The sequence below is a fragment of the uncultured Chitinibacter sp. genome (assembly GCF_945957625.1).
Lineage (GTDB): Bacteria > Pseudomonadota > Gammaproteobacteria > Burkholderiales > Chitinibacteraceae > Chitinibacter > Chitinibacter tainanensis.
This window is the reverse complement of record NZ_CAMFLP010000004.1, coordinates 112,884-167,277: the sequence shown is the minus strand read 5'-3', so window position 1 is coordinate 167,277 and position 54,394 is coordinate 112,884. Positions and strand designations below refer to the sequence as shown.

General features: G+C 55.6%; 60 protein-coding genes, 1 tRNA gene and 1 pseudogene (2 of these 62 only partly in view). 37 read left to right on the top strand and 25 right to left on the bottom strand.

The genetic code is table 11. From position 1 onward, the window contains the following. Positions 1-297, bottom strand: the start of a protein-coding gene (locus QV747_RS07475; RefSeq protein WP_273430143.1) for a glycosyltransferase family 2 protein. Its footprint begins 471 nt before the window's first position; only the first 297 of its 768 coding nucleotides appear in the window; its start codon is at positions 295-297; the stop codon falls past the left edge of the window. Between the two features lie 75 nt (positions 298-372). Here QV747_RS07475 and QV747_RS07470 point away from each other — a divergent pair, with 75 nt between their 5' ends. The 9 genes from QV747_RS07470 (at position 373) to QV747_RS07430 (ending at position 8,516) form a co-directional block, all read left to right on the top strand. Further along, a complete protein-coding gene (locus QV747_RS07470; protein ID WP_273430142.1) occupies positions 373-1,233 on the top strand; it encodes a glycosyltransferase in 861 nt (286 codons plus the stop codon). Between the two features lie 21 nt (positions 1,234-1,254). Beyond that, entirely contained in the window at positions 1,255-2,493 is a 1,239-nt protein-coding gene (locus QV747_RS07465; protein WP_273430141.1) for an O-antigen ligase, read from the top strand. Further along, the gene (locus tag QV747_RS07460) at positions 2,490-3,440 is read left to right on the top strand and encodes a glycosyltransferase (RefSeq protein WP_273430140.1); all 951 of its coding nucleotides are present in this window, start codon (positions 2,490-2,492) and stop codon (positions 3,438-3,440) included. Before QV747_RS07465 ends, QV747_RS07460 begins: the two co-directional genes overlap by 4 nt. Before the next feature lie 32 nt (positions 3,441-3,472). Next, positions 3,473-4,606, top strand: coding sequence for a homoserine O-acetyltransferase (locus QV747_RS07455; protein ID WP_273430139.1), 1,134 nt, complete (start codon positions 3,473-3,475; stop codon positions 4,604-4,606). After that, complete coding sequence (gene metW, locus QV747_RS07450) at positions 4,606-5,205, top strand: methionine biosynthesis protein MetW (RefSeq protein WP_047394995.1); 600 nt, start codon at positions 4,606-4,608, stop codon at positions 5,203-5,205. Before QV747_RS07455 ends, metW begins: the two co-directional genes overlap by 1 nt. Before the next feature lie 86 nt (positions 5,206-5,291). Beyond that, positions 5,292-6,281: a Gfo/Idh/MocA family protein gene (locus QV747_RS07445; RefSeq protein WP_273430138.1), complete on the top strand. Its 990-nt coding sequence runs from the start codon at positions 5,292-5,294 to the stop codon at positions 6,279-6,281. Between the two features lie 22 nt (positions 6,282-6,303). Continuing rightward, positions 6,304-6,657, top strand: coding sequence for a DUF2185 domain-containing protein (locus QV747_RS07440; RefSeq protein ID WP_273430137.1), 354 nt, complete (start codon positions 6,304-6,306; stop codon positions 6,655-6,657). Positions 6,658-6,701: 44 nt separating this feature from the next. Continuing rightward, positions 6,702-7,844, top strand: a complete 1,143-nt coding sequence (locus QV747_RS07435; RefSeq protein ID WP_047395003.1) for a M14-type cytosolic carboxypeptidase — start codon at positions 6,702-6,704, stop codon at positions 7,842-7,844. 150 nt (positions 7,845-7,994) lie between these two features. Continuing rightward, positions 7,995-8,516: a hemerythrin domain-containing protein gene (locus QV747_RS07430; RefSeq protein ID WP_273430136.1), complete on the top strand. Its 522-nt coding sequence runs from the start codon at positions 7,995-7,997 to the stop codon at positions 8,514-8,516. Here QV747_RS07430 and QV747_RS07425 read toward each other — a convergent pair. The 7 genes from QV747_RS07425 to purE all read right to left on the bottom strand — a co-directional run bounded on the left by QV747_RS07425 (position 8,513) and on the right by purE (position 13,551). Continuing rightward, on the bottom strand, positions 8,513-8,926 hold the full coding sequence (locus tag QV747_RS07425; RefSeq protein WP_052190811.1) for a protease inhibitor I42 family protein: 414 nt from the start codon (positions 8,924-8,926) through the stop codon (positions 8,513-8,515). The two genes, QV747_RS07430 and QV747_RS07425, sit on opposite strands and share 4 nt — an antisense overlap. 214 nt (positions 8,927-9,140) lie before the next feature. After that, positions 9,141-9,878 (bottom strand): dienelactone hydrolase family protein, encoded by a 738-nt coding sequence (locus QV747_RS07420; protein WP_273430135.1) that lies wholly within the window; start codon positions 9,876-9,878, stop codon positions 9,141-9,143. 66 nt (positions 9,879-9,944) lie between these two features. Next, positions 9,945-10,823 (bottom strand): phosphoribosylaminoimidazolesuccinocarboxamide synthase, encoded by an 879-nt coding sequence (locus tag QV747_RS07415; protein ID WP_273430134.1) that lies wholly within the window; start codon positions 10,821-10,823, stop codon positions 9,945-9,947. A gap of 79 nt (positions 10,824-10,902) precedes the next feature. Beyond that, the gene (locus QV747_RS07410) at positions 10,903-11,454 is read right to left on the bottom strand and encodes a GNAT family N-acetyltransferase (RefSeq protein WP_273430133.1); all 552 of its coding nucleotides are present in this window, start codon (positions 11,452-11,454) and stop codon (positions 10,903-10,905) included. 201 nt (positions 11,455-11,655) lie between these two features. Then, positions 11,656-12,804 carry a 5-(carboxyamino)imidazole ribonucleotide synthase gene (locus tag QV747_RS07405; RefSeq protein ID WP_273430132.1) on the bottom strand — a complete coding sequence of 383 codons (1,149 nt, stop codon included), beginning with the start codon at positions 12,802-12,804 and terminating at the stop codon, positions 11,656-11,658. After that, positions 12,794-13,066 (bottom strand): hypothetical protein, encoded by a 273-nt coding sequence (locus QV747_RS07400; protein WP_273430131.1) that lies wholly within the window; start codon positions 13,064-13,066, stop codon positions 12,794-12,796. Before QV747_RS07400 ends, QV747_RS07405 begins: the two co-directional genes overlap by 11 nt. After that, positions 13,063-13,551 (bottom strand): 5-(carboxyamino)imidazole ribonucleotide mutase, encoded by a 489-nt coding sequence (purE, locus tag QV747_RS07395; RefSeq protein WP_273430130.1) that lies wholly within the window; start codon positions 13,549-13,551, stop codon positions 13,063-13,065. The genes QV747_RS07400 and purE overlap by 4 nt, the downstream gene beginning before the upstream one ends. Before the next feature lie 404 nt (positions 13,552-13,955). On the opposite strand from purE, the gene QV747_RS07390 reads away from it, so the two are divergent. Beyond that, a complete protein-coding gene (locus QV747_RS07390) occupies positions 13,956-16,631 on the top strand; it encodes a response regulator (RefSeq protein WP_273430129.1) in 2,676 nt (891 codons plus the stop codon). 7 nt (positions 16,632-16,638) lie between these two features. Here the strand turns inward: QV747_RS07390 and mnmE are convergent, their stop codons facing one another. The 7 genes from mnmE to rpmH all read right to left on the bottom strand — a co-directional run bounded on the left by mnmE (position 16,639) and on the right by rpmH (position 21,577). Then, positions 16,639-17,976, bottom strand: a complete 1,338-nt coding sequence (mnmE, locus tag QV747_RS07385; protein ID WP_273430128.1) for a tRNA uridine-5-carboxymethylaminomethyl(34) synthesis GTPase MnmE — start codon at positions 17,974-17,976, stop codon at positions 16,639-16,641. Between the two features lie 69 nt (positions 17,977-18,045). Continuing rightward, positions 18,046-18,549: a DUF6803 family protein gene (locus tag QV747_RS07380; RefSeq protein WP_273430127.1), complete on the bottom strand. Its 504-nt coding sequence runs from the start codon at positions 18,547-18,549 to the stop codon at positions 18,046-18,048. Positions 18,550-18,634: 85 nt separating this feature from the next. After that, complete coding sequence (locus QV747_RS07375) at positions 18,635-18,973, bottom strand: hypothetical protein (protein ID WP_273430126.1); 339 nt, start codon at positions 18,971-18,973, stop codon at positions 18,635-18,637. Positions 18,974-19,152: 179 nt separating this feature from the next. Next, complete coding sequence (gene yidC / locus QV747_RS07370) at positions 19,153-20,811, bottom strand: membrane protein insertase YidC (protein WP_028450206.1); 1,659 nt, start codon at positions 20,809-20,811, stop codon at positions 19,153-19,155. A gap of 38 nt (positions 20,812-20,849) precedes the next feature. Further along, positions 20,850-21,059, bottom strand: a complete 210-nt coding sequence (yidD, locus tag QV747_RS07365) for a membrane protein insertion efficiency factor YidD (protein ID WP_273430125.1) — start codon at positions 21,057-21,059, stop codon at positions 20,850-20,852. After that, positions 21,032-21,409, bottom strand: a complete 378-nt coding sequence (rnpA, locus tag QV747_RS07360; RefSeq protein ID WP_028450204.1) for a ribonuclease P protein component — start codon at positions 21,407-21,409, stop codon at positions 21,032-21,034. The genes yidD and rnpA overlap by 28 nt, the downstream gene beginning before the upstream one ends. A gap of 33 nt (positions 21,410-21,442) precedes the next feature. Continuing rightward, positions 21,443-21,577, bottom strand: coding sequence for a 50S ribosomal protein L34 (rpmH, locus tag QV747_RS07355; protein ID WP_081986631.1), 135 nt, complete (start codon positions 21,575-21,577; stop codon positions 21,443-21,445). 234 nt (positions 21,578-21,811) lie between these two features. Between rpmH and dnaA the strand changes: the two genes are divergently transcribed. From dnaA to gyrB, 3 genes are all read left to right on the top strand, one after another. After that, positions 21,812-23,233, top strand: a complete 1,422-nt coding sequence (gene dnaA / locus QV747_RS07350) for a chromosomal replication initiator protein DnaA (protein WP_273430124.1) — start codon at positions 21,812-21,814, stop codon at positions 23,231-23,233. A 105-nt stretch (positions 23,234-23,338) separates the two neighbouring features. Continuing rightward, entirely contained in the window at positions 23,339-24,445 is a 1,107-nt protein-coding gene (gene dnaN, locus QV747_RS07345) for a DNA polymerase III subunit beta (protein WP_047395038.1), read from the top strand. An 82-nt stretch (positions 24,446-24,527) separates the two neighbouring features. After that, positions 24,528-26,942 carry a DNA topoisomerase (ATP-hydrolyzing) subunit B gene (gene gyrB / locus QV747_RS07340; protein WP_273430123.1) on the top strand — a complete coding sequence of 805 codons (2,415 nt, stop codon included), beginning with the start codon at positions 24,528-24,530 and terminating at the stop codon, positions 26,940-26,942. Positions 26,943-27,307: 365 nt separating this feature from the next. On the opposite strand, the gene QV747_RS07335 is transcribed toward gyrB, so the two are convergent. Beyond that, on the bottom strand, positions 27,308-27,991 hold the full coding sequence (locus QV747_RS07335) for a helix-turn-helix transcriptional regulator (RefSeq protein ID WP_273430122.1): 684 nt from the start codon (positions 27,989-27,991) through the stop codon (positions 27,308-27,310). Positions 27,992-28,098: 107 nt separating this feature from the next. Between QV747_RS07335 and QV747_RS07330 the strand changes: the two genes are divergently transcribed. The 3 genes from QV747_RS07330 to QV747_RS07320 all read left to right on the top strand — a co-directional run bounded on the left by QV747_RS07330 (position 28,099) and on the right by QV747_RS07320 (position 31,195). Beyond that, on the top strand, positions 28,099-29,172 hold the full coding sequence (locus QV747_RS07330; RefSeq protein ID WP_288791485.1) for a hypothetical protein: 1,074 nt from the start codon (positions 28,099-28,101) through the stop codon (positions 29,170-29,172). After that, positions 29,169-29,513, top strand: a complete 345-nt coding sequence (locus QV747_RS07325) for an antibiotic biosynthesis monooxygenase (RefSeq protein ID WP_273430120.1) — start codon at positions 29,169-29,171, stop codon at positions 29,511-29,513. The genes QV747_RS07330 and QV747_RS07325 overlap by 4 nt, the downstream gene beginning before the upstream one ends. A gap of 422 nt (positions 29,514-29,935) precedes the next feature. Continuing rightward, positions 29,936-31,195 carry a hypothetical protein gene (locus QV747_RS07320; RefSeq protein WP_273430119.1) on the top strand — a complete coding sequence of 420 codons (1,260 nt, stop codon included), beginning with the start codon at positions 29,936-29,938 and terminating at the stop codon, positions 31,193-31,195. Positions 31,196-31,299: 104 nt separating this feature from the next. Here the strand turns inward: QV747_RS07320 and QV747_RS07315 are convergent, their stop codons facing one another. After that, the gene (locus QV747_RS07315) at positions 31,300-32,376 is read right to left on the bottom strand and encodes a S9 family peptidase (protein WP_273430118.1); all 1,077 of its coding nucleotides are present in this window, start codon (positions 32,374-32,376) and stop codon (positions 31,300-31,302) included. Positions 32,377-32,766: 390 nt separating this feature from the next. Between QV747_RS07315 and QV747_RS07310 the strand changes: the two genes are divergently transcribed. From QV747_RS07310 to QV747_RS07300, 3 genes are all read left to right on the top strand, one after another. Then, positions 32,767-33,531, top strand: a complete 765-nt coding sequence (locus QV747_RS07310) for an SDR family oxidoreductase (RefSeq protein WP_273430117.1) — start codon at positions 32,767-32,769, stop codon at positions 33,529-33,531. A 10-nt stretch (positions 33,532-33,541) separates the two neighbouring features. Beyond that, positions 33,542-34,381 carry a bifunctional transcriptional activator/DNA repair enzyme AdaA gene (locus QV747_RS07305; protein ID WP_273430116.1) on the top strand — a complete coding sequence of 280 codons (840 nt, stop codon included), beginning with the start codon at positions 33,542-33,544 and terminating at the stop codon, positions 34,379-34,381. An 89-nt stretch (positions 34,382-34,470) separates the two neighbouring features. Beyond that, positions 34,471-34,956: an SAM-dependent methyltransferase gene (locus tag QV747_RS07300; protein WP_028450197.1), complete on the top strand. Its 486-nt coding sequence runs from the start codon at positions 34,471-34,473 to the stop codon at positions 34,954-34,956. A gap of 64 nt (positions 34,957-35,020) precedes the next feature. Here QV747_RS07300 and QV747_RS07295 read toward each other — a convergent pair whose 3' ends face one another. Then, complete coding sequence (locus QV747_RS07295; RefSeq protein WP_273430115.1) at positions 35,021-35,641, bottom strand: cation transporter; 621 nt, start codon at positions 35,639-35,641, stop codon at positions 35,021-35,023. Between the two features lie 65 nt (positions 35,642-35,706). On the opposite strand from QV747_RS07295, the gene QV747_RS07290 reads away from it, so the two are divergent. The 6 genes and pseudogenes from QV747_RS07290 to QV747_RS07260 all read left to right on the top strand — a co-directional run bounded on the left by QV747_RS07290 (position 35,707) and on the right by QV747_RS07260 (position 39,584). Next, a complete protein-coding gene (locus tag QV747_RS07290) occupies positions 35,707-36,141 on the top strand; it encodes a helix-turn-helix domain-containing protein (RefSeq protein WP_273430114.1) in 435 nt (144 codons plus the stop codon). 24 nt (positions 36,142-36,165) lie between these two features. Continuing rightward, a pseudogene (blaOXA, locus tag QV747_RS16625) lies at positions 36,166-37,053 on the top strand (class D beta-lactamase). 123 nt (positions 37,054-37,176) lie between these two features. Continuing rightward, a tRNA-Pro gene (locus QV747_RS07275) sits at positions 37,177-37,253 on the top strand. Between the two features lie 489 nt (positions 37,254-37,742). Continuing rightward, positions 37,743-37,958, top strand: coding sequence for an AlpA family transcriptional regulator (locus QV747_RS07270; RefSeq protein WP_273430112.1), 216 nt, complete (start codon positions 37,743-37,745; stop codon positions 37,956-37,958). A 161-nt stretch (positions 37,959-38,119) separates the two neighbouring features. After that, on the top strand, positions 38,120-38,521 hold the full coding sequence (locus QV747_RS07265) for a hypothetical protein (protein WP_273430111.1): 402 nt from the start codon (positions 38,120-38,122) through the stop codon (positions 38,519-38,521). A 76-nt stretch (positions 38,522-38,597) separates the two neighbouring features. Then, the gene (locus QV747_RS07260) at positions 38,598-39,584 is read left to right on the top strand and encodes an inovirus-type Gp2 protein (protein ID WP_273430110.1); all 987 of its coding nucleotides are present in this window, start codon (positions 38,598-38,600) and stop codon (positions 39,582-39,584) included. A 655-nt stretch (positions 39,585-40,239) separates the two neighbouring features. Here the strand turns inward: QV747_RS07260 and QV747_RS07255 are convergent. After that, entirely contained in the window at positions 40,240-40,614 is a 375-nt protein-coding gene (locus QV747_RS07255) for a hypothetical protein (RefSeq protein ID WP_273430109.1), read from the bottom strand. Positions 40,615-41,047: 433 nt separating this feature from the next. Between QV747_RS07255 and QV747_RS07250 the strand changes: the two genes are divergently transcribed. After that, positions 41,048-41,341, top strand: coding sequence for a hypothetical protein (locus QV747_RS07250; RefSeq protein WP_273430108.1), 294 nt, complete (start codon positions 41,048-41,050; stop codon positions 41,339-41,341). Between the two features lie 930 nt (positions 41,342-42,271). Then, entirely contained in the window at positions 42,272-43,204 is a 933-nt protein-coding gene (locus QV747_RS07245; RefSeq protein WP_273430107.1) for a hypothetical protein, read from the top strand. Between the two features lie 159 nt (positions 43,205-43,363). Here the strand turns inward: QV747_RS07245 and QV747_RS07240 are convergent, their stop codons facing one another. Continuing rightward, positions 43,364-44,710 (bottom strand): site-specific integrase, encoded by a 1,347-nt coding sequence (locus tag QV747_RS07240; protein WP_273430106.1) that lies wholly within the window; start codon positions 44,708-44,710, stop codon positions 43,364-43,366. 394 nt (positions 44,711-45,104) lie between these two features. Continuing rightward, entirely contained in the window at positions 45,105-46,004 is a 900-nt protein-coding gene (locus QV747_RS07235; RefSeq protein ID WP_273430105.1) for a LysR family transcriptional regulator, read from the bottom strand. A gap of 128 nt (positions 46,005-46,132) precedes the next feature. Here QV747_RS07235 and QV747_RS07230 point away from each other — a divergent pair, with 128 nt between their 5' ends. From QV747_RS07230 to QV747_RS07195, 8 genes are all read left to right on the top strand, one after another. After that, on the top strand, positions 46,133-46,669 hold the full coding sequence (locus QV747_RS07230) for a carboxymuconolactone decarboxylase family protein (protein ID WP_028450193.1): 537 nt from the start codon (positions 46,133-46,135) through the stop codon (positions 46,667-46,669). A gap of 59 nt (positions 46,670-46,728) precedes the next feature. Next, positions 46,729-47,226 carry a YHS domain-containing (seleno)protein gene (locus QV747_RS07225; protein WP_273430104.1) on the top strand — a complete coding sequence of 166 codons (498 nt, stop codon included), beginning with the start codon at positions 46,729-46,731 and terminating at the stop codon, positions 47,224-47,226. A 126-nt stretch (positions 47,227-47,352) separates the two neighbouring features. Then, the gene (gene grxC, locus QV747_RS07220) at positions 47,353-47,625 is read left to right on the top strand and encodes a glutaredoxin 3 (RefSeq protein WP_028450191.1); all 273 of its coding nucleotides are present in this window, start codon (positions 47,353-47,355) and stop codon (positions 47,623-47,625) included. Next, positions 47,618-48,016, top strand: coding sequence for a DUF302 domain-containing protein (locus QV747_RS07215; protein WP_273430103.1), 399 nt, complete (start codon positions 47,618-47,620; stop codon positions 48,014-48,016). Before grxC ends, QV747_RS07215 begins: the two co-directional genes overlap by 8 nt. Positions 48,017-48,027: 11 nt before the next feature. Further along, entirely contained in the window at positions 48,028-48,276 is a 249-nt protein-coding gene (locus QV747_RS07210; RefSeq protein WP_273430102.1) for a DUF2282 domain-containing protein, read from the top strand. Between the two features lie 127 nt (positions 48,277-48,403). Then, the gene (locus QV747_RS07205) at positions 48,404-48,862 is read left to right on the top strand and encodes a DoxX family protein (RefSeq protein WP_273430101.1); all 459 of its coding nucleotides are present in this window, start codon (positions 48,404-48,406) and stop codon (positions 48,860-48,862) included. A 9-nt stretch (positions 48,863-48,871) separates the two neighbouring features. Further along, a complete protein-coding gene (locus tag QV747_RS07200; protein ID WP_273430100.1) occupies positions 48,872-49,363 on the top strand; it encodes a peroxiredoxin in 492 nt (163 codons plus the stop codon). Between the two features lie 543 nt (positions 49,364-49,906). Then, positions 49,907-50,515, top strand: coding sequence for a hypothetical protein (locus QV747_RS07195; protein ID WP_273430099.1), 609 nt, complete (start codon positions 49,907-49,909; stop codon positions 50,513-50,515). A 97-nt stretch (positions 50,516-50,612) separates the two neighbouring features. Here QV747_RS07195 and QV747_RS07190 read toward each other — a convergent pair whose 3' ends face one another. After that, positions 50,613-50,795, bottom strand: coding sequence for a hypothetical protein (locus QV747_RS07190; protein WP_273430098.1), 183 nt, complete (start codon positions 50,793-50,795; stop codon positions 50,613-50,615). 31 nt (positions 50,796-50,826) lie between these two features. Between QV747_RS07190 and QV747_RS07185 the strand changes: the two genes are divergently transcribed. Continuing rightward, on the top strand, positions 50,827-51,870 hold the full coding sequence (locus QV747_RS07185) for a hypothetical protein (protein WP_273430097.1): 1,044 nt from the start codon (positions 50,827-50,829) through the stop codon (positions 51,868-51,870). 147 nt (positions 51,871-52,017) lie between these two features. On the opposite strand, the gene QV747_RS07180 is transcribed toward QV747_RS07185, so the two are convergent. The 3 genes from QV747_RS07180 to QV747_RS07170 all read right to left on the bottom strand — a co-directional run bounded on the left by QV747_RS07180 (position 52,018) and on the right by QV747_RS07170 (position 53,981). Then, on the bottom strand, positions 52,018-52,290 hold the full coding sequence (locus tag QV747_RS07180; protein WP_273430096.1) for a TfoX/Sxy family DNA transformation protein: 273 nt from the start codon (positions 52,288-52,290) through the stop codon (positions 52,018-52,020). Positions 52,291-52,364: 74 nt separating this feature from the next. Beyond that, positions 52,365-52,913 carry a carboxymuconolactone decarboxylase family protein gene (locus tag QV747_RS07175; RefSeq protein WP_273430095.1) on the bottom strand — a complete coding sequence of 183 codons (549 nt, stop codon included), beginning with the start codon at positions 52,911-52,913 and terminating at the stop codon, positions 52,365-52,367. 27 nt (positions 52,914-52,940) lie between these two features. Beyond that, on the bottom strand, positions 52,941-53,981 hold the full coding sequence (locus tag QV747_RS07170; RefSeq protein WP_273430094.1) for an NAD(P)-dependent alcohol dehydrogenase: 1,041 nt from the start codon (positions 53,979-53,981) through the stop codon (positions 52,941-52,943). Between the two features lie 84 nt (positions 53,982-54,065). Here QV747_RS07170 and QV747_RS07165 point away from each other — a divergent pair, with 84 nt between their 5' ends. Then, positions 54,066-54,394 carry the 5' portion of a TetR/AcrR family transcriptional regulator gene (locus tag QV747_RS07165; protein ID WP_273430093.1) on the top strand. The gene runs 274 nt beyond the window's last position, so only the first 329 of its 603 coding nucleotides appear in the window; its start codon is at positions 54,066-54,068; the stop codon falls past the right edge of the window.

The following is a 54,394-nucleotide window of genomic DNA, read 5'->3' as shown; positions in this document are numbered from 1 at the left end:
CTGCATGGCCTGTTGTATCGACTCTGCCAGCTCGGCGCTGACAATTTCATCGGCATCCAGTGCCAAAATCCAGTCGGTTTGCAGAGCCGCCAGCGCGCGGTTTTTCTGCGGGCCAAAGCCGGGCCAATCTGGGGTTTGGATAATGTGCGCGTTAAAGCGTGCCGCTATGGCCAGGGTGTTGTCGCTACTGCCGGAATCGACCACCACAATCTGGTCGGCCCAAGCCACAGCGGCTAAACAATCGGCCAAGTGGGCGGCGGCATTTTTGGTGATCAGGGCAATCCCTAGCGTGGGCATCGAATTCTCTGCGGGGGTAATGAGGCTGTTATAATCAGCGTTTGGGCGTTTTCATGCAAGGGATGCAAAGCTGAAATGAAAGTGAGCGGATTTACCTTTCTGCGTAATGGCTCCATGCTGGGTTATCCCTATGTCGAAAGCCTGCGCAGCCTGCTGTTGGTGTGTGACGAAGTCGTCGTGGCCGTCGGGCAGAGCGAAGATGATACGCTGGAACAAGTGCGCGCCATCAATGATCCTCGCATCCGGATTATCGAGACCGTCTGGAATGAAGGCATGGCCCAGCGGGGCTATGTGTATGCCCAACAGAAAATGATCGCTCAGTTTAACTGCACCGGCGACTGGGCTTTTTATCTCGAAGGCGATGAAGTCATTCATGAAGACGATGCCCCCAAGATACGTGCCGTGCTGGAGCAGCATCTGCACAATCAGCAGGTGGAAGCGATCGCCTTTGATTACCACCATTTTTATGGTTGCCCGGACCTCGTGGCCAAAAGCCCGGCCTGGTACCGCCAAGCCCCACGGATCATTCGCAACACGATTCGTAGCTGGGCACCCGATGGCTTATTCTGGGTGGTAATGGTTAAAAACAAAAAAGGCCGCTATCCACGTGCGGCCTTGGCCGGCTGCCCGATTTACCATTACGGGCATGTGCGCTCCGCTGAGAAAATGCAGGAAAAAAATCGCCAAGTGGCCAAATACTGGAGCCATGCGCCCAAAGCCCATGATTACTCGCAAATTGATGCCAGTATCCTGCAGACCTTTGCCGGCACTCATCCGCAATTAGTGCAGCAATGGCTACGCGAGTACGCCGAGCCTTCCTTCACGCCAGATCCTAGTTATCGCTTATCCAAGCGCGAGCGCCGCCATCACTGGATGATGAGATTGGAAAAGCTGCTAAAAAAAGATCTAACTAAAAAGCATTTTACGCTTGTTTAACTCAGCGGTAGCCATATTGAAATGCCCATAATCTTTTCAAGATTCTTTAATCTGGCAATAGGTGTCGTACTATTTCTTTTTCCGTTACTTATTCTAACGGTTAAAGGATCCTATAATTTTATTGCAACACTTATGCTGCTGCTGGGTTTGGGGTTTTGTGGAGTCAATCGGAAGTCAATTCGATTTGATAGAGAGGATTATATTTTCTTCGGCACCCTGCTGGCTTATCCGATCGTGCTGCTGCTAGCTGTATTGGTGCAAGGCGGGAAGTGGACGGCACTTGATTATCCTTGGCGGGTATTGGCTGTCATACCTATTGCTTTAATGGTTAAGGGGGTATCACGTCCAGCTCAATGTGCAACAAACTGGATATGGGGTTGGCAAGCTGGTGCCATAGTTACCGGTGTGGGGGCGCTTATTTATATGCACTGGTTAGGCTGGTGGAGGGTGGGCTCACATATTACCAATGAAATTCCGTATGGTCAGATAGCCGCAATTCTTGCGCTAGGAGCTTTTTTATTTGCTAGATTTTATCGGACCTACTTGTGGTTATTGCTGTCCTGCCTGGCGGGTCTTGGTGGGATTTATGCTTTAGCTGCGTCAGGTTCTCGAGGCGCATGGTTAGCTTTTATAGCGGCAGTTATTTTTTTTCTTGTACAATTATTAATTGCGAATCGCCGGCATTTAGTTATTGCGTGTGTCCTCACTTTGGCTTGCGGGTATGCTTTAAATTTTTCCACCTTTGTTCAGTCACGACTTGAAGCAATACACGCTGATGTCAATGCGTACAACCATGGCAATGCTGACACCTCAACGGGCGTTCGGCTAGATCTCTGGCGTTTGAGTGCCGAGATAGCTAAAGAGCACCCTCTTTTTGGTGCAGGACCGGGCCATTTCAAAGAGGCGTTAGCCCCCAAACTTGGCGAAAAACCCTTCCTTGCCAATTTTGCCCATGCGCATAGCCAATACTTTGATACCTTGGCCAACGCTGGTTTTATCGGCTTGGCCGGGCTGCTCGTTTCGTTTCTGGCGCCTCTGGTTTTATTCTGGGGTCGGCTGCGCTCTAATCAGCGCTTGGAACGCGTGTTTGCCTTGCAAGGCTGTGGTTTGATTATCGTTTCTATGGTGGCATGCCTCACCCAGCCACTGTATGCACACAACATCAGTGTCATTTTCTATTTCATTTGTTTGAGTGTGTGTTGGGGCTTTTCCTCGGCAAATGCAGTCCCTGCCCATCGATTAGAGGGTGGCATGGAATGAGTCATTTGCGAGTTGCGCTAGTGATCGATCAGCGAGTCCCCGTGCTGAAATATGGCGGTACTGAGCGGATGGTCACCTGGATTGCGCAACAGCTCCTGGTGGCCGGGCATCAACTCATTCTCGTGGCGCCGCAAGGTTCTGCTCTCGCTGGCGCTCTGCATTGGCAGGCGAATACCGAGGCTGAGGCGCGGCAAATCCTGCAAGCGCGACAGTGTGAATTCGATATCGTGCATCTACATGGCTGGCATGCCGCAGGCTTGGGCTTGCCAGCGCTATCCACGCTACATGGTAATCTGCAAGCAGGGGAGGCATTTCCGATCCCCAATTGGGTGTGCATCAGTGCCGATCATGCACAGCGTCATGGCCGTTCCACTTATGTGCATAATGGCCTGCCGATTGATGAGTATCCATTCGCGAGCGCACCTTCTCGCCAGGCTTTGTTCTTTTCCAAGGTCAAGCGCAAAAGCAAAGGTGCCGCCAGAGCCCTAGCATTAGCACGAAAGTACAACTGGCAGCTTGATGTCGCAGGCGGATCTCGCTTTGATCTGATTAAAGCAGGTGGCTTGTTTGATAGCTTTTCCCACCAGATTCACTTTCACGGCGAGGTGGGGGGGCTCCAAAAGCTGGCGCTCTTGCAGCAAGCCCAATTTATGCTGTTTCCGATTGAGTGGGAGGAGCCGTTTGGGTTGGCGGTGGTTGAATCCATGCTGTGCGGTACCCCGGTCCTGGCCACACCACGTGGCTCGATGCCCGAATTGGTACGGCCAAGCGTTACGGGTCAGCTGTGCCAGTCCGATGCGGATTTTGCGCTGGCTGCCGAATCGGTTCAAAATATAGATCGTTTGCAATGCCGCGAATATGCGGCCGAGCATTTCTCAATCGCGCGTTGCGTAGAGCGTTACCTTGCGCTGTATCAGCGTGTGCTGCAAGGTGAAGTACTACCTTAATCCGCTTATCTCCGCTTTGCCAAAGGCCATGTATGTCTACCAATAGTGTCGGGATCGTTACTCCGCACAAGTTTGAATTTACAGACCCCATCACCCTCTCCTCTGGCGCGGTGCTGCCGCGCTACGAGCTAATGGTCGAAACCTATGGCAGCTTGAATGCCGATAAGTCCAACGCCATTCTGATTTGCCATGCGCTGTCTGGTCATCATCATGTGGCGGGTAAGCATGCCGAGACCGATAAGGTGGCGGGCTGGTGGGACAATATGGTGGGGCCGGGCAAGCCGATTGATACCAATCGTTTTTTCGTGATTGGCCTGAATAATCTCGGTGGCTGCCATGGCTCAACCGGGCCATCAAGTATCAACCCCGAAACCGGTCAGCCGTATGGCTCGAGCTTTCCGGTGGTGCTGGTGCGCGATTGGGTTGAAACGCAGGCGCGTCTGGCCGATCGCTTGGGGATTCAGCAGTTTGCGGCTGTCATTGGCGGCAGTTTGGGTGGCATGCAGGCGCTGCGCTGGTCGATTACTTACCCTGAGCGCGTGCGCCATGCCCTGGTGATCGCGTCTGCGCCCAAGCTCACCGCGCAAAATATCGCGTTTAACGATGTGGCCCGCCAGGCGATTATTACCGACCCGGAGTTTCACGGCGGCGATTACTACCAGCATGAAGTGGTGCCGCGGCGTGGCCTGCGCTTGGCGCGGATGCTGGGGCATATCACTTATCTGTCGGATGATGGCATGGGCGAGAAATTTGGCCGCATGCTGCGCAGTGGCGAATACAAGTACGGCTTTGAGGTCGAATTCGAGATCGAATCGTATCTGCGCTATCAGGGGGATAAATTTTCCACCCGCTTTGATGCCAATACCTATTTGCTGATGACCAAGGCGCTGGATTATTTCGACCCAGCGCGCCATTACGGCGGCTCGCTGGCGCAGGCGATGCGGCAGGCGCAAGCCAAGTTTCTGGTGGTTTCCTTTACCTCGGATTGGCGTTTTGCCCCGTCGCGTTCGCGCGAAATTGTGAAAGCCTTGCTTGATGCCGATCGCAGTGTGTCGTATGCCGAAATCGAATCGCAGCACGGGCACGATGCGTTCCTGATGGAAGACGCACCGTATATGGCCGTGATGCGCGCCTATCTGAATAACGTGGCGAAGGAGATCGCATAATGGCTACCGCGTTGACACTGCGCCCCGACTTACAACACATTGCCGCGCAAATCCCCGCTGGCGCGCGGGTACTGGATCTGGGCTGCGCCGAAGGCGATCTGCTGGCTTGGCTGCAAGCGCATAAAAACGTGCGCGGCATTGGCGTGGATGTGGATGTTAATTCCATCGTCGCCTGCGTAGAAAAAGGCCTGAATGTCATTCAGGCCGACCTCGAAACCGGCTTGCAAAGCTTTGAAGATGGCAGCTTTGATTACGTGGTGCTCTCGCTCACGATTCAGGCCATGCACAATATTGAGCTGATCCTGCAAGAAATGCTGCGGGTGGGCAAAGTTGGGCTGGTTACCTTCCCGAACTTCGGTTTCTGGGAAAACCGCTGGCAGATTCTGCTCGGGCGCATGCCGGTATCGGAAACCATTCCCTACGAGTGGTACAACACGCCCAATATCCATTTCTGCACCGTGCACGATTTTGCCCGCCTGCTCGGTAAGCTAGGCATGCAGGTGGAACAGCAAATCGTGCTGCATCAGGGCGAGCGGGTGGAATTCTGGCCGAATCTGCTCGGTAGCTTGGCGCTGGTGCAATTTAGCCCGGCCCAATAGCCTTGCGTTAAGCACAATACCGGATTGGTGTATGGCCCGCAGAGGCATATGCTGCTTGTTTTTCAGTCGTATACCCAGGGGTAAAGATGGAGCAAGTTCGATTCGGCATCATCGGGGCGGGCCAGATCGCCGCCCGCTTTGTCGCAGGGCTGGCCGAAGTGCCGGCCGCCAAAGCGGTGGCCGTGTGCAATCGTAGCCCGGCCAAAGCCCGGCAATTTGCGGCCGTGCACCACATTGCCCAGGTATTTGATACCCCGGAAGAACTACTCGCCAGCGACATCGATGCGGTTTACATCGCTACGCCTCACCCCAGCCACGCGGCACTGAGCATCGCTGCGCTGCGGGCGGGCAAGGCGGTGCTGTGTGAAAAGCCGGCGGCCGTCACGCTGGCGGAGCTTGATGCCGTCTTGGCCGTCGCCCGCGACACGGCTTGCCTGTATATGGAAGCCATGAAGCCGCCGTTTTTCCCGCTTTACCAAACCTTGCGTGAGCGCATTGCTGCCGGCGCAATTGGCGAGCTGCGCTTTGTGCGCGCCGGCTTTGCCAATCTGGTGCCCAATGCCTATGTGCCGGCCAGCCATGCCGTGCTCGACCCGGCCCAGGCCGGTGGTGGCCTGCTGGATATCGGCATTTACAGTGCGTTTTTGGCGGTGAACTGGCTGGGGGAAGCTGCGCAAATTCAGACTTTAGGTCGCGTAGGCAGTACTGGCGTCGATGGCTTTGCCAGCCTGCAAGTACAACACGCACAGGGCATTAGTCAGCTCTACTGCGGGTTAGATTGCGCCGGCAGTGGCGAAGCGCTACTGGGCGGCACGGCGGGGCATATCGTGCTGCACGAGAAATGGTGGAATCCCACCAGCGCTACGCTGGTCAACGCCTTTGGCGAACGAGAAACCCTCACCTTGCCGGTGCAAGGTAGCGGCCTGAATTACGAAACCGCGCATTTTTGCGCCTTGCTGCAAGCCGGCGAGCGCGAAAGCCCGATCTTGCCGCACGCCAAAACCCGCGCCGCACTCGCCATGGTGCTGGCCGCGCGCGAGGCGGTGCTGGGGTATACGCCAGAAAGTCATATTTAATCAGGATTAGCGCAGGATACCCATGAAAGACTATTTGCTTGACGAGCGCATCATCAAAAAAATCGCCACCGGCCACGGCAGCTGCCTGGCCAGCGACGAAATTACCGTTGAGGGCTATCCCGTTGGCCTGATGTACCGCGAAAAACCGACCAAAGACGGCGATAGCGGCTGGCGCTTTTTCTCGGGCACCGAAGATCAGAAATACTTAAACAATCCGAAAAATCACAGCGAATTCGATGTGAATGTCATCGCCAATTACGATGCCAGCATTATCCCGCTGCTTGCCTCGCCGGTCGGTAGTGTGTTCGAGCGCTTTGTAAAAAGCGAAAACGATGATGAATTCAAACCGGTGACGGATTGGTCGCCCTTAGATTAATCTACGGTTAGAACGCTATTTTTCAGTCTTATACAGGAGAGCTTATGCTCCAGATCACCAGCCATTTCGATTCCGGTTCGATTGATGTGATTGATGCCACCGACGCCGCCAATATCCGCCTGAATTTGCGGCCGGATAATGCCGCCGATTTTGCGCAGTGGTTTCACTTTCGCCTCTCCGGCGCGCGCGATGTCGATTGCACCTTAAAGATCGAAAACGCGGGGCAGAGTGCGTATCCGGATGGCTGGGTGGATTATCAGGCGGTGGCCTCGTATGACCGTGAGCACTGGTTTCGCGTCGAGACCGAGTTTGATGGGCAAACCCTGACAATTAAACACACGCCGCACACCGATGTGATGTGGTTTGCCTATTTCGAGCCCTACAGCTGGGAGCGTCATCAAACCTTACTGGGCAATGCCGTGACTGCAGCGCCATGGGTGAAGCTGGAGCAGCTGGGCGTGACGCCGGATGGGCATGATTTTGATTTGCTGCGGGTGGGCATTCAGAAAGGCTATTACGGCATCAATAAGAAAAAAATCTGGGTAACGGCGCGCCAGCATCCGGGCGAGAGCATGGCCGAATGGTTTGTGGAAGGCCTGCTGGAAACGCTGCTTGATCCGCAAAACCCCATCGCGCGGGCCTTGCTGGAAAAGTGCGTGTTTTACGTGGTACCGAATATGAATCCGGATGGTAGTGTGCGCGGCAATTTGCGCACCAATGCGCTGGGCGCCAATCTGAACCGCGAATGGCAAACGCCAACGCTGGAGCGCAGCCCCGAAGTGTATTGGGTGCGCGAGAAAATGCAGCAAGTGGGTGTGGATGCCTTTTTTGATATTCATGGCGACGAGAGTATTCCGCATAATTTTGTGGCGGGCTGTGAAAGCAACCCCTCGTTCTCCTGCCGGCAGCATGATCTGCAAGAAGCGTTCAAACAGGCATGGCTGGCTGCTAGCCCGGATTTTCAGGTGGAACACGGCTACGAAGTCGGCAAATTTGGCCCGGAGACACTGACTTTAGGCACCAACTGGGTCGGGGATCATTTTGATTGCCTTGCCTACACGGTGGAAATGCCCTTTAAAGACACCGCCAATCGGCCGCTGCCCGAGGTGGGCTGGAATGGCGAGCGCTCAACGCAATTGGGCGCCAGTTTACTGGCGGCGCTGTACGCCATCTTGCCGCAGCTCTAAGCGCGGTACTGCCAGAGATACCGGCGCTGCGGCGCCGGTTTTGCATTGATCTGGCACAAGCTTGCGCCAAGCCCGGCGGGGCAAGAATTTGCCTTGGCAAGCGGCGGCTTTGGGCGTAAGTTGAAGTTCTGTTCTTGGCTGGAGTCGGGCATGCTCAATCCGTTTGAAACTGCGAGCGTTACCTTTGCCACCCCGCTGGCGATGCTGGTGGCCTGCCATGATCGGGTGCGCCACTATGCGGCGCTGACCCGTACCCTCGTGACTCATCTGGAGCAACACGGCGCCGATGCGGCCGCGATTGCCGGCGCGCAATCCATACTGCGCTATTTTGATGTGGCCGCGCCGCTGCATCATCAGGATGAAGACGAAGACCTGTTTGCCGCCATGCTGCCGCTGGCTGATCCCACCCTGCGCGCGCACATCGAAGCCATCATGGCCGAGCACGACACGCTGGGGGCCTTGTGGCAAGAAGTGCGACAGGCCTTGTTGGCCGTGGTCGCGGGCGATGATAACCAGCTCACGCATGCGCTGGCCGCCCGCTTTGCCCAGCTGTATCCGGCCCATGCGCTGCGCGAGGAAGAAGACATTTACCCTTACGCCAAAGTGCTGCTGGATGAAGCCACCCTGGCTGAGTTAGGCCGGCGGATGGCGGCACGGCGCGGGCAGCGTTAACTGCCGGCGTTTTTCTCCTGCACCACAATCCGATATTCGCGCACATCCAGCGGCTCGGTCTCGCCGCCTTGCCACGGTTTGCGATACACAAAGCGCAGCGTGGCTTCACCGCTGTCTTTGGCCTGAAAGCGCCAGATGGTATCGCCGATCACCGGCCGCGCCTGTGGATCACGCGGGATAAATTTCCAATCCTGCGTCATGGTCAGCGGCGCCGCGGCGGGCGGCTCGTAAAACCACAGATAGCCAGTGCTGGGGCTAGACGGCAGCTTCACCGTCAGGGTTTCACGCGGCTGTAGTTTGATCTCTTGCTGGTGTTCCAGCTGGGTGACTAGCTGCTCGGCCATGGCCACTGGGCTGGCGCACAGGCCGGCCAGCAGCAGGCCGCCAAGAGGGCGTCGTAAATCCAACATCACCATGCTCCGCTTAAACCGAGGAGCTTTCATGCTACGGGGGCGGCGGGTGAGGGCGCTGTTAATAAATCCCCGCGCAGGGCGTTAAAAATTACACGGCTATGGGTATGCCTTTAAAGTCATTATTCATCATGGCTTTTGTGGCTATACCTTGAGTGAGTATGGGCGAAAAAAGACCGGCGCTCGGCCGGTCTGTCGCGCAGCAGGGCGGAGTTTAGCCCAAACGACGGCGGAATAAATCGAACGCCAGCTGATAGCCCAGCAGCGCCAATTGCGGGTCATAACGATCACCTTCGTCACGCATAAAGGCGTGCGGGCCATTGAATTCATGCCAAGTGAAGGTTTTGTCGGCGGCAACCAAAGCCTGATATACCTGCGCGCGGCCAGCCGCCGGAATATGTGGGTCTTGCTTGCCCCAGATCATCAGCAGCTCGCCGCTGATTTCCGCCAGTCGTTCCATGCTGTGTTGGCCGGGCAGATTGGGGATGACATTGGTGTGCAGGTCGGTGGCGTAGAAACACGCGGTGGCTTTGATTTCCGGCTGCAGTGCAGCGCGGAAAGCCAGATGGCCGCCAATGCAGAAACCCATCGCGCCAAAATCGCCGCTATGCCAAGGCTGCTGTTTCACCCAGGCGATCATCGCCGCATTGTCGGTATCGTAGCCTTCGACCGATTTGGCCATTTTGTCGGCATTGCCTTTATCGCGGCCGGCGTCGTCATACGCCAATACGGTGCCAATGGGGTTCAGCTCATGGAATACTTCCGGCACCAGCACGTTATAGCCGTGGCCGGCGATGATTTTCGCCGCGCGCTCGATCGGGCCGGTTTGCTGGAAAATCTCGGAATAAAACAGAATCGTTGGGTATTGGCCCGCTTCGGCTGGGCGGTGCACATAAGTGCGCATCACGCCGGTCGGGGTGGCCAGATCGGTGATTTCGCTTTTGATCATCATGAGTGCAATTTCCTGCAAAAAAGGGAATAAAAAACGCCCTCGGATCAGAGGGCGTATCGGCATGGATTACTTGGTGAGCTTTTCCAGTGCTTCGCGGTATTTCGCCGCGGTTTTTTCCGCTACTTCGGCGGGCAGGGCCGGGGCTGGCGGGGTTTTATCCCAGCCGGTAGTTTCCAGCCAATCGCGCACGAATTGTTTGTCGTAGCTTGGTGGGTTGGTGCCGGGCTGGTATTGGTCGGCAGGCCAGAAGCGGCTGCTGTCAGGCGTCAGCGCTTCGTCCATCAGGCACAGCACGCCATTTTCATCGAGGCCGAATTCAAATTTGGTGTCGCCGATGATAATGCCGCGGGTGGCGGCGTATTCGCTGGCGGTTTTGTACAAGAGGATCGCGGTATCGCGCACTTTGGCGGCCAATTCGGCGCCCAAGATTTCTTCGCATTGTGCGTAGCTGATGTTCTCGTCGTGATCGCCCACTGCCGCTTTGGTCGATGGCGTGAAGATCGGCTCTGGCAGTTTGTCGGCCTCAACTAGGCCGGCTGGCAACTGGATACCGCACACAGTACCTTGCTGTTTGTATTCTTTCCAGCCGCTGCCAGCGATATACCCCCGTACAATCGCTTCTACCGGCACCGGTTTCAGGCGTTTGCACACCACGGCGCGGCCTTCGACTTGCGGGCGGTCGGCGGCGGAAACCACGTCTTCGGGTTGATCGCCGGTGAAGTGGCTAGGCACCACGTCTTTGAGCAGGTCGAACCAGAAATTGGAGATCGAAGTCAGGATCTTGCCTTTTTCCGGAATCGGCTCGGCCAGAATCACGTCAAACGCCGACAGGCGATCGGTGGCGATCATCAGCATGCGCTGGTCGTCAATTTCGTACAGATCGCGCACTTTGCCCGAGTAGATTTTTTTCAGGCTGGTGAGATTGGTGGAAGTCAGGCCGCTCATCATTGCTCCAGAAGCGTGGTGGATCACCACTAGGACGAATCAAGGCGGTATTTTGCCTGAATCGCCGCGCTTTGCCTATTTACGCGGCGCTTGAGCCGCCCAGCGCAAGGCTATTTTCAGTCGGCTCGGGGCAAGGCTGCGGGCTGCCGGTATGGCGCACCAGCCGATAGACTTTCACCCCTTCATTGCGATGATCGAGCCGGGTTTCCCAGCCTTCGCTGCGAAAGCCTAGCGCGTGGTAAAAATCGTAGGCGCCCTGATTATTGGCAAAGCAGATGGTGGCCATTTCGCTGCAGCGGTGGCGCTCTTGCGCGATGGTGGTGAGCGCGCAGACCAGATAGCGGGCCACACCCATGCGGCGGGCGCGTGGATTAACGATCAGATGGCCAATCCAGGCGCGGCCTTGGTGTTTGGCGTTATACAGGCTGGCATAGCCCAGCACATGCTCGTCATTACAGACCACAAAGCCGTCTTCATGGCCGGCCAAGTGCTGCAAGAGTTTCAGCGGTTCTGCCGGCCATTCGGCGCGGGGAAACAGAAAACGCAATTCGGTCGGCGTTTGCGGCCAGCTCACGATCAGGCTGAGATCATCCAGCGTGGCCCGGCGCAAGCGGTAACGGGGAGCGTTCATAAGCAATGACGATAGTTTGTCAGCAAAACAACCATCTTAGCGGAATGTTGTCAGCAAGGTGAAATTATTTGCCCGCGGCGCTGGCAGTGGCGGCGCGGCGCGAGTGAGGGCGATGATGCAGTCTGGGGTATTGCCCATGCCGTCTTTGCTAGACTGGCTTGGCGAGCAATACCCGTGACAGATGGTGGCCGTGGTGGCCGCTTACAGTGTTTCTTTGATGGCGCGGGCTTGCTCTAGCGCGTCTTCGGCGGTGGCGGCCAAGACATTGTAGTGGCCCATTTTCCGGCCCGGCCGCGCCATCTTTTTGCCATACAGATGCAGCTTGGCATTCGGCGCGGTGAGCAGCACATCCCAACGTGGCTCGGCCCCCTCTTCGCCCCACACATCGCCCAGCAGATTCACCATCACGGTGGGCTGCAGCAGATCGGGTTTGCCCGGGTACAGCCCGCACATGGCGCGCACTTGCTGCTCAAACTGGCTGGTCAGCGTCGCGTCTAGCGTGTAGTGGCCCGAGTTATGCGGGCGTGGCGCCATTTCATTGATCACCAGCGCATCACCTTCCAGCACGAAAAATTCCACCGCCATCACGCCGATGTAGTCGAGTTTTTCGGCCAGCGTCATCGCCATGGCGCGCGCGCGTTCGGCGACTTCGGGCTTCACCCGGGCCGGCACGATCGAGACATCGAGAATGCCATCGACGTGCTCGTTTTCTGCCACTGGAAAGCTCACCACTTCATTGGCGCGAGTGCGGGTCACAATCACCGACACCTCGGCCGCCAAGGGCAGCATTTTTTCCAGCACACAGGGCTGATGCTTCATTTCGGCATGCGCAAAACGTGCCTCTTCCGCGGTTTTCACCCGCACCTGGCCTTTGCCGTCGTAGCCTAAACGCGCGGTTTTCAGGATGCCGGGCAGATAGGGCGCGAGGTCGCCTTCCAGGCTGGCGGCGTTTTTGACTGCCAGAAACGGCGCGGTATCCAGGCCCGCGTCGCGGATAAAGGTTTTCTCGGCGATGCGGTCTTGCGCAATGGCGACGCAATCGCCGGATGGCGAAACCGGCACACCTTGGGCGGCCAGCCAGCGCATCGAGTCGGCATTCACATTTTCAAATTCGGTGGTGATGGCCGCACAATGCTCCGCCATGTACTGCAGCGCTGCTGGATCGGTAAACGATTTGCACAGATGGACATCCGCAAAATCCGCCGCGGGGGCGTGTTGGTCCGGGTCGAGCACGGTCACGCGGTAGCCCATGGTTTTGGCTGCCGTGGCGAACATGCGGCCCAGCTGGCCGCCGCCCAAAATGCCCAGCATCGCCGGGGGCAAAATAGGGGTTGTCGCTTTATTGCTCATCGTTGTCTTCCTTCCATTGCAGTCTTGCTTTAAAAGCCTGGTGGCGGGCAAATCCCCATTGCCCAAAGCCGTATATCCCGCCAGCGATCATCGCCATTGGGTTTGCAGCCCATACCCCCTCAATCCAGTTGGGATAAGTGCCGCTGTAATGCCAAAGTGCCGCCAACAGCAGGGAACAGGTCAGTCCCCAAAATAAACAGCCCTTGACCAGTATGTAATACCAGCAAGGGCGTAGATCGGTAGGCGGTGTGCGATCGATCATTCGACAGCGGGTAATTCCATGGCCAGCACGGTTTGTCTCTGGCTTTCGCGGAAATCATTCAGCTGTTGCGCCAGTGCTGGGTTGCTACCGGCCAGCATCGCCACGGCAAACAGGCCGGCATTGGCAGCGCCCGCTTCACCAATCGCGAAGGTGGCCACCGGAATGCCTTTGGGCATTTGCACGATCGACAACAGCGAATCTTCGCCGCGCAGATATTTGGAGGGCACAGGCACACCCAAGACTGGCACGGTGGTTTTCGCGGCCAACATACCTGGCAAATGGGCTGCACCGCCGGCGCCAGCAATAATGCAGGTCAGGCCGCGGGCTGCCGCTTCTTCGGCATATTGAAACAACAAATCCGGGGTGCGGTGGGCCGATACCACTTTGCATTCAAACTCGACGCCAAAGGCTTTCAGCTGCTTGGCTGCGTGTTGCATCACTTCCCAATCGCTATTGCTACCCATTACTACGCCGACTTGAACCATCGCCGTGAACTCCAAACGCAAAAGCGGTCAATTTTACCGAAAAAACAAGTCGTTCCGATAGGGGTTTGGACAAAAGGTGCTGCCTTGTATCAGGAAAATTACCTACAGTATTAGCGTTGACTAATATTTGCGACTGGGGCAATATCTTGTCATACAGCTAGTCTGCATGTGGCTGTAGTGTTTCATTTCCATCCTATGTCTTACTGAGCGCCATTTCGATTCGTCGAACTGGCGTTTTTTTTGCCCGAAAGTTGCGCGTTGCTTGGTTTTGCCAGCACGATCCTGCTAAATTGAAGCTTCATTGCCAATGAGGTGCGATTTGATGCGGTCTTGCGGCGGCCTTTGCTGGCCTGTGTGGCGCCCAGCCCCTGCGTGCTGGATGCGTCGCCCTGCGGATGTGATCTATGCGTAGCTTCGGCCCGCTCTCGCGCTATCTATTTGGCCGCATCCTGTTTTACAGCCTGTTGCTGTCCTTGCTCACCAGCCTCGTGAACGGCTGGGTGGCGTATCAGGATGGCTTGGCGCGCCAGCGCGCCCAAGTGCAATCGGTGATCACCGCCTACCAAAACAGCCTGACCAAAGCGATTTGGGAAGTCGATTACGAATCCGCCCATATCCAGCTACAGGGCTTATCCCGTTTTCCGGCGATTTTGTCCGCGCGTATTGTCAGTGCCGGCCCCAAGCTCGAATACCGCAAAAAAGACGCCAATCAGCAGCAAATCACCGAGCTCAAGGTGTACTCGCTGCAAATGCCCAAGGCCAATCAATCGCTAGGCACTTGGGAAATCCGCCTGGATCGCGAATTACTGCGGCAGGAAGTCTGGCGCGAAGCGCTGCGCTTTGCCTGGATTGTGAGTATTGAACTCTTTCTGATTGCCTTTCTGATTTTTCTATTATTCCGCCGCAATATTTCACTGCCAATTCAGGCTTTGTCGGAGCACGTGCAGCGGATGGACGAGACCCGGCTGGCGATTTCGGCCCCCTTGCCCGAAGAAAAACATCGGCATGAAATTCACGAGCTAGCGGATGGGGTAACCCGGCTGCAGCATGATTTGCTGGCGCAATTTGCGCTGCGCGATGCCAATGCCCGCGAGCTGGCCGAACACCGCGATCAGCTGAATCAGATTTTGCTGCAGCAAGAACATCAGCTGGATGTGGTGGTGCAGCAGATGGCCGATGGTAGCGCGGTGATTAGCGGGCAGGGGCGAATCTTGTTTGCCAACCCGGCGTGGTCCGCGATGCTCAATTGCGGTTCGCCGCAGGCGGTGGTGGGCTTCTGGCCTTTACAATGGCTACTCAAGCCCGGCTGGAGCAATATTCAGGGGCGCTTGCTGCAAACCGATACCTTGCTGGGTGAATATCTGCTGCTGAATCGTCGTGATGCGCAAAGCTTACCGGTAGAGGCCAGCTTTTCGGTGCTGGAGCGCGATATGGATGGCGTGCCGGTGCGGATTCAGATCATGGTGCGGGATTTGTCGTCCCGGCTGGAAACCGAACGGGTATTGATTGCTGCCAAAGAAGCCGCGCTGATGGCCAGCCAGACCAAATCGGCCTTTTTGGCCAATATGAGCCACGAAATCCGCACGCCTTTGAATGCGGTGCTGGGTTTTTCTAGCCTGTTGGCCGAAACCGATCTTGATGCCGAGCAGCAGCAATATATTCAGAATATCCGTCACTCCGGCACCGCCTTGCTGACCTTGCTGAATGATATTCTGGATTTTTCCAAGATCGAAGCGGGGCAGCTGCAGCTGGAAAATATCGAGTTTGATCTGCGCCGGCTGCTGGAAGACACGCAAGACATCATTGCCGCCCAGGCCCAGCACAAGGGCTTGGAGCTTCTGTGCCTGGTGGATGCGTCTGTACCGCTGCAAGTCAATGGCGACCCTAGCCGCCTGCGGCAGATTTTGCTCAATCTACTCAATAACGCAGTGAAATTCACGCCCAAGGGCGAGATCATTACCCGTGCCCGCTTGGTGCAGCGCCACGGCGAGCAGGCGCGCATTCGCATCGAAGTAGCCGATCAGGGGATCGGCATTGCCCCCGAGGTGCAAAACCAGCTGTTTCAGCCTTTCCATCAGGCGGATGTCTCAACCACCCGCCGCTTTGGCGGTACCGGCCTGGGCTTATCGATTTGCCGGCGGCTGGTGGAGGCCATGCAAGGCGAGATTGGCGTAAGCAGTGAAGTTGGGCAGGGGGCGCAATTCTGGTTTGAAATCGAGCTGGGCTTACCGGCCAAGCGCGCCAGTTCGCCCACTCCTGCCGCGCTACATGGGCGGCAAATCGCGCTGTTGGCTACATCCATCACCGGCCGGCATAAATTACAGGCTGATCTACTGCAAATGGGCTGCGTGGTGCGCAGCTATGCCGACGAAGCCAGTCTGCTGACCGGCATAGCCGCTACGCCGCCGGAGCTGGTGCTGGTGGATCTATTATTGGGCGTGAGTTTGCCGGTGCATTTGCCGGCGCGGATTCACGCCGTGGCCGGCTGTGCGCAGGTGCCGGTGGTGCTCTCGGTTGCCCAAGGGGTGCAAGGGCAGGGCGCACAAGCCGATGAGGCTGGCTTTGCCGCCTATTTAAGCAAACCGATTCATTTTGAAGCCTTGGAGCAATGCCTCGCCCATGCCTTGCAACCCGAGCAGGCCGGCGAACAGGGCGGACTGCTGACCGTGCACAAGGTTGCCGAGCTGGCGGCCAAAGCCCGCCGTCATGTCTTGCTGGTAGAAGACAACCCGATGAATCAGAAAGTCGGCGTGCTGATGCTGGAAAAACTCGGCTGCCGGGTGGATTTAGCCAGCGATGGGGTGCAGGCGGTGCGCGCGGTGCAGCTGCATGACTATGATCTGGTGCTGATGGATTGCCAGATGCCCGAGCTGGATGGTTTTGACGCGACCCGGCAGATCCGCGCGCTCGGCGGCCGCTATCAGCAGCTGCCAATCGTGGCGCTGACTGCAAATGCCTTTGCCGAAGATCGCGAGCAATGCTTTAGCGCCGGCATGAATGACTTTATGACCAAACCGGTGCAGATCGAAGCCTTGCAAACGGTACTAATTCAATGGGTGCGCCCCAAAGTGCAAGTGTAAATCGGCCCTACTTGCCGATACAGAAACGACTAAAAATCACCCCCAGCAGATCGTCGCTGGTGAATTCGCCGGTGATTTCATTCAGGCTGTTTTGCGCTAGGCGCAGCTCCTCGGCCAAAATTTCGATTTGCAAGTAGGCCGCATCGGCGGTGTGCAGGTGCTCGCGCGCGGTGCGGATCGCGGTGAGGTGACGCTCGCGGGCGATAAAGACGTCATCGTTGATACCCTGCCACCCTATCTGCTTCAAGAGCTTGTCTTTTAAGTCGCGCAGCCCAACACCCTGCTTGGCGGAGATGTGGATTTCATCTTCAGCCACCACGCCGGGCACTTCGCCGGTGAGGTCGATTTTATTGAAGACCCGCAGCACCTTCAGCTTGGGGGGCAGCTTGGCCAGAATATGCTGATCGTGGGCGGTGACGCCTTCGCGGCTATCGACTAGCAAGAGCGCTAGATCGGCTTTTTCGACTGCGGCCCAGGTGCGCTCGATGCCGATGCGCTCCACGGTGTCGTCGGTCTCGCGCAGGCCGGCGGTGTCGATCAGGTGCAAGGGCACGCCATCAATCGACAGCAGCTCGCGCACTGTATCGCGGGTGGTGCCGGCGATGTCGGTCACGATGGCGATGTCTTCACCGGCCAGCGCATTCATCAGGCTGGATTTGCCCACATTGGGTTGCCCGATCAACACCACATGCATGCCTTCGCGCAGCAATTTGCCTTGCGTGGCGGTGGCGAGAGTGTGTTCAAGCTGGGCGGTGATGCCGGCCAGTTTGCCGCGCGCATCGGCGGCCTCAAGAAAATCGATGTCTTCTTCGGGGAAATCTAGCGTGGCTTCTACCAGCATGCGCAGGGTAATCAGCTCATCGACTAATTTATGCACTTCACGCGAAAAGGCGCCATCCAGCGATTTAAGCGCTGATTTGGCGGCGGCTTCGGATTGCGCGTCGATGATATCGGCCACGGCCTCGGCTTGGGCCAGATCGAGTTTGCCATTTAAAAAAGCGCGTTTGGTGAATTCGCCCGGCTGTGCGTGGCGCGCGCCCAGCTCGATGCAGCGTTTGAGTAGCATGCTCATTACCACCGGCCCGCCATGACCTTGCAATTCGAGCACGTCTTCGCCGGTAAAGCTGGCGGGGTTAGGGAAGAGCAGTGCCAGCCCTTCATCCAGCACCGCGCCATCGGCGGCTTTGAAACGTGCAAAATGCGCAAAGCGGGGCTTGAGCTCGCGGCCAATCAGTCCGGCGATCAGGGCCGAAAGATTGCGGCCGGAAATGCGGATCACCCCAACCCCGCCACGCCCCGGTGCGGTGGCGATGGCGGCGATGGTGTCTTGGATGTACAAAGTCATGGCGGCAGCCCGATACAGCGGTAAAACCTAATGATAACGCAGACTGCCGCCTGCTCGCTGCGTGGCGGCTTAGTGATGCATACCGCTCATGCCCGCGCTGGCTGCATCACTCATCAATAGCGTTGGGTCAAGCATGCCGAAAATCATGGCGATATGCGCAATCACCAGGAATATTGCGACAAAGATGGCGTGTAATTTCAGTTTGCGCTCTTCATCCCACGCTTTCCCGATTAAGCCCAAATCCAGCAGCGCCATCCCGCCCAGTGGGATTATCCCGGCCAGATAGCAACCCACCGCAATGACATCGGCCGCGCCCAGCCAGCCACCGCTGGCGGTGAGTGGAATCACGGCAGTTTTCGTCAGGTAGATAAATACTCCGGTGAAATAGATACCGCCGGTGATGCTGGCCCAACGGTTAATCCGGCGCAGCCAGCCGCCTTGCGGGCGGCTAAACAGGATAAATAGCTCGGTGATGGCCACGGTTTCGGCCAGGATGACCGGAATGGCCATAAACAGGATCAGATTCCACGGTTGATTGTCGGCCAGTAGGGCCATGTAATGGGTCATATTCATGATGTTCTCCGCGGGCGTGCCGGCACGCCCGGCATAAAAGCAGGTGAACTAGGGCGCAAATTGCGCCATAGCGTGGCAGAGTGAATTACTGCGCGGCGGCTTTTGGTGGCGGAGAGGGCGGGGTGATGTAATGCGAGGCATGCGCATGGCTCAGGGCGAGCGTGCGCGGGGTTTGGATGGGGATTAAGGGCAGTAACACCACCGGGGCGGTGGGCACGGCGCAATGGGCGAGGCAATCGGGCGCGGCTGAGAGCAGGGTTTGGTTGCTGCTGGTGGTGGCCGCGGTGCTGTCGCAGTGGTTGTAGCTAGCCGTTGCTGGGCTCGTCGGTAGCGCCCGCAAGCTGGCAAACAGCGGCCCGCTGCTCAACAGCAGCAAGAGCGCCAGTAAGCTGGCTAAGCAGGAAGTCAGAACGGAGCGCGACATCTAGCAATAGGCTCAGACGATTCGGTTTAGTTCCCAGTCTGCCAAACTTTTTGGCCGGGATTATTGTGTTATCGCAAGCGGGGGGTATGGGGCTGAAGCCCTTGATAGAGATTGTGTAGATGCATATACCCTGGGCAATAAAAAAGCCACCCGCAGGTGGCTTTTTTAGCGTTGGGCGCTTAGCTGTTTTTTGCCAGCTGCGCTTGCTTTTCAACTTGCTTGGTAATCACATACTGCTGTGCGATCGACAGTACGTTATTCACCACCCAGTACAGCACCAAGCCGGCTGGGAAGAAGAAGAAGAACACCGAGAATACGATAGGCATCCACTTCATCATCTTCGCCTGCATTGGATCAGGTGGCGGTGGCGACAATGACGACTGCACATACATCGACACGGCCATGATCAGTGGCAAGATGTAGAACGGATCAGGGATCGACAGATCGTGAATCCAGAATTCCCACGGCGCTTGGCGCAATTCCACCGCGGCCAGCAGCATCCAGTAGAAACCCATAAACACCGGAATCTGTACCAGCATCGGCAAACAACCGCCCAGCGGGTTCACTTTCTCGGTTTTGTACATTTCCATCACGGCCTGCTGGAATTTCATCCGGTCATCGCCGTGGCGCTGTTTCAGGGCTTCCATCCGTGGGGCCAGTTGGCGCATTTTTGCCATCGAGCGATAGCTGGCGCTGGCCAGTGGGAAGAAGGCGGCTTTAATCAGCAGCGTTACCAGAATGATCGACCAACCCCAGTTGCCCACGAAGCTGTGGATAAACTGCAGCACGGCAAACAGTGGCTTCGCGAAGATGGTGAACATGCCATAGTCTTTCACCAGATCAAAGTCTTTGGCAGTGTCTTTCAGGCGCTTGGTTTCTTGCGGGCCCACATACAGTGGTACCGATTTTTCCAGCTTCGCGCCAGCGGCGATGGTCGGCAAGTCGATGGTTGAGCTCACTGCAAACTGGTTGTCTGGCAGCGCTTTCATCTCATAGCGACAAGCATTCGGTGCGCACTGGGCAGCGCCGCCATTGGGCGACATGATCCAGCCCGAAACGAAGTAGTGCTGAATCATCGCAATCCAGCCATCGTTAGCGCTTGGCGTGTATTTGGCTTCGCCTTTGCTGATTTTGGCAAATTCCACTTTCTGGAATTTACCCGCATCGGTGTAGACCGCAGGGCCAGTAAAGGTGTGCGTGCCAAACATGCCTGGGTTTTCTACTTGGCCATCACGGGTCAGGCGGTAGTAGGCGCTGGCATTGATTGGCGCGGCGCTACCATTGGCGATCTCGTACTTCACGTCGATCAGATAGCTGTCACGCTTGAAGGTGTAGATCTTGGCCACTTTAACGCCACTGGCGGTCGTGTGCTCCAGACGCACCGCGACTTCGTTCTGACCATCGGCCAGCTGATAGCTGGTTTGCGCGCTGGTGAACTGATTTTTGTGTGTTGGCAGATCGCCACCCAGCAGGCCGGTTTGCGCCACATAAATGTGCTCGCCTTCGTCTTGCAGCAGGGTGAATGGTTTTTTCGGATCTTTGGTGTCACCGTGTTTCAGCAGTTTCACTTCACGCAGATCGGCACCATTGGTATCGATCACAGCGGTGAGCAAATCGGTGCGAACAGCAATGCGATTGCCTTTGGCCAGGCGGCTATTGTCGGCCGGGGTAGCTGCATTGCTGCCGGTGGCCGTTACGGCGCTGGCGGCAGCCGAAGCTTTGGCAACGCTAGAGGCGTTTTGCTTGAGCTGCGGATATTGCTGCTCCATATAGTGTTGCCAGAAGAACAAGATGCCGAACGACAGGGCAACAAACAGGACGAGTCTCTTGGTATCCATTTGGACGGACGAGCTCCCACTCACTCAGGGGTTATTGATTAGGGTACCGGATCATGCCCGCAGCCACCCCAAGGATGGCAGCGACACAAGCGGCGGACAGTCAGGTAACAGCCCTTGGCGGCACCGTATTTCTGGATGGCTTCAATGCTGTACTGCGAGCAAGTCGGGGTAAACCGGCAGCGCGGGCCCAGCAAGGGGCTGATCATCAGCTGGTAAAGTTTCACGAGTGCGATGATAAGGCGCGACATGTGCGAATCTTCTTGAACAAGCTCAATAAAGCTGCACGTGCGGCGGCGCCTTCCTGACGAGTGAACGCCTTACGCGAACGCACCACGATATCCAGCCCGGCTAACTGAGTGGCATTTAACCGGAAAGTTTCTCGAATGGTGCGTTTGATGTAGTTGCGACCCACGGCCCGTTTGTCGGTTTTTTTGCCGACCACCAGGCCCAGACGGGCTGCCTGACCTGCATTCGGTTTGCCCAGCAGCTGGAAGTAATCATTCCCCACTGAAGCGCGCAAACTAAAAACGGATGAAAAATCATCCGTTTTTAGTAGACGCGCTGAGCGCGTAAAGCGGTAGCGAGGGACGCTACTCATACTGTGGCCTGCGCTGGCAAACTCAAGCAAGGCTTAAGCAGACAGTACTTTGCGGCCTTTAGCGCGGCGTGCGTTCAGGACGCGACGGCCACCTACAGTGCTCATGCGAACGCGAAAGCCGTGAGTACGCTTGCGTTTGATTACAGAAGGTTGGAAAGTACGCTTCATGATGAATCCTAGATAGACAAAGGTGCAGTAAACACGCGATTTAATCAGTGTGCAGTCTGTTTTGTCAAGATAAAATGTTTCGGGGCAAAGGTGTAAAGGCTGTGGATAAGTTTGGGATGAAGCGGTACAATGGGGCGCTTCCCGTTTCAACCCCTGTCACTTTTTCCGCGAGCGCTGGCCCTGTTGGGCTGTGAGTGCGGGTGAGGTGTCGCCACGGCAAACAAAAACATAAGTATGCAAACAGAAGCCCTTTGGTCACATTGCCTGAATGAGTTGCAGCAGAGTCTGGCTGCCAGTCAGTACAATATCTGGATCAAGCCCCTGGCCAATAGTGCGCAGCTGATTGATGGCAGCTTGGTCATTGCCGTTCCCAATCAAATTTTCCTGCAATTTATTCGTGATCGCTATCTGGGCATGATCGAGATGGCCGCGGCGAAAGTGTGCGAAGGCTTGCCGCCGCCGATCGAATTGCGCGTGGGCGCTGCGCCCGCGCCTGCTGTGGCGGCCGTGGCCCCTGCGGCAAAAGTGGCTGATGCCACGCCTGCGGCCGAAGAGGCGCCCGTGGCTGCTGCCGCGGCGCCCGCATTGCAACCCAAGCCCGCCAAGCGCTTTGATGCGGCGGGCTCCAATCATGAATTATCCCGCCTGAACCCGAGCCATACCTTTGATACGCTAGTGACCGGTAAGGCCAATCAGGTGGCGCGTGCTGCCGCCGTGCAGGTGGCGGAAAACCCGGGCGTGAGCTACAACCCGCTGTTTGTGTACGGTGGGGTCGGCCTGGGTAAAACGCACTTGATTCAGGCGATTGGTAATTTTGTACACCAGCACAATCCACAAGCCAAAATCCGCTACATCCATGCGGAAAAATATGTGCAGGATGTGGTGAAAGCCTACCAGCACAAATCATTCGACGAATTTAAAAAGTACTACCACTCGCTCGATGTGCTGCTGGTGGATGATATTCAATTCTTTGTCGGCAAAGACCGCACGCAGGAAGAGTTCTTCTATCTCTTTAATGCGCTGCTGGAAAGCGGCAAGCAGATCATCCTGACCTCGGACAAAATCCCCCGCGAAATCGAAGGCCTGCAAGAGCGGCTGACTAGTCGCTTCTCGTGGGGTCTGATCGTGCCGATCGAGCCGCCAGAAACCGAAATGCGGGTGGCGATTTTGATGAAAAAAGCCGAGGCCGAGCATTTCAAGCTCGATGCAACGGTGGCTTTCTTTATCGCCAAAAACATCCGCTCTAATGTGCGTGAGCTGGAAGGCGCGCTCAAGCGGGTGATGGCCTATGCGCGCTTTACTAATCAGGCGATTACGGTCGATTCAGCCAAAGAAGCGCTGCGCGATATTCTGGCCTCGGGTAGCCGGCAGGTGTCGGTGGAAAATATCCAGAAAACCGTCGCCGATTTTTACAAAATCAAAGTGGCCGACATGCACAGCAAAAAGCGTACGCGCGATATTGCGCGCCCGCGGCAATTGGCCATGGCGCTCACCAAAGAGCTGACGCAGATGAGTTTGCCGGCGATTGGCGACGCTTTTGGCGGCCGTGATCACACCACGGTGCTACATGCCTGCCGAACGATTCAGGATTTCCGCCAAACGGATCAGGAATTGGCGCATCAATACGGCGTATTGCTGCAGATGTTGCGTTCCTGAACGAAAACCCTGCTGCGGGTATTTCGCAATCTGAAAGCCGCCCTGAAATCGGGTAGAATCGAGTGTTAATTTATTCAACCATTTGACTGGATTAGGTGAGGGAAAATGCAACTGCTGCAAGCTGAACGCGATTCGCTCTTGAAACCACTGGCTACCGTGACCGGGATTGTGGAGCGTCGCCATACTTTGCCGATTCTCTCTAATGTGCTGATCAAAAAAGACGGCGACAAACTGGTGTTTACCGGCACTGATCTGGAAATCCAGATCAGCAGCTCGCAAAGCGATGGTTTTTCGGGGGGCGACTTTGCCATTACCGTGGCCGCGAAAAAGCTGTCGGATATTCTGCGCGCTATTCCGGATAAAACCGTGGTGTCGTTTGAAGAGGCCGACGGCCGTCTGACCATCAAAGCCGGCAAGAGCCGCTTTGCCTTGCAAACGCTGCCGGCCAATGATTTCCCGCAGCTGGCGGTGGATAACAATACCCGCGCCACGGTGCGGATGCCGCAAGGCCAGCTCAAAGCGTTGCTAGGCCGGGTGCAATTTGCCATGGCGCATCAGGATATCCGCTACTATCTGAACGGCATGTTTATGGTGACCGAGGGCAATCTGCTCAAATTGGTGGCCACCGATGGCCACCGCCTGGGTTTTGCTTCAACCGAGCTGACCGCTTCGTTTGATAAAAACGAAGTGATTTTGCCGCGTAAAACCATTCTGGAGCTCTACAAACTGCTGGCTGATGTGGATGACGAAGTCGCCATCGACATCGCGGGCAACCAGGTCAAATTTACCTTTGGCAATATCGTGATCCACAGTAAAGTGGTGGATGGCAAATTCCCGGATTACAACCGGGTGATTCCGGTGAACAACCAGCGCCTGTTGTCAGTCGAGCGCACCGCCTTGCTGGCGGCAATGCAGCGCGCGGCCATTCTGTCGAATGAAAAATTCCGCGGCGTACGTCTGGTGCTGACCGAAGGTAGCCTGAAAATCCTGTGCAACAACAATGAACAGGAAGAAGCACAAGAAGAGCTTGAGGTGGTATATGCCCACGAGCCACTGGATGTGGGCTTTAACATCCAATACCTCCTGGATGTATTAACCAATCTTTCGGTGGAAACCCTGCACTGCTACTTCGGGGATGTGAATTCCAGCGTGCTGGTCACTATCCCGGATAACGAGCACTTCAAATACATCGTCATGCCAATGCGCATTTAGTCGTTTGGTGAAGCTACAAAAGGGCGCTTGCGCCCTTTGTATTTTGCCCTTTGGTCTTCACCCCGCATTCTGATTGAGTCTTATGAGCGAACATCAACATCCTGAAGCAAACCCGGCCGAATATGGCGCCGACAGTATCCGCATCCTGAAGGGCCTTGAAGCCGTCCGCAAACGTCCCGGCATGTATATCGGTGACACGGGCGACGGCACAGGTCTGCATCACATGGTGTTCGAGGTGCTGGATAACGCCATCGACGAGGCGCTGGCTGGTCATTGCGACACGATCAAGGTCATTATCCACGCCGATAACTCGATTTCGATCGAAGACAATGGCCGTGGTATCCCTACCGCGATCAAGGAAGACGACGAATTCAAACGCTCGGCGGCTGAAATCGTGATGACCGAGCTGCATGCGGGCGGTAAATTCGACCAGAACAGCTACAAAGTCTCCGGCGGTCTGCATGGCGTGGGGGTGTCGGTGGTGAATGCGCTGTCGGATTGGCTGCGCCTCACCATTCGCCGCGATGGCAAAGTGCACACCATGGAATTCCGCCAAGGTGAAGCCGTGGCGCCCCTGAAAGTCATTGGCGACACCGACAAGCGCGGTACCGAAGTGCATTTCATGGCCAGCGCCGAAACCTTTGGCGTGATCGAATTTCATTTCGAGATTTTGGCCAAACGGATTCGCGAGCTGTCATTCCTGAATAACGGCGTGAATATCCTGCTGATCGATCGTCGCAACGGGAAAGAAGAAAACTTCAACTACACCGGCGGCGTGAAAGGCTTTGTTGAATATGTCAACCGCGCCAAAACCGTGCTGCACCCGCATATTTTTTATGCGCTGGGCGAAAAAGACGGCATGACGGTGGAAGTGGCCATGCAGTGGAACGATTCTTACCAAGAATCGGTGCAATGCTTTACCAATAATATTCCGCAGCGTGATGGCGGCACTCACATGACCGCACTGCGGCAGGTGATGACCCGTACGCTGAATCAATACATCGAAAGCCACGAATTCGCGAAAAAAGCCAAGGTAGAAACCAGCGGCGATGATATGCGGGAAGGCTTGTCGTGTGTCTTGTCGGTGAAGCTGCCAGACCCGAAATTCAGCAGCCAGACCAAAGATAAACTGGTTTCTAGCGAAATCGGCCCGGTGGTGAATGAAGTGGTCGCGCAAGCGCTGGCGGATTTCCTGCTCGAAAACCCGAACGACGCCAAAATTATTTGCAGCAAAATCGTCGACGCCGCGCGTGCCCGCGAAGCCGCCCGCAAAGCGCGCGAGATTACCCGCCGTAAAGGTGTGCTGGATGGCTTGGGCCTGCCCGGCAAACTGGCCGACTGCCAGGAAAAAAATCCGGAATTGTCTGAGCTGTATCTGGTCGAGGGTGATTCCGCCGGCGGCTCAGCCAAGCAAGGCCGTGATCGCAAATTCCAGGCCATTCTGCCGCTGAAAGGTAAGATTCTGAACGTGGAACGCGCGCGTTTTGATCGCATGTTGGCCAGCCAAGAAGTCGGCACGCTGATTACCGCACTGGGCTGCGGCATTGGCAAAGATGATTTCAATATCGAAAAACTGCGCTACCACCGCATCATTATCATGACGGATGCGGACGTGGATGGCTCGCATATCCGTACCCTGCTGCTCACCTTCTTCTATCGCCAGCTGCCTGAGCTGGTAGAGCGCGGCTACATCTATATCGCGCAGCCGCCACTGTTTAAAGTGAAGCAGGGCAAAAAAGAAACTTATCTGAAAGACGAGCAAGAGCTGAAACAGCACTTGTTGCGCGCCGCCATGGATGGCGCCGAGTTGCTGCCGGGCGCGGATAAGCCGGGCATCAGCGGCGAAGCACTCGAAACGCTGGCCAAGCAATACTTCGTGACCGAAGCAGTGATCGAACGCGAAAGCCGCTTTATCGACCCGATGATCCTCAACGCCATGCTCACCATGGCCCCGATCAATCTGGCCGACGAAGCCGCCGCGCAAGATACCGCCGCCCGTCTGACTGCCGCGGTGAATCACCCCGCATTTACCTTCATTGCCGAAAGCGTAGAAGGCGGCTGGCAAGTGCGCATCGAGCGGCATTTGCATGGCGTTCTGACCCAGCAATACATCGACAGCGATTTCATCCTGTCGGGCGACTATGCGCAGATCAAGCGCATGGCCGATATGCTGTTGGGCCTGATCGGCAGCGACGCCAGCGTGCGCCGTGGCGATCATCATCAGCCGGTGAAATCATTTAAAGACGCGCTCGATTGGCTGCTGGCCGAAGTGCGCCGCAATATGACGATTCAGCGCTATAAAGGTCTGGGCGAGATGAACCCCGAGCAGCTGTGGGAAACCACCATGGACGTTACCGTGCGCCGCCTGCTGAAAGTGAACATCGAAGACGCCATTGCCGCTGACGAGATTTTCACCACCCTCATGGGCGATCAAGTCGAACCACGCCGCCATTTCATCGAACAAAATGCGCTGGTGGCGCGGAATCTAGACGTTTAAGGTTGTGTAGGATCCCATTAACTTCTAGATATTTCCCACTTTTCTAGATTTATGGGATCACAGGTTGACGCTAAAAAAGCCCCGAAAGGGGCTTTTTTATTGAGCCTTTGTCCTATTTATACTCGAAAATTGCTGTAGGATTTGCAATAACCTACGTAGGATTTTGTTTGTTATGGGTTACGCCATCGATATTTTAAAGCCCAATCATAAGGGGGCTCAGGCACTGCATACGCTGAGCCAGCGAGAGAGTTAGTAGCCGGTAACAGAAGTTACGCCGCCGCTCAGTGAACATCATTCATCTGCCGCAGTTCGGTCAAAGCAGGCTTTTTCGCGACTGAGCATCGAGTGAAATTTTTACGATAAGTTTATTCGAACGCTAAGCCAAAATGCTTCAAGAGCGCATTCCGTCCGTTGACTGTCAATCGCAATTCACGGCTGGACAGCTGTTTTTCAAACCACCCCAGTTTAATGAAGTACTCGAGCAGCATTTGCCCTAGCTGGCCTCCGAGGTGCATCTGACGCTCGCTCCAATCGAGGCAACCACAGGCAAAAGCTCGTTTGGAAGCCTTCACTTTAAGCTCGACACCGATCTCTTCTAAGGCTTGTCGGCCGCCACTGCTCAAGGTGTAGGAGTCTGCATTCAGGTAGCCCAATTCAATGAACTTGTTATGTAGGCAAACAGCTACTTCGCCGGCTAAATGATCATAACAAGTTCGTGCAAATCGCAAATTAGCCGGTGTATTGCTGCGAATTTTGCTTTGATTTCTTCCTGCCAAACCCATTAATGTTTCTAAGGCTTTCGCAACTTCTGGATTGGCAATTTTAAAGTACCGATATCTACCTTGTTTAACACAAGTAATTAAATGTTGATCAAGCAGGCGCGACAAATGGCTACTGGTTGTCGATGTTGAGACCTCTGCAACCGCGCTGAGTTCGGTCGCGGTGTAAGCTCGGCCATCCATCAAAGCACACAGCATGCGAGAACGTGTTTTGTCTGCCACTGTGGCTGCCAATGAGGCAATTCCATTTTCAAGGTAATGTTCATCCATAGTTCGATGATAAGCGAAGCATCCCTTTAAAAGTAAGCATATTGTGCTGTTTTTCATCCAAATTTTTCAACATGACTCTGGCACTGAATCCTCCAACTGATCCAGTTATGGCAGTTACCCACGCTGACCCAGCGCAATACTATGAGGCGCTCTCATGCACCGGCCTGCATTTCGATTCGACATTAGATTGTTGGGTTGCACCTTCTGCAAAGACTGTTCAGCAAGTACTTTCTGATTCATCTTTACTTGTTCGTCCAGAGAACGAGCCTGTGCCCAAGAAGCTGATTGGCACAAGTGCAGGAGTAATTTTTTCCAAACTACTTCGTATGAATGATGGGGCAATTCATGCTGCACTTAAATCCCGTATTTCCGCGGCCATCCAGCAACTATCGCTGGCAGAAATACAGCAACAAGCAACCCAAATTGCCGCGCAATACTCTTGGTGCGCCCCAATCGATGCCGAAGCAGTCAATGCATTTTGTTATGCAATCCCGACTATGGTAATTGCGAGTTTACTGGGTTTCGAACCAGATGAATGGGCAGAGTTATGTCAGGAAGTGAATGATGTCGTCCGGTGCTTTGCTCCAGGAGGTACGGATGCAGAGCTAGGGCGAGGGATCATAGCCACTAGCCTTCTTGAGCAACGTTTTTATCGACAATTGACTAAGCCCGGACCTTTATTGCTCAGTCTACAGTGCGAAATATTGCAATGTGGCTTTGATGATCCCCCGAGCTGGGTGGTTGCCAATGCGATTGGCCTACTGTTTCAGGCCAACGAGAGCTGCGCGGGACTTATTTCTCAAGCGCTAATCCATACAAATTTGAGCGAAAAGAGAAAAAACGCGCGAGAGCTGATCAAAGAGGTCATGCAAAATAGTCCGCCGATTCAAAATACCCGGCGTTTTGTGGCTAATGACTTGGGCCTTCGTGGTTGTCCAATGCACGCAGGTCAAACCGTGCTTGCTATCTTGCGTACACCTGATGGCATTACCCAAGCAAACAACGCCTTTGGTTATGGTCCTCATCAATGTCCAGGCGAAACTTGGGCATATGCCATTGCTGAAGCTGCTATTGAACAGCTATTACAACTCAAACTGGATCCGACAATGTGGAATTCTCATCGATGGCGACGTTCCCTTAATGCGCGCGTGCCCGAGTTTATAAATAAGGAAGCATTATGATTGCCATTATTTTTGAGGTTGAACTGGCAAATAACGCCCAAGCAGATTACTTGCAATTTGCCGCAGAATTGAGACCATTGCTAGAGCAAATGGATGGCTTTATCTCCATTGAGCGATTCGAAAGCCTCAGTCAACCAGGAAAAATATTATCGTTATCTTTTTGGCGCGACGAGCAAGCTGTCATGAATTGGCGTAATCTTGAGCAGCATCGGCTTGCACAAAAGCAAGGCATTAGCCATATCTTTTCCGATTACAGGCTCAGAGTTGCTTCTGTCATGAGAGACTACGGCTTAAATTCTAGGGGACAAGCACCTGCTGATAGCCAAGCGTACCACCATTAAGCAGGTCTAAGCTTCGAGCCACAAGCCAAAGGTGAAAAAATGTGTGGGATGGGATTATCCACGAGAATGGGACTAACCAACCAGACGATTCCCATTTTCGTCTAGATTCGCCTTGAAAATGTCAGGCCCGATTCCAGACCAAAACAGGATCCTACAGGTGTCGTTGTATGATCCCATTAACTTCTAGATATTTCGCACTGTTCTAGACTTTTCGGATTTAAGTCTGAAGCTAAAAAAGCCCCGGAAGGGGCTTTTTTATTGAACGGCATTTTGCAATTAACTGAGAATCATTAGATATTCTTATCTGGTCTGCGTTTTCTGTTTCATTTGTATCGCTTTTGGCTAGGTTTTGTTTGGTTTTTGTAATTGTAAAGTTGTTTAGTGTAAGATTTTGGGGGTTTTAACTTTAGGCCTCACTACAAATGAAATTGATTCTGCCGGCTATTTTGGCGTTAACACTCACCGCTTGTGGTGGTGGGAGTGATGGCGGCTCCAGCAGTGAAACTGCGGTTGATCTGAGAAAAACGGCCCAAGCCTTTTCCACGAGCGATATCGATGCCATCACTGATGCAGATTTGGCGAGTTTTGGCCGAGCGGTCGGTGATTCAAGCATTGTGGTGCTCACCGAGCCTTCACACGTTGTCGCTCAGGTGATGGATTTAAATGCCCGCCTAATCCGGTATCTGCATGAAAACAAAGGCTTTGATGTTCTGCTAATCGAAAGTGGGATGTTTGATGTTGCCAATATGAATGAACTCAAGCAGAACCGATCGATGGCTTTCTCCGTGTCGGCACCAGGTCGCGCGTTTTATGGGTTTTCGCGAGATGCCCATGGGCAAAAAATGTTTGCCTATGTCGATCAGGCTCAAGCAGGTGCCAAGCCCATGGAGCTGGCCGGGATTGATGTGATGATGGAAGGCGTGGCGTCAACTGGGCTTTTTGTTTCGCGGCTAGAAGCACGGCTGCAGGCTCGCAATGCGGCGGTATTATTGGATCCGCAATGGAGCACCTTCAAAACTATCGCTCAACGCGTAACAACCAACCCTGAATACACCGATGCGCCTGCCGATCTGGCGGTATTTAAGCGGGTTTTGGAGCTGGTGAAAACTGAGTTTTGTACTGCCCCCGCTACAAATCAGTATCGCTTTGACTCGGATGGCTTCTGGTGCCGCGCAGTGAATAGCTTGGGCGGAACAGCGGGTTATGTGTGGAATACGCCAAAAGTACTGGACTACAATGCGCGTGACCATGCTGCGGGAAACAACGCAATTTGGCTGCTGGATGGCCCATTTGCTGGGAAAAAAGCCATTGTACTCACGCATGCCTTGCATGGTTTTGCCGCAGGATCCACCCTGCAGGAAAGTACCGGCAGCGTGCTCGCCAAGCGCTATGGCACGCAAATTCACACTACCAATATCACCGCCAGCAAAGTCAATAGCCCCGATGAAATCGTATTAAGCGGTAGCTTGGAATTTGAATTAGACCAGGTGGGGGCGCTTGTTTATATGCCTTATCCGACGGATGCCGCGGCCAGAGCCGAGTTGGGTAAAAGAAGTATCCGTGAGGTGAACTTTACCGCGCAAACACCGAACCGTTTTGGTCGCGCCTATCAGAGCTTGTTTTATGTGCGGCAGATTAACTTCATTACCCCCAATTGGACAGGCTACCCAGCGGTGTATTGAGTTGCGGGCATTCTGCCTTGATAAGCCGAGCCTGTTAGGCTCGGCTTAATTTTGCTTGGGTTCGGGGCACGCAGAAGGCGGTGTCACTCGAACAGGGCTATCACTTACTGCGAATGCCTTTTAGCCCACTCCACAATCAGCGGCAAAAACGCTGGGGCGAAGGCGTGTTCGGCGGCGATGAAATAGCGTAGCGTCATCCACCATGTCCATTCGCTGGGTAGTTGCATGCTGTAGGTGGCCGAATCGAGCATGGTGTGATCGGCCTGCGGGATGATGGCGACTCGATGCTGCGGGTGGGCTTGGGGTTTCAGGAGGGCAGCAAAGGCCTGCGCGTTCGCGGCGGCATCTACATTCAAATCATCTTGGCCCCAAATCGCCAGTATTGGCGTTGGCAGCTTGCTCAGCTGCGCGCGGCTATTGGCATGATGATTGAGCGCGATGAAATGATAGCGCGCGGCGCTTAGTGGCTCGGTATTGGCCCCAGCGGGGGCGGGGTGTTGGGCGAGGTAAGCCTGATATTGCTGGTGATAGTCGGCAAAGCTGAGCGAGAGCGAAGGCTGCGGCGCGGCGTGTTGCCATTGCAGTGCTTGCGCCATAGCTGGCGCGCTAAGGCCCGCGCGGCGTAGGCGTTGCTGGGTGAAATAAGCCCCCTGCGCCTGCCAGTCGAGCGCCGCGCCAACGGTGATCAGGTAAGCGGGGGCGGGTTGCTGCGTGCCGACGATGGGTAAAACCCAGCCGGCTTGGGAAAACCCCAGCACGCCAATGTGTTGCGGCTGAATGTCTTTGCGCTGGGCCAGCATTTGCATGGCGGCCTGCGTTTCCTGCGCCCGATCGGCCATCGATTGCTGCAGCCAATCGCCAGTGGATTGGCCGGTGCCCGGTTTGTCCCAGCTAAAACACGCGATGCCGACCGCCAAAAACGCATTGATGATCTGCGTGTAGCGATCTAGCCCGCGGGTTTGCGGCCCATCGCCATGCACCAGCAACACCACCGGAAAAGGCCCCTGGCCGGCAGGTAATAATAATGTGCCGGCGAGCTGATTTTGCTGCTGGCGAAAGGTGAGCTCGACTTGCTGCTGGGCGCGGAGCTCATGGCGCTGCGCCAAGAGCAGCGCCGCCAGTAGGAGCAAAACTGCGCAGGCGCAGGCCAGCCATAGCCGACGACGTAATTTGTGGTGCAAACAGATGTACTCCCAGTGGCTAAGGTGAGGCCGTGTGCGCGTGCGGCATTTCGTTGCGGTGTGACTGCGGCCATCCAGCCTAGGCCGGTGGCAAGCCATGCTGATGCGCTTGGCATAAATGCCAATCATACAGATTTAGAAAGATCTGCGTCATTTCAATTCGGTTGCAGCGCCATGCCGCTAAGCCCAATTTGATCTCTTGGGTATAGGCTTGTAGCCATTTTTAAATAATGTGTTGAGCGATATACCCCTAGTGATCATGGCGGGGCATCACGCCGCAACCATCCTGCTTCAATTGCGCAAGATTCGGGTCGGCATGGCGGGGGCGGCGCCGTAGGATGAGGCCAACTTAGGCATGGGCCTAAGTCTCATCTGATAAGGGGAAGCACCATGGGGCGTTTAGCCAATAAAGTAGCGATCATTACCGGGGCAAGCAGCGGCATTGGCCATGCCACGGCAGCGCTGTTTGCCCGCGAAGGGGCGGCGGTGGTAGTGGCGGCGCGGCGAGCGGCGCCTTTGCACGATTTGGTGGCGCAAATTCGGGCGGCCGGTGGACGGGCGAGCGCGCTGGCGGGCGATGTGGGGAATGAAGCGTTTGCACAGGCGCTGGTGGCGCGGGCGGTGGATGAATATGGTGGGCTGGATATTGCTTTTAATAATGCGGGCATTTTGGGTGAAATGGGGCCGGCCACGCAGCTGAGTCTGGCGGATTGGAATCAGGTACTGGCCATTAACCTCACTAGCGCCTTTCTAGCCGCCAAATATCAGCTGCCGGTGATGGCGGCGCGGCAGGGCGGCTCGCTGATTTTTACGTCTACATTTGTCGGCTATACCGCCGGTATGCCGGGCATGGCGGCCTATGCCGCCAGCAAAGCCGGGCTGATTGGCCTGACGCAAGTATTGGCCAGCGAATATGGTGCGCAGCAGATTCGGGTGAATGCACTACTCCCCGGCGGCACCGATACGCCGGCCGGGCGCGAATTTGCCAATACGCCCGAAGCCATCGCGCTGGTGCAGCAGCTGCATGCGCTCAAACGCATGGCTACGCCCGCCGAAATTGCCCGTTCGGCTTTGTATTTGGCCTCGGATGAGGCAAGCTTTACCACCGGCACCGCCATGTTGGTGGATGGTGGGGTGTCGATTCAGCGGGTGTAAGGGGGCGCAGATGTCAGATTTCCAGCGCGTGGCGCAGGCCATGCAGTATTTAGCGGCGCATGCGCACGAGCAGCCTAGCCTTGCCGCCGTGGCCAGCGCGGTGCACCTGAGTCCGTTTCATTTTCAGCGGCTGTTTTGCCGCTGGGCCGGCACCACGCCCAAGCGGTTTTTGCAGGCGCTGACGCTGGAGCGGGGCAAGGCGCTGCTCGATCAATCTGCCTCGGTGCTGGAAACCGCTCATGCGCTGGGGCTGAGTGGTGGCTCGCGCCTGCATGATCATTTTGTGCAGCTGGCCGCGGTCACGCCCGGCGAATACAAAAGCCGTGGCGCGGGGCTGGTGATCGAATATGGCCTACACGCCACGCCGGTGGGGCCGCTGTGGCTAGCACAAACTCCGCGCGGGGTCTGCCGCGCCGAGCTGCTGGATTTTCATTCCCCCGCCACGTTGCTGGCCGAGCTGCAGCAAGCTTGGCCGCTGAGTACCATCCGCGAAAACCCAGCCGCCACCGCGCCAGTGGTGGCCGCGATGTTTGGTGCGGCAGATGCCGCCGCGGCAGGGCCGGTGTCGCTGCATGTGGCCGGCACCAATTTTCAGCTGGCGGTGTGGCGCGCTTTATTGAATATCCCGCCCGCGGCGCTCACGAGCTACGGGCAGATCGCGGCGGCCGTGGGGCGGCCGACGGCGGCACGGGCCGTGGGCAATGCCATCGGCGCCAATCCCGTGGCCTTGCTCATTCCCTGCCATCGGGTGATTCAGCAAAGTGGGGCGCTGGGCGGCTATCGCTGGGGCTTGGGCAAAAAGTTGATGATCCAAACCTGGGAGCAGCTGCAGGCCGCGCCTGTGATCTAGCCCCGCACACCACAGACAAAGCCCCGCCGCATACGCTAGAGTGGGCAGGGCGCGGCCGCCGGCTGCGCCCATACCCAGCCGGAGGCCCAATGAACGACACCTTTTCTCTTGCCCCTATTGCCTATGTGGCGGCCAGCCGCAGCGCGCCCGAAGACGATCACTGGGGCGGCACGCTGGCGCAGATTACCCTTACCGACGATTACCCGGCCGAGGCACTAGCCGGGCTGGCCGAGTTTTCGCATGTGGAAGTGCTCTTCGTGTTTCATCAGGTGGCCGCGCACAAAATCGAGTCGGCCGCCCGCCACCCGCGCAATAACCCGGCCTGGCCCAAGGTAGGCATCTTTGCCCAGCGTGGCAAAAATCGCCCCAATCGGCTGGGCTCCACCATTTGCCGTGTGGTGAGCGTGGCCGGGCGCACCCTCACCGTGGCCGAGCTGGATGCGATTGCCGGCACGCCGGTGGTGGATCTCAAACCCGTTCTGGCCGAATTTTTGCCGCGCCAAGCGGTGCAGCAGCCCGCATGGGCCAGCGAGCTGATGCAGGCCTATTGGTTGCCCGCGGCTACACCGGAATAGGGCAGGGGTATTGACCCATCGGGCTCGCTAATTTTGCTTTAGTGGTGAATACACCTGCTGGGTATTATTGTGCGTGCTTTAATTCATGCCGCGCTTGGCGCAATACCTGCAGAGCTGCACTCAGCGCTAGGCTGGCCATGATGGTGGCCACCAGTAAATCCGGCCAGCTGCGGCCGGTGCCAAACACCCCCGCTGCCGCCAGCAAAACCGCCAGATTACCAATCGCATCGTTGCGCGAACACAGCCACGCGCTTTGCCGATTGCTATCGCCATGTCGGTGCGCATACAGCAGCAGCGCCACGCCCAGATTCACCAACAGCGCCAGCATACCCACCCAACCCATGGTGAGCGGCTCGGGTACGCCGCCCTGCCAAGCCCGCCAACCGCTGGCCAGCAGCACCCCCACGCCAAACAGCGCCATGCTGGCCGCTTTCACCAGCGAAGCCCGCGCCCGGGTGCTGAGGCTGAGCCCCAATACCCACAGACTCAGCGCGTAATTGGCCGCATCGCCTAAAAAATCCAGCGAATCGGCCAGCAGCGACACCGAGCCCGCTGCCGCCCCGGCCCACAGCTCCAGTCCAAACATCCCGGCATTAGCCAATAGCGCCAGCCATAAAATTTGCCGATAACGCGGGTCGACCACCGCCGTAGCCCCACTGCACCCACCGTGACATGCTGCTCCCATGGTTTTGCTCCACATCGAAGAATGATGCAGGTATGCTGAACCCTGTAGCCACTACGGAGTCAAGCATGGCCACCCTCACCACCCAGCAGCTGGCGCAGGCCAGCGGTGTGCATGCCGAAACCATTCGCTATTACGAACGCATTGGGCTGTTGCCCGCGCCGCCGCGCGCGGCCAATGGCTATCGCCGCTACGGGGCCGATGCCGTCACGCGGCTGGGGTTTATTCGCCGCGCCCGCGAGCTGGGCTTTGCGATTGAAGATATTCGCGGCCTATTGGATCTGGCCGCCCACCCCGATGCGCCTTGCCGCGATGCCGATGCGCTGGTGCAGCGCCAGCTAGAGGCCGTGGCCGCGCGGATTCGCGATTTGCAGGCTTTACACAGCGCGCTACAAACGCTGGCCGGCTGCGACAGTGATGCCGCTGGCCATTGCCGGCTGCTCGAAACACTGGAAAACCGCACCTGCCCGCAGTGCGATGCCCAGCACGCCGCAAGGGCATAAATTCTGCCCACTTCGCTATCGGCCATGCCGCGCGGTAGTGGTGATATTGCCTTGTGGGTTATGGCGGCTTTTGCGTATGCTGGCTGTTTTGGGCGGGAAGTGGCGATGTATAAATTCATCACAGGTATAGCGCTGGGGCTATTGGCTAATATGGCTTTAGCGGCAATACCCCTAAAAGAAGACCCGCGTCTCGTTACCGCCATGCAAGGCGCGGCTGGGGTGATTGTGGTGCAGGATGTAGCCAGCAATCGCTGGCTGACCAATGATCTGGCCCGCGCGCAGCAGCGCTTTAGCCCCGCCTCTACGTTCAAAATCCCCCACAGCCTGATCGGCCTGCATACTGGCGCGGTAGCCAGTGTGGACGAAGTATTTTTCCACTATCGGGGCGAGCCGGTGTTTTTGCCCAGCTGGGCGCAAGACATGAGTTTGCGGCAAGCGATTAAAGTGTCCAATGTCTTGGCCTATTAAACGCTCGCCCGCCGCATCGGGCCAACGCAGATGCAGGCCGCGCTAACCGAGCTCAATTACGGCAACGCCAAAATCGGCAAGGCCATTGACCAATTCTGGCTCGGGCAGGGCGCGCTGCAGATTAGCGCCAGCGAGCAAGTCCAATTTTTAAGCCGGCTGGCTCAAGGTCAACTACCTTACCCTGCCGCCCAGCAAGCCGCCGTGCGCGAGATTAGCCTGCTGGAAAACACCGCCGGCTGGCAGCTCTACGGTAAAACCGGCTGGACCGGCAGCCAGCAGCCCAGCATCGGTTGGCAGGTAGGCTGGCTCACACAGGGCGGGCAGCTGTATGTATACGCCCTGAATATGGATACCCCACCCGGCACCGATCTAGCCGCCCGCCCTGCGCGCGTTAAAGCCAGCTTGCGCGCACTAGGGTTGCTTGAGGGTATACCTAGCAAGTAATTGATTTAATTGGGTTGCGAGTAGATACAGTGGTGGGTATGCATCACCACAAACCTTAATCCCCACCGCCAAGCCCCGCCAAGGCTTGAGTCACTTCGCGGTTGCTGTTAAAATTCAATGTATCGGAATATGGCGCAGCCTGGTAGCGCACTTGCATGGGGTGCAAGGGGTCGCGAGTTCGAATCCCGCTATTCCGACCAATAAAAACAAGGGCTTATCATCGCAAGGTGGTAAGCCCTTGTTGCTTTTTGTCTGTTTGTTGTCCCTTACCCCGACACCTACCCCGACAAAGTATTTTGCTATCACCTCCAACGAAGCTTTTTGTCTGTTGTTGCACTATGCCGTGCAAAGCGCTTGCGCCCGTAATTGGAATTTAGCATACTGAAAGTGTCATAGTGACCGTTGGTGCGAGTAGCTGAACATGCAACAACGATAACCAAGCATCAAAGCCCTGCACCTGAACCGTGTGGGGCTTTTATTTTGTCTGTTGTTGCCCTATGCCGTGTAAAGCGCTTGCGCCCCTAATTTCCGCATGGCACACTTAATATGCCATAGTGAGCGAAGTTGCAATTTTTGAACATACAACTAAGCCACGCGAACATCGAAAGCCCCGCACCGGAACCGTGCGGGGCTTTTTTTTGCCTACTACCCGCCTTTGTGCGGGTTTTTTCGTTTCTGGAGAAAAAACCATGAGTAAAGCATCACAAATTCAGTCCGCTCAATCTCCTGCTTTGCGTCCAAAGTTTGCTGCGCAGTATCTTGGGATTAGCTTGTCCCACACATGGCGGCTCGTTGCCGAAGGAAAGCTGCCTCCTCCGGTTAAGCTGAGCCCAGCCATCAGCCTATTCCGTCGGGCAGATTTGGATGCGTTTCTGGAGAAAGCGTTTGCTGAGAATGCTAAATGACCGGCATTGCCAGTAGGCAGGCTGGCATCCAGAAAGAATAAAGCCCCGGTGTTGATTTCACCGGGGCTTTTTTACGCCGTGAGGCGCTTTGTAATGAGGTTGTCTATGACCATCAATACACATCATATAGAACGAATGTTCCGTTTTCAAGGGACTGAGCTATGACCGCCCGCCTACCTAAAAATGCACTCAGCCAGTTAGGGCAGCTCCAGCTCTACAACGAGCTTGCGGTTAAAAAACAAAGCTTCCAGCCGGGGGCAATATGTTTCTCGCCGCCGAGGCCTGGTAATGCACGCTGGCAAACGGCGCTGAGTGTTTTGGCCGATTCGTTTGAGTGCGGCAACTTGATTAGCCGAGAAGCATTTGATTGCGCTGTTGGCTGCTCAAACGGGCCGGATTTGATGGCGAATCTAAGAAAGAAATGCGGCATCGTTTGGTTGTGCCGACGCATCCCGGTAATTGATCGCCACGACGAGGTTTGCCAGGCCGGATTCTACGCAATCAGTCCTGCGAGTTATCGGGCTATTCGTGCTTGGCTCAAGTCCTTGGAGCCTGCGAAATGAGGGCGGGGTGCTTTTGGGAGTTGCGTCTGCAATCGCTGTTTCTCGCTGCTTTGTTGTGCGCCGTGTTGCTGCTCGCATGATGTGGGCGAATGAGCTGAGCGGCATCGATGTGACGCCGTTTTTGTTTGTCTCGCAGCCTGCGCTAAGTCGCGCAAAAAATCCGATTCTGATACCGGCGGAGCACCAGCAACGGCGCGGCTTGAGGGATTCGGCGCTGGCTGGGAATAAGTCTAGTGTCTCCGGTTCCACCTCAACTCAGCCCGATATGGCACGGCGTAGGCAGGTTGTGGTCATTCCAGCCAGTCGGCAGAAGGTGAGGCAGGCATACGCCCCGATACTGGATGCAATTGATGCTGTGACCGCAGACGCGATGCGGCTAATGCGTCGGCCAGCTGCGGTGGTGTTGCGTTTCACCTTGTTGCAAGATGGCAGCCCGTCAGAGGTGATGAAGCGACTGGCAGAGCATTGCTTCCGTGTGGGCGGTCTGCGACCGGGGTATGTTTGGGTTCGTGAGATTCGTCCGGCTGATTACGATGACAGGCCGGGAGATTACCCGCATTATCACGCAGTGCTGTTCTTTGAGCGTCGCGCCCATTGGATTGGCCCTGTTGTTGGTATGCTGAGAAAATTGACCGCGCGCGGATGGCTGGAGTCTTATCATCTGAGTCGTGACAAGCAAACAAAACGCCTTGCCGTTCACGACCTGAAAAACCCTGAGGCCGCAATCAATTTTCGGCATCATGTAGGCTATTTGGCGAAGTGCAATACCAAAGTCAGAGAGGCCGGACGGCGAATTTTTGGGCGCTCGAAGGTTGCGAAGCTGGCGGATGGTGAACCGTTGCTGACCCCACTGGAACCGTCGGATGGGGTTGCGCTGCTGGCCAACGAGGTGGTGAGCTCCGTTGCGCCTTCTTCAGTATTGCAAGTGACACGTCGAGCCGTTGCGGGATTCAATCGGCCTGCGCCGTGGCGATGCTTCCGTGTCGCTAATCCGTCGATAAGTTTCGCCAGAGATGCGCCGGGACCGGCGAGGCCGCCACCATTACCCAAAATGCAGGTCTGACAGGGCACCCCTATGGGAACCGTGCCTGTCGCCAAAACTGCAATTGCAGAGTCTGGGCACTCGGGGCGTACCGTCAGTGTAGCCGAGTTGCGGCGCGGCATAGTTGGTCGGCCGAATGCTGGCCAGTACGCACCCCTTACGCGCGAGAAATGGGCGTGCGTACCTGCAAACCTATTTCGCTCCCGAAAGCTATCTGCGAACTGGCCGCTAAGCCAGTATTTTCACGGGCTGGTGCTGGTTTTCTGGTGCCTGGGTTCGCAGCAAACTTCGCACCCCTGCGCGCGAGGCTGTGCGTATCAAGCAAAGCATTCAATGCATGTTAGACGAGTTAACCTTTGGTGGTTAATGGCTTCGGGTAGCAGGGTTTTAGAGTTATCTTGAGCAAGTTTGAACTGCCAACCCTTATTTTTCGCCGTTCAACCAATACTGTTACAGCTGCACTGTTACAGCGGAAAGCCTTAGTTTATGCGGGTGTGAGCTGTAACAATCCACGAGCTGTTACAAGCAAAAGCCACTTTTTGGCTTGGCCAAAAGGGGGAGTAGCAGTGACCTCAATGGTTTCCAATATGTGGTTACCAGCGTGGTTTCCATGGTTTCTGCCGAATAACGCTGCTTCTTTGTTCTGTGTGTTGAGGTCGGGAGAGTCCTTATTAAATTAGGAGTCCTGATTTTTTCCATGATTCTGGTGCTCAAACTTTTGGCTGCCCGAATTGTCGAGAGCTTGTTGTCGTGCCTTTTTTTTCTCTTCGGATTGATGAGTTTCGAAACGAAACTGGCTGATAAACACCCAGACGATGCCGCCAAGGAATAGAACGCCAAGTAGATTTTTGAATAATTCGGTTTCTGGATGGTCGCGACGTTCGGCGGCCTGTCGGGCTTGTTCTAGCGCTACAACGCGAGCCATTTTGCGTTCACAAACCTGGTCCTTCGGAGGGCAACTGATGTCGTCGTCGCGCCAGCTGCTGTCTGACGACACTCCCGCTTGGGCGTGCAGTGAAACGGCCAGTAGCAAGGCTAAGATAATATGCATAATGAGCTGCCACTTGAAAGTCACTAAATATCGATAAGTTTAAGCGTAAATTTTGGTTTTTTCGCAGAGTGCAAGTGAGCTGCTCTTGTTGTGTGGTTGAAACCGCGTAAAGTTTTTCATGCCGAGCTGTCCCAACGAGCATGAGCGCTGCGCGGGGTATCTTGACAGGTCGTACCCGCAAGGTCATAGTTCAAGCGTACCGTTTAATAGCGGCACCGAGATTGGCGTCTCGATTACATTGGCGGATAAACCGCTGCAGAGCGGTATTTTTACGTCCGTTACCACTACAGTTGCGTCCTTTATGGTAGGTCGTAGTGGGGGCTGCCTCGGCAGCGTCGGTTCCAATGTACTGATACGCCAACCCTGCTATGTACCTGCCACCCTCAATTGGCGTTGAGCGGCAGGTAACTCAAACCTACATTGGAGCAATACCATGCATACCATTACCGAGATTCCCTCTTTGGCCGAAATGTTGGCCATAGGCCATGAATTTCGTCAGAAACAATGGCGTTCCGAGCTGATTATCATGGAGGCCAATAGCCGCCTTATGCAATTGTCACAGGGGCTTGAATCGGTTGGCCATCTGATTACTCAATCAAACGATTGCAATGAGCAAATTGCGCACGGCATTGGTTGCTTGCTGGTCGAAGTTGGCAGCCTCATGTCTCAGCTAACATTTACGATTGAAGAGGCGCGCGCTGGCGGCAAAAGTTTGCTGAGCGATTGACTCCTCTGAGCGCCAGCAAGAACCGATGTCAACGATGGCAGGCAGTACCGGCAAAGCCCCTGGCAGGGCTTCGCCACTTATTTCAATATTTCAGTATTTCTACATAGCTACATAGCTACATAGCTGCAAAGATATAAAATCTTGTTGTTTTAGATGCTTTGAATGTATGTAATCTTACAATCTTATATGTTTACAAACATACAGAAAAAACACTTTTGATACAGTGCGTTGTTGAACGTCCGACGGGGTAAAATATCCGTTCCGGCAACCACAGAAAGCCCGAACATGCAAACTGCTGCTGTCGGGCTTTTTGTTTTTAAGGAATTGCCAATTATGAGTCAGCAAGTACCGGGGCTAACTAATAGTGATGTTTTCTACAGCAATCGCGCGGGTATCGCCTCATCAAACCTGTCTGCGCCAGGAATGCAAAGCAATGTAGAAAACTGGCTTAAAACGCAGCGCCCTAGTGCCGATAGCCTACTCAAGCAGGCGGAAGCTACTGCGCCCAAAGCGCCAGGCATGAAGCCATTGCAAGCACCTGGGCTCATGGATCGCGCTAGCACCCTGCTCAGCAAGGGGGCGCAAGCGGCTAAAGCATCGGCTGACCCCATTGTTAAAGCAGGGCTCAAGGGAAATGCTAAGTCACTGCTAACAGGCAAGGTTGGTGATTTTGCAAAAGGTTCAGTGGCGAGTCCGTTGGGCATGATGCTTATCCCTGGAATGGCAGTAGGGGCAATTGACAATCAAATTCAAGGTCATGTAAATCAAGTCCGCGCCGCAAGCCCGGGCCTGACTACCTTGCCAAAAAAAGCTCCAACGGCGAATGCAGGCGCACCAGTCGCTGCTCCCGGTCTATATGCCAGAGACGGGGCTGGCCAGTATTATGCGCCAGGCTCGTATACGGCAGATGGTGGTAAAAGCATCGTCGCTATGCCTCAGCCGGACAATAAACAGGCGCCCGGCCTACCTGCAGCAGAAAAACCAGCGCTTGACCCGCGCAGCATGCCGCCGACCAAGCTGGACAAAAACGACCCCAACAACCCAATCAATCAAGCCTTGGCCAAGCAGCGCGCAGAGTCGCAGGGCTTTGGCCTCACCAAGCAGGCGAACGGCGTCCCGCTATATGGCAGCAACACCAGCAACCCCGCCGAAGGCATGAATACCGTGCCCGGCCTGAGTGGCCAAGTGGGCAATGTGTCTACTGTGAGCGTGGATCGTGATGCCATCGAGCGCGGCAATCAGGCTGAGCGCGAACTACACGCGGCCCGCATGGCTGATGTGCATGGCGGTCGGGCGGAGGACTATCTGCCAGGCGGCAAGGCCGATGGTGGCGAAGGGCAGCGCGCCAATGATCTGATTCAGCGCGCACTCAGGAGCCGCAATCCGCAGCTGATTCAAGCAGTGGGGAATGTGTTGGCCGCCACTAAGCCCGTCAACCCGAATGAGGCGCGCTTGGGCATGCAGGCCAAGCAGCTTGATAACAGCACCAAAGCGATGGCACAGCAGGAACAGCAGCAGCTGGCCAAGCTGCGCGGCGATTATATGGCGCTGAACGACACCAATGACCCCGGCGGCGCAAAACGCAAACAGCTAGCTGCGCAGCTGATGACGCTACAGGGCAAAGCGCCCGGACTGGAAAACAAATTCAAGGTGGTGGAGCTGGGCGGCGGCAATGACAGCAACGGCATGCCACTACCGAAAACGGGCTACGTGTTCAATCAGGAAACCGGCCAATACCAGCCGATGCAGACCCCAGGCGCCGCTGGCGCCAATGCTGCGCCTTATGCCGAAGGCACGGAGCTGATCGGCAAAGACGGTAATCGCTATGTTGTTAAAAACGGTCAGGCCGTGCTGAAAACGTAATCCGGTATCTGTCGGTCGCTTATTGCAAGACTGCGCTCGATGGATAGATTTGAACTAGAGTCAGAGTTTTTGCTGAACCACCAAAGGTAATTGAAGCCCGTTGGTCTAGTACGGTCTGGCTTTTGTGGCTTTAGCGAGTTTGAAAATCGCCCTGTGCGCCTATGCCGTCCGCAAAGGGATTACATTGCTGGCGGATGGATTTGCCAGCAAGGCAAGCCTATTGCCTAGTAGCTCAAAGGCCGCCTGTTGTTCATCTGAAAGGCGGCTGCGGTTGTAGGTGCGAGCAACCTTGTTGGCTTCCACGTGGTTCAAGCATCGTTCGACAACGTGTGGCATTACGCCCAGTTCGGCCATTGTGGTGGCTGCGGTGCGTCGTAGGTCGTGAGGTGTCCATTTGCCGCCAGGCAGAATTAGGTCGCCAGTGCTTTTGCTGCGGCCACTCATGGGCTTGTTGGTTTGCCGGTCGCCAATTTGTTTGGTCATGGTTTTTACGCACACATGCGCTGAGCCATCCCGATTTTGGAATAACCAGCGCGGATGCTCGGCAAAGGATTGCATTTCATATAGTGCTGCCAGGGCAAAATCAGATAGCCAGATTGTGTGCGCCTCTCCGTTTTTGCTGTTCTCGCTAGGGATATGCCAAAGTCTGTTTTGCAAATCAAAGTGCGAATGCTCAGCCCGTAGCAGTTCACCTATTCGGGCAGCCGTTGCCAACAGGAAGCGAACGGCAGATTTGACGCGGCTATTCAAGTTTGAATCGGGTAGGGCAGTTTGCAGCAATAAGCGTAACTCTCCTTCGGACAATACCCGGTCTCGCTCGGTTTCCTTGCCGCCGAATGAGGCTTTTTTTAGGTGGCTGGTTGGATCGTTTTCCAAAAGGCCGCCACCGATTGCAAAGCCAAAGCATTGGCGCAAGTCTGAAAGCGTCCTGTTTGCCATTCTTGGGCTTCCCCGCTCGACAATGGCCTGCAATAGCTTGGCAATCATGGAGCGATTAACCTCATCGGCATAAACCCCTCCGAGTGCGGGCAGTACATCGAGGGAGAAGGCTCGGCGGATTTCCGCTCCACCGTCTTTACGGCTGCTGAGTTGTACCTTATCCCAGCGCTCGAACAGGTCGGAAAATGTCATCCTTGCCGCTAATCGGGCGGTCTCTGCTGCTTTGATTTTGGCTTCTTGTTCGGCAGCAAGGCGTGCGGCTTCGGCAATATCCTTATCGCGTTGCTGCTGTGCGAGGGGGTCAATTCCGGCTCGTACCTGTTTGCGGTAGTTGTCCCGTTTTGCCCGAATGTCTGTGAGGTCATCGGCAGGCCATACGCCGCACGATACTTCACGGCGCTTGCTGGTTTCTGGGCTGCGAAATTGGAAAACAAAACTTACGGATACTTTGTCTTTGCATCCCACTTGCCCAGCCAATCCCCCGCCATCAGAAAGGCGCTCACCTTTGTGTTCTGGCTTGAGCTTTTTGAGCTGCAGCACGGTTAATTGATTTTCTGCTCTCGCCATTCTGCTACCCCGACAAATGAGTTCCTACCCCGACAGCTACCCCGACAAACTTTTGCGATTTGATCGGTGCATATAAGACTGTATGATACAGAGTATCGGTTTAAAGTGTAGTAAAATCAAGGCTTTTATGGGGGTGACTGAGTTTGTATGATTCAGGGTGATACTCGTATCTTCCTTTATGGGGTGCAAGGGGTAGTGAGTTCGAATCCCGCTATTCCGACCAATAAAAACAAGGGCTTATCATCGTTAGGTGGTAAGCCCTTGTTGCATTTCTAGGCCAAACGCCTGTTGGCTTATCCATCGGCTTATACAAAATGTTGCGCTAGGAACAAAGTGAGCTTTATTCTGAACCCCTAGCCCGCCAGGCAAACAATCGCGACTGATTCACTCCGCCTCAATTCAGTGCCCCATTTTCCCTTAGCGCTTGCGCCATAAAATCCACAAAGGCGCGGATTTTGGCCGAGCCGTGGCGGCCTTCGCGGTGGACGATGTGGATGGGCAGGGGCTTGGCTTCGTAGTCGCTTAGCACCGTTTTCAGCTCGCCACTCTGCAAATGTGCAGCTACCTGATAGGAAATCAGCCGCGTAATGCCCGCGCCATTGCGTACCGCCGAGATTGCGCCGTCGTTGCTGGTTACGGTGATGCGCGGTTTGATGCGCACGACTTTGCTGTGCTCATCTTCGCCAAATTTCCATTCCACCGTGGGGCTAATGCTGCTGGCGGCCACGATCTGGTGCTGCAGCAAATCTTGCGGGGTTTGCGGAATGCCATATTGCGCCAAATAATCGGGCGAGGCGCACAGCACGCGGCGCACTTGCCCTACCCGTATTGCCCGCATGGTGCTGTCTGGCAAGGCGCCGATGCGGATACCCACATCCACACCTTCTTCCAGCATATTCACCACCCGATCGAGAAACATTGCCGATACATCCACATCCGGGTAGCGCTGCAAAAATTTCACTACCTGCGGCATCACATACAACTGGCCAAATAGCACTGGTGCGGTGATGGTCAGATGCCCGCGCGGCTCGGCATTAATGCCGGCGGCCACTTCGTCCGCTTCTTGCACTTCGGCCAAAATGCGCCGCGCATCGTCCAGATAGCGCTGGCCCGCATCGGTGACGCGCACATAGCGCGTGGTGCGGTTCAGTAATTTCACGCCCAGATCGTCTTCCAGCGCGGCCACCGCGCGCGTCACCGCCGGGGGCGACATCGCCAGCTTGCGCGCGGCGGCGGCAAAGCTCTCGGTTTCGGCGACGGCCACATACACGCTCATCTGATGAAAACGATCCATGATTTATTCCATTTTTAGCAACAATCTATTGTCTGGTATATGGATTCTTCTTTCAAGTGGAGGTCGGCACAATGCACTCATTCGCTCAACACCGAGCGGAACAACCTAAACAACGAAAGGAATTCACCATGAGCCGCATTACCGTCATCACCACCGAAACCGCTACTGCCGAACAACAAGCACTGTTTGACGCCATCCACGCCCAGCTGGGGATTGTGCCGAACTTTTTGAAAGTCTTTGCCAATTCACCCGCGGCACTGCGCGCCTTTCTCGGCCTGCACGGCATCGCCAAAGAAGGCAGCCTGGATCTGCAAACCCGTGAACGCATCGCCCTAGCTCTGGCGCAGCAAAACTCGTGCGAATACTGCCTGTCAGCGCATACCGCGATTGGTAAAGGCGCCGGCCTGAATGGCGATGAGATCGCCGCCAACCGCGCCGGCTCTAGCCAAGACGCCAAAGCCGCCATCGCCGTAAAACTGGCGCGTTCGCTGGCCGAACACAAAGGCGAAATCACCACCGCCGAGCTGATCGAAGCGCGCAACGCCGGTTTCACCGATGCCGACATCGTCGAAATCATCACCCATGTGGGTATGAATTTGCTGACCAATATCCTGGGCAAAGCCAGCCGCGTGGAAATCGATTTCCCGAAAGTGACTTTGGCTTAAAAGTTTGCTGCACCCCGTTGTACCCACACTCACTACTTCATATTGAAAAGGACTATCCCATGTTGAACCTTCGCAAAACCCTGATCGCCGCTACTTTGATGTCGGGCTTCGCCTTCCTCGCTGCCGTACCAGGCACCGCCATGGCCTACGACGAAAACTCGACCGCCGCGATTAATGTTGATGCCCAAGGCGTCGGCCTGAAAGGCTACGACCCGGTGGCGTATTTCACCGCCAAAGCGCCCACGTTGGGCAATGCGGCCTACAGCGCACAGCACGATGGCGTGACTTATCACTTCGCCAGCAAAGCCAATCGCGACAAATTCAATGCCAACCCAGCGCGCTTTGCGCCGCAATTTGGTGGCTTCTGCGCAATGGGCGTGGCGCTGGATAAAAAGCTGGATGGTGATCCGCAAGCCTGGAAAGTGGTCGATGGCAAGCTGTACCTGAATGTGAATAAAGAAGTACAGAAAAAATGGCTGGAAGACGTGGCCGGCAATCTGAAGAAAGCCAATATGGAATGGCCAAGCATCAAAGATAAAGCACCTAAAGATCTGTAATAGACACTATGGGTATATCGCTGTAGTCATTGTCTGATAATTCATACAGCGATATACCCTATCTATCACGCCATGGTGTCGCGGCCCTTGCCCCGGCGGCCGTGGGCAAAGCGCAAGGAAAGCCAGATGTCGACCATTACCCTCTACAGCACCCGTAGCTGCCCATTTTGTGTGCAAGCCGAAAACCTGTTGGCGCGCAAAGGCCTGGCGGTGAACAAGATTTTGGTAGATCAAAATCCAGACGAATTTACCACCATGGTAGCGCGCAGCGCCCGCCGCTCGGTTCCGCAGATTTTTATTGGCGAGCGCCATGTGGGCGGGTTTACCGATCTGCTCGCGCTAGATCAATCAGGCCAATTGCCAGTCTGGTTGGCGCAAGCCGGGGTGGCCGATGTGTGAAGAACCGAACGCCTTTGGCATCGACAAAATCGCCTCGGCCTATGACTTTAGCGAAACCATCGCCCGCTTAAGTGCGGCGATTCAGAGCAAAGGGGCGACGATTTTTGCCCAGATTGATCATCAGGCACAGGCGCAGCAATATCAATTGCAATTGACCCCGATGCAGTTATTGATTTTTGGTCACCCCAAAATCGGTACGGCGCTGATGAATTCAGCCGCCAGCACGGGGCTGGATTTACCGCTCAAAGCCTTGGTCCAGCAAGACTGCCACGCGCAGGTGTGGGTGTACTTGAATCAGCCCGATTATTTACAGCTGCGGCATGGATTTGACGACGAATTATTAAGCCCGCTACGTGGCCTGCATACCTTGCTCAGCCACAGCATTCAATAAGGATGAATAGAATGGATCGCAAACACCTGATTCTCGCCAGCGCCATGACCGCGATGCTGGCGCTGGCCAGCCAGCCGAGCCTGGCCGCCGACCCCAATAAAGAAAAATGCTTTGGTGTGGCCAAAGCGGGCGGCAATGATTGCGCCGCCAATGGCCACTCTTGCGCCGGCATGGCCAAGCAAGACCGCGATGGCAAAGAGTGGAAGCTCGTTGCCAAAGGCTCATGCCTGCGTCTGCAAGGCTCGCTCACGCCCAAGTAGCCCGCAGCGGCCACCGATCTCTCCTCCGTTTGCCCCCTTGTTTGCCCAGCAAGGGGATTTTTTTGCCCCGCCTGTCAGATTTGGCGCCCCGCGCCGACTAATTGAAACTCATCACAAGGAAACGACCATGTTCGCTAGCCCTTACTTCGCCCGCCTTAGCGCGGCCAAACCCTTCAATCATCTCGCCCCGGTGGTCGATTTGCTGCTGCGGCTGTATCTGGCCAAGGTGTTTTTTATGTCTGGCCTGACCAAAATCGCCGATTGGGATACCACGTTGCTGCTGTTCACCGACGAATACCACGTGCCATTGCTCTCGCCGCAGCTGGCGGCCATTGGCGGCACGTTGGGTGAGCTGGTGCTGCCGGTATTACTGGTGCTGGGCGTGTTTACCCGGCTGTCTGCGCTGGGGCTGTTTGGTCTGAATCTGGTAGCGGTGCTGTCGTATTACCACGTGCTCAAAGACATCCCCACCGCGCTGCAAGATCACCTCGAATGGGGCTTGCTACTGCTGGTGTTGCTGGCCGTGCCGGTGCAACGCTGGGCGCTTGAGCGCCTGTGGCTACCTAGCGCTGGCGCCAATCAATAAGGAGCGATGATGAAAAATCTCTGGCTTGCTTGCTGCCTATGGCTGGCCTGCGCCTGCGCCCACGCCGCCCCGCAGCTGCAGGGGCGGGATGTGCTGACCGGGCAGGCGGTTAATCTGGCGCAACTACGCAGCAAAGATCAAACCGTGCTGCTGGTGTTTTTTAAGGCCGGCTGCAATACCTGCGTTTACAACTTCAAACTGATTCGCGAGTTTTATCAGGCCAATAAAAATAGCCGTTTTCAGGTGATTGGCGTGGGGCTGGATCGCAAACCCGAACTCTTTCGCAGCTACGCCGAGCTAGTGCGCGCCACCACGCCCAAAGACGCGCAGTTTCCGCTGCTGTGGCGTTTGGACCCCGCGCAGCAAGATCAATTTGGCGAAATGCAAAGCGATTCCACCGTCTTTGTGCTCGGCAAAAACGGCGACATCACCCTCAAGCGCGAAGGCGTGATCAAAGATGCCGATTGGGATGACATCTGGACCTCACTGCAAAATCCATAGCAAACGCGGCCAACGCCGGGCTGGCTAGCCGTGGTGAGGGTGAGGCGGCTTTACAAGGGTATATCGCCCTGAGTAAATTAATGATTGGCTTATGGATGAATACATGAGGTATGTATGCCGTTGGGGATGAGGTGAATGGGCTCATCGTACCTGATCAAACATGCTGGCCGCTTGGCATAAATCTGGGCTTGGCTAGGAAGAGTGATTACAATCGCTGCTGTTAATCGGGTGACGGATATCGGCCATGAGCGGATATTCTCTCCACAAATCCACCCTCTGTACATATACATGACAAGTTCTTGATTTGGGCGCATATCAATAAGAGAATTGCTGTTCAATTCAGGCAACAAATCCAACTGAATCATATTCTTGCGTTGCATGAAGAATTCGCGTTGGATAGAATCCATCGAGCGAGCTTATTTTAGATTTGCTCATCTTAAAATAATGCTAGAATGGCAGTCTACTTCCTTCAATATATTCCCTTTTTCTTGATGAGTTGCTCTGCTTTGCGATTGGTGTAATTGCCTAGTTGGGAAAGTGTTTGTGTTAAGCTTTTTAATTGATAAAACAATAAATATGAAAAATGCTTCTTTATTTTTATTACTCTGTTCCGCTTTTTTAAGTGCTTGTGGAGGCGGCGGTGGATCAAATACCGCGACTCAAACAGCAGTAGCCACCCCATCAGCATCGCCAGCATCAATTTCAACACCCACACCGACCCCGAGCAATATTCTGCGTGGTAATGATGGTGATTTGACCCGATATATGGGTATTTGGACGACTGGCTGCGTGATGAAGCGAGTAACCCCGATCGTATTTAATGGGGTAAGCATGGTGTTGACAGTTGGTGCGGTAGTAAACAATAAATTTGTATCTGCAACGATGGTCGAAACAGATTATGGTCAGAACAATTTATCCTGCACAGGAACACCTATCGGCACGCCTAAATCCTATAATTTCAGCTTTGAAGTAACTGCAAACGCGCCAATCACGGGAACTACTTTTCAAGGTTTTGCAGATCAGGCACTGGTTAAAATAACTGGCGGCACTGACAGCACTATTTTTTATGCCTTTGATTCGAAGTTTAGTCAGCTACGGATGAATACATCCACTGACTTCACGGCAATGACAGTGGTTTACAAAAAGCAGTAATTAGCCACACGCATTATATGGTTAATAAAAAAGGCCTTGGAGGTATCCAATGCCTTTTTTTCAATGTAGAACTATTTTTTCAGAATCGCCGCCCAGATTAACTGGCAGCAATGGGTCGCCAGCCGTCCTCGCGCATCAAACAACCCAAGCCGCTGCGCACCCCAGCCACCGATTCGTACCACAGCCCGTTCTCACGGGCTTTTTTGCGGGTTTGTGTTGCGAAAATTGCAATAATCAATTGCATGGGCTGATGATTCTTCTTTAAATCGTGCTCAATCACAATGGCGTCATTGTTTTGGATGATTGCCGCGATGAGCTTACATACTTTCAACCCTGTTCCGCATTGTCCCGGCGAGCGGGTGATGCCGCTGGCGCCGTTGCTGACTTTGCCCAATGGCCAGCGCTGGGTGGCGCAGCATTATTTGCGCTATCAGCATACGCTGCAGAGCGTATCAGCCTTGCTGGCGCAGATTGATTTTGATGCGCATACGGCGCTGTTTGCCGGGCAAGATGCTGGCGGGGTGTATCTGCAAGTGGGGCTGATTGGGCGCGAGAATTATGATCGCAGCAATACGCTACGGGCGTATAAGCTTGTGTACGGCAGGAAATGGCGCATTGATGCCGATACCCCCACGTCGGAAATCATCCAAACCGCTTTTCTGGCGATAAAAAAAGCGCGTGAGCATGAGGTGCGCGAGCTACTGACGGTGCGCAATGCGGCTGGCCAAACCAGCGCAGCGTTTAGCAATCACCATGATTTACCGCTGCTGGCGCAGCAGCGAAGTGCCTTACAGCCCGCCACTAAGCCGGCGGCGGGGCTGACGGACGAGCTAGCGGTGCTGCGCTTTGCCCAGCGCCGGATTACGTTGTTGCAACAGGTGGATCTCGCCGGTGAGCGGGTGTTACTGGATTTACAGCTGGGCCCGGCGCCGCTGGCGCGGCAGTTGGAGGGCGATTTGCCCGAGTTTGCCGAGCTGAGCTTTAGCGTGATTTTGCCGCGCGGCGCTTGGGCGCAGCTGCCGTATGCGATTATGGATGCGCTGATTGCGCATAGTGATCGGCATGTGGATGAAACCTTTCGCTTTCGCGGCTTTGCCCGCTTTAGCCGCGCCAACTCGATTCAGGCGATTGCGGCGCTGTCGCTGCACACGCGGCCCTATGCGCGCGATCTGGCGGATGCACAATTTGCGCAGATTTTTCGCGCGAATAATTATGAGGTCGATGCCAGCCGCGCACCAGCGCTGGGGCAGGGCGCGCTGGCGGAAAAAAACCAGCGCCTGATCGGGCAATTTGCCGATTTACTCGGCCATCTGCCACAAGGCTATGCCCAAGCGCCCGCGAGGCAAACGGCTTAGCCGCGGGGGGCGCGATGGTCGGGGTGATAATCCCGAAATCGTCGCCGTGCCGCGACTTTGGGTGTCAGCTTATCGGCAGCTGTTTAGTGGGTATGTGGCTGAAGATTAGATATTCATTGATCTGAAAGGCTATACCCTGCAAGAGGCTTATTTGCGCTTGGGCGCCAGCCCAAGATCATCCAGCCGCAGTAGTATTTCGGTTTTGCGCTCGTGTTTGATTTGCTGCCACGGCCGGTCTTCCTGCGCGCCGATCAGGGCATACAGCATATTCAGCGATAGATTGGGCACCACGTGTTGCAGCTGGGCATACAGCGCAAAGGCATCGGCGGCGCGCACTTGCTCGGTGCTGGTGATGCCGATTTGCGCCAGCATGGCGCGGCTTTTTGGCCCAAGGCCTTTGAGTTGATCTACGCTCGGCATGGTGGCGGTTCCGCTTATGGTTGGGCTGCACAAGGATAGCCATGATCGGGGCGATCTGGCTATCCATGCCTGGCTTAGGCTGCCGGCCAGCGGTCGGCGGCAAAAACCGCGTCTAACGGCGTATCGGCCACGCTGGTGGTGTAGTTGGACAAGATTTTCAGGCTAGTACCCAATATCACCTCGAACACCGTTTGCTGGCTGTAGCCGGCGGAGATAAAGCTGGCGACTTCCTGCGCGGTGGGCCAGCCGCGGCTTTCGACAACTTGGCTGGTGAATTGGCGCAAGGCTTCGAGTTTGGCATCGGCAATCGGCGTGTTGTTGCGCAGTGCGGCAATCACCTCGGCGGGCACGGCGGCTTTGGCGATGGTGGTGTGCGCGGCCATGCAGTAGTCGCAGCGATTGAGCCGGTTGGCCGTCATCATAATGATCTGTTTTTCGGTTTCGCTTAAGTTGGTGTGGTTAAAAATCTGCGTGAGCGTCAGATAGCCTTCCAGCAGCGCGGGCGATTCGGCCATATGGGCGAATAAATTGGGCACAAAGCCGTAATTGGTCTGCGCCGCTTGCAGCAAGCTTTGGCTGCCGGCCGGGGCGGTGGCGATGGTGTGTAGTTGAAATGGGGTCATGCTTATTCCTCTGTGGGGTGGTGGGGTTTAGGGCTGAACATTGATAACGACTTTGCCGAAATGCTGGGCGCTGGCGAGGTAGTCATACGCTGCGCTGGCCTCGGCATAGGCAAACTGCCGGTCAATCACCGGGATAATCTGGTGTTGGCTCAAAAAGGCATTGAGCGCGCTAAAGTGCGCTACCGAGCCGACCAAAATGCCGTTGATCTGCGCATTTTTGGCTTGCAGCGGCCATAAATTGGGCGTGGAGCCAAAGCCGGTGAGTACGCCGATCTGGTGAATCTGCCCGCCAGAGGCCAGCGCATGAATCGAGCGCGCGTAAGTGTCGGGGCCGCCTAGCTCTAGCACATGATCAACGCCGATACCGTCAGTGAGGGCCAGTGCGATGTCATCCCAGTTGGCTTGCTGGCGATAGTTGATGGTGTGCCAGGCGCCCAGCGCTTTGGCGCGCGCCAGTTTGTCATCGGATGACGAGGTGATGATGACTTTGGCGCCTTGCGCCACCGCCAGTTGCAAGGCAAACAGCGCCACGCCGCCCGTACCCTGAATCAGCACCGTTTCGCCCGCCTGCAGCTGGCCGCGTGCAAACAGCGCCTGCCAGGCGGTGACGGCCGCGCAGGGCAGGGTGGCCGCTTGCGCCAGCGATAGATGCGCGGGGATGGCCACAATCGCGTTTTCGCTCGCCACAATATGCTCGGCCAATACTCCAGGCATCTGCGCGCCACCCAGCGCACCTTGCAAATAATGCTGGGCCTGATATTTGCCCTGATACCAGCGGGCAAAAAAGTTGGGCGCAACCCGATCACCCACTTGCCAGCGCTGCACTTGGCTGCCTACGGCAATTACCGTGCCGGCCGCATCCGAAAGCGGAATCTGCCCATCCACCGTATCCTGGCCAGCATTGCGCAAGATCAGCAAATCGCGGTAATTCAGGCTAACCGCGCCGACCTGAATCAACACCTGATCGGCGGCCAAGATTGGAAGCGGGCTGGCGACGCGCTGCAATTGAAAACCAGCGGGCTGGCGCTGCAGCTGATAGTGGCTGCTGGAAGTCTGTGAGGCTGACATCGGCTAATTCCTTTTTGTGTAGTGATCGATACACAATATAATCAGGCTAAGATGACGGCGTCAATACATTTTGTAGTGATCAATATGGAAATAAAGAAAACGCGCGGCCGGCCGCGGGCCTTCGATCGCACCCAAGCACTTGAATTGGCATTGCATTTGTTCTGGGCTAAAGGCTATGAAGGCACCTCGCTGAGCGACCTTACCAGCACGCTAGGCATCAATGCGCCCAGCCTGTATGCCGCGTTTGAATCCAAACCGGCGCTATACCGCGAAGCGATTGATCTGTATCTCGCGCAGCAATACGAGCGCATCGGCGCTTCGCTGGCCGCCGCCCCCAGCGCGCGGGAAGGGCTAGAGGCCATGTTGCGCGGCGCGGCGGTGCAATTTACCGCCCCCGATCACCCGCCCGGCTG

Excerpts from the sequence above, each read along its gene's own strand:
- QV747_RS07470 (WP_273430142.1), top strand. The coding sequence starts at position 373 with ATGAAAGTGAGCGGATTTACCTTTCTGCGTAATGGCTCCATGCTGGGT.
- QV747_RS07465 (WP_273430141.1), top strand. The coding sequence starts at position 1,255 with ATGCCCATAATCTTTTCAAGATTCTTTAATCTGGCAATAGGTGTCGTA.
- QV747_RS07460 (WP_273430140.1), top strand. The coding sequence starts at position 2,490 with ATGAGTCATTTGCGAGTTGCGCTAGTGATCGATCAGCGAGTCCCCGTG.
- QV747_RS07455 (WP_273430139.1), top strand. The coding sequence starts at position 3,473 with ATGTCTACCAATAGTGTCGGGATCGTTACTCCGCACAAGTTTGAATTT.
- metW (WP_047394995.1), top strand. The coding sequence starts at position 4,606 with ATGGCTACCGCGTTGACACTGCGCCCCGACTTACAACACATTGCCGCG.
- QV747_RS07445 (WP_273430138.1), top strand. The coding sequence starts at position 5,292 with ATGGAGCAAGTTCGATTCGGCATCATCGGGGCGGGCCAGATCGCCGCC.
- QV747_RS07440 (WP_273430137.1), top strand. The coding sequence starts at position 6,304 with ATGAAAGACTATTTGCTTGACGAGCGCATCATCAAAAAAATCGCCACC.
- QV747_RS07435 (WP_047395003.1), top strand. The coding sequence starts at position 6,702 with ATGCTCCAGATCACCAGCCATTTCGATTCCGGTTCGATTGATGTGATT.
- QV747_RS07430 (WP_273430136.1), top strand. The coding sequence starts at position 7,995 with ATGCTCAATCCGTTTGAAACTGCGAGCGTTACCTTTGCCACCCCGCTG.
- QV747_RS07425 (WP_052190811.1), bottom strand. The coding sequence starts at position 8,926 with ATGTTGGATTTACGACGCCCTCTTGGCGGCCTGCTGCTGGCCGGCCTG.
- QV747_RS07420 (WP_273430135.1), bottom strand. The coding sequence starts at position 9,878 with ATGATGATCAAAAGCGAAATCACCGATCTGGCCACCCCGACCGGCGTG.
- QV747_RS07415 (WP_273430134.1), bottom strand. The coding sequence starts at position 10,823 with ATGAGCGGCCTGACTTCCACCAATCTCACCAGCCTGAAAAAAATCTAC.
- QV747_RS07410 (WP_273430133.1), bottom strand. The coding sequence starts at position 11,454 with ATGAACGCTCCCCGTTACCGCTTGCGCCGGGCCACGCTGGATGATCTC.
- QV747_RS07405 (WP_273430132.1), bottom strand. The coding sequence starts at position 12,804 with ATGAGCAATAAAGCGACAACCCCTATTTTGCCCCCGGCGATGCTGGGC.
- QV747_RS07400 (WP_273430131.1), bottom strand. The coding sequence starts at position 13,066 with ATGATCGATCGCACACCGCCTACCGATCTACGCCCTTGCTGGTATTAC.
- purE (WP_273430130.1), bottom strand. The coding sequence starts at position 13,551 with ATGGTTCAAGTCGGCGTAGTAATGGGTAGCAATAGCGATTGGGAAGTG.
- QV747_RS07390 (WP_273430129.1), top strand. The coding sequence starts at position 13,956 with ATGCGTAGCTTCGGCCCGCTCTCGCGCTATCTATTTGGCCGCATCCTG.
- mnmE (WP_273430128.1), bottom strand. The coding sequence starts at position 17,976 with ATGACTTTGTACATCCAAGACACCATCGCCGCCATCGCCACCGCACCG.
- QV747_RS07380 (WP_273430127.1), bottom strand. The coding sequence starts at position 18,549 with ATGAATATGACCCATTACATGGCCCTACTGGCCGACAATCAACCGTGG.
- QV747_RS07375 (WP_273430126.1), bottom strand. The coding sequence starts at position 18,973 with ATGTCGCGCTCCGTTCTGACTTCCTGCTTAGCCAGCTTACTGGCGCTC.
- yidC (WP_028450206.1), bottom strand. The coding sequence starts at position 20,811 with ATGGATACCAAGAGACTCGTCCTGTTTGTTGCCCTGTCGTTCGGCATC.
- yidD (WP_273430125.1), bottom strand. The coding sequence starts at position 21,059 with ATGTCGCGCCTTATCATCGCACTCGTGAAACTTTACCAGCTGATGATC.
- rnpA (WP_028450204.1), bottom strand. The coding sequence starts at position 21,409 with ATGAGTAGCGTCCCTCGCTACCGCTTTACGCGCTCAGCGCGTCTACTA.
- rpmH (WP_081986631.1), bottom strand. The coding sequence starts at position 21,577 with ATGAAGCGTACTTTCCAACCTTCTGTAATCAAACGCAAGCGTACTCAC.
- dnaA (WP_273430124.1), top strand. The coding sequence starts at position 21,812 with ATGCAAACAGAAGCCCTTTGGTCACATTGCCTGAATGAGTTGCAGCAG.
- dnaN (WP_047395038.1), top strand. The coding sequence starts at position 23,339 with ATGCAACTGCTGCAAGCTGAACGCGATTCGCTCTTGAAACCACTGGCT.
- gyrB (WP_273430123.1), top strand. The coding sequence starts at position 24,528 with ATGAGCGAACATCAACATCCTGAAGCAAACCCGGCCGAATATGGCGCC.
- QV747_RS07335 (WP_273430122.1), bottom strand. The coding sequence starts at position 27,991 with ATGGATGAACATTACCTTGAAAATGGAATTGCCTCATTGGCAGCCACA.
- QV747_RS07330 (WP_288791485.1), top strand. The coding sequence starts at position 28,099 with ATGGCAGTTACCCACGCTGACCCAGCGCAATACTATGAGGCGCTCTCA.
- QV747_RS07325 (WP_273430120.1), top strand. The coding sequence starts at position 29,169 with ATGATTGCCATTATTTTTGAGGTTGAACTGGCAAATAACGCCCAAGCA.
- QV747_RS07320 (WP_273430119.1), top strand. The coding sequence starts at position 29,936 with ATGAAATTGATTCTGCCGGCTATTTTGGCGTTAACACTCACCGCTTGT.
- QV747_RS07310 (WP_273430117.1), top strand. The coding sequence starts at position 32,767 with ATGGGGCGTTTAGCCAATAAAGTAGCGATCATTACCGGGGCAAGCAGC.
- QV747_RS07305 (WP_273430116.1), top strand. The coding sequence starts at position 33,542 with ATGTCAGATTTCCAGCGCGTGGCGCAGGCCATGCAGTATTTAGCGGCG.
- QV747_RS07300 (WP_028450197.1), top strand. The coding sequence starts at position 34,471 with ATGAACGACACCTTTTCTCTTGCCCCTATTGCCTATGTGGCGGCCAGC.
- QV747_RS07295 (WP_273430115.1), bottom strand. The coding sequence starts at position 35,641 with ATGGGAGCAGCATGTCACGGTGGGTGCAGTGGGGCTACGGCGGTGGTC.
- QV747_RS07290 (WP_273430114.1), top strand. The coding sequence starts at position 35,707 with ATGGCCACCCTCACCACCCAGCAGCTGGCGCAGGCCAGCGGTGTGCAT.
- QV747_RS07270 (WP_273430112.1), top strand. The coding sequence starts at position 37,743 with ATGAGTAAAGCATCACAAATTCAGTCCGCTCAATCTCCTGCTTTGCGT.
- QV747_RS07265 (WP_273430111.1), top strand. The coding sequence starts at position 38,120 with ATGACCGCCCGCCTACCTAAAAATGCACTCAGCCAGTTAGGGCAGCTC.
- QV747_RS07260 (WP_273430110.1), top strand. The coding sequence starts at position 38,598 with ATGATGTGGGCGAATGAGCTGAGCGGCATCGATGTGACGCCGTTTTTG.
- QV747_RS07255 (WP_273430109.1), bottom strand. The coding sequence starts at position 40,614 with ATGCATATTATCTTAGCCTTGCTACTGGCCGTTTCACTGCACGCCCAA.
- QV747_RS07250 (WP_273430108.1), top strand. The coding sequence starts at position 41,048 with ATGCATACCATTACCGAGATTCCCTCTTTGGCCGAAATGTTGGCCATA.
- QV747_RS07245 (WP_273430107.1), top strand. The coding sequence starts at position 42,272 with ATGCCTCAGCCGGACAATAAACAGGCGCCCGGCCTACCTGCAGCAGAA.
- QV747_RS07240 (WP_273430106.1), bottom strand. The coding sequence starts at position 44,710 with ATGGCGAGAGCAGAAAATCAATTAACCGTGCTGCAGCTCAAAAAGCTC.
- QV747_RS07235 (WP_273430105.1), bottom strand. The coding sequence starts at position 46,004 with ATGGATCGTTTTCATCAGATGAGCGTGTATGTGGCCGTCGCCGAAACC.
- QV747_RS07230 (WP_028450193.1), top strand. The coding sequence starts at position 46,133 with ATGAGCCGCATTACCGTCATCACCACCGAAACCGCTACTGCCGAACAA.
- QV747_RS07225 (WP_273430104.1), top strand. The coding sequence starts at position 46,729 with ATGTTGAACCTTCGCAAAACCCTGATCGCCGCTACTTTGATGTCGGGC.
- grxC (WP_028450191.1), top strand. The coding sequence starts at position 47,353 with ATGTCGACCATTACCCTCTACAGCACCCGTAGCTGCCCATTTTGTGTG.
- QV747_RS07215 (WP_273430103.1), top strand. The coding sequence starts at position 47,618 with ATGTGTGAAGAACCGAACGCCTTTGGCATCGACAAAATCGCCTCGGCC.
- QV747_RS07210 (WP_273430102.1), top strand. The coding sequence starts at position 48,028 with ATGGATCGCAAACACCTGATTCTCGCCAGCGCCATGACCGCGATGCTG.
- QV747_RS07205 (WP_273430101.1), top strand. The coding sequence starts at position 48,404 with ATGTTCGCTAGCCCTTACTTCGCCCGCCTTAGCGCGGCCAAACCCTTC.
- QV747_RS07200 (WP_273430100.1), top strand. The coding sequence starts at position 48,872 with ATGAAAAATCTCTGGCTTGCTTGCTGCCTATGGCTGGCCTGCGCCTGC.
- QV747_RS07185 (WP_273430097.1), top strand. The coding sequence starts at position 50,827 with ATGAGCTTACATACTTTCAACCCTGTTCCGCATTGTCCCGGCGAGCGG.
- QV747_RS07180 (WP_273430096.1), bottom strand. The coding sequence starts at position 52,290 with ATGCCGAGCGTAGATCAACTCAAAGGCCTTGGGCCAAAAAGCCGCGCC.
- QV747_RS07175 (WP_273430095.1), bottom strand. The coding sequence starts at position 52,913 with ATGACCCCATTTCAACTACACACCATCGCCACCGCCCCGGCCGGCAGC.
- QV747_RS07170 (WP_273430094.1), bottom strand. The coding sequence starts at position 53,981 with ATGTCAGCCTCACAGACTTCCAGCAGCCACTATCAGCTGCAGCGCCAG.